Origin of the sequence: Sutcliffiella horikoshii, from assembly GCF_021991925.1 — a bacterium.
GTDB classification, from domain to species: Bacteria; Bacillota; Bacilli; order Bacillales; family Bacillaceae_I; genus Sutcliffiella_A; species Sutcliffiella_A horikoshii_F.
Map to the genome: position 1 here is coordinate 57672 of NZ_RXZI01000004.1, position 57671 is coordinate 115342.

58 protein-coding genes and 3 riboswitches (2 of these 61 cut by a window edge) are annotated in these 57671 nt (G+C 42.0%); of the genes, 21 read left to right on the plus strand and 37 right to left on the minus strand.

Annotation, left to right across the window (positions count from 1 at the left end):
* Together EKQ44_RS12495 and EKQ44_RS12500 are read left to right on the plus strand one after the other, a co-directional pair.
* Window positions 1-165: the final stretch of a DUF3267 domain-containing protein gene (locus EKQ44_RS12495; protein ID WP_237663896.1), read on the plus strand. It extends 390 nt beyond the left edge of the window; the window shows 165 of its 555 coding nt (coding positions 391-555); its start codon lies beyond the left edge, outside the window; the stop codon is at window positions 163-165.
* 295 nt (window positions 166-460) lie between these two features.
* Window positions 461-655, plus strand: a complete 195-nt coding sequence (locus tag EKQ44_RS12500; RefSeq protein WP_063561704.1) for a hypothetical protein — start codon at window positions 461-463, stop codon at window positions 653-655.
* 81 nt (window positions 656-736) lie between these two features.
* On the opposite strand, the gene EKQ44_RS12505 is transcribed toward EKQ44_RS12500, so the two are convergent.
* Together EKQ44_RS12505 and EKQ44_RS12510 are read right to left on the minus strand one after the other, a co-directional pair.
* Window positions 737-823: a YjcZ family sporulation protein gene (locus EKQ44_RS12505; protein WP_082153634.1), complete on the minus strand. Its 87-nt coding sequence runs from the start codon at window positions 821-823 to the stop codon at window positions 737-739.
* 30 nt (window positions 824-853) lie between these two features.
* A complete protein-coding gene (locus EKQ44_RS12510; RefSeq protein WP_063561705.1) occupies window positions 854-940 on the minus strand; it encodes a YjcZ family sporulation protein in 87 nt (28 codons plus the stop codon).
* Between the two features lie 674 nt (window positions 941-1614).
* On the opposite strand from EKQ44_RS12510, the gene EKQ44_RS12515 reads away from it, so the two are divergent.
* On the plus strand, window positions 1615-2487 hold the full coding sequence (locus EKQ44_RS12515) for a peptidylprolyl isomerase (RefSeq protein ID WP_237663897.1): 873 nt from the start codon (window positions 1615-1617) through the stop codon (window positions 2485-2487).
* A 42-nt stretch (window positions 2488-2529) separates the two neighbouring features.
* Here EKQ44_RS12515 and EKQ44_RS12520 read toward each other — a convergent pair whose 3' ends face one another.
* The 7 genes from EKQ44_RS12520 to EKQ44_RS12550 all read right to left on the minus strand — a co-directional run bounded on the left by EKQ44_RS12520 (window position 2530) and on the right by EKQ44_RS12550 (window position 11634).
* The gene (locus EKQ44_RS12520; RefSeq protein ID WP_237663898.1) at window positions 2530-2706 is read right to left on the minus strand and encodes a sporulation YhaL family protein; all 177 of its coding nucleotides are present in this window, start codon (window positions 2704-2706) and stop codon (window positions 2530-2532) included.
* Between the two features lie 68 nt (window positions 2707-2774).
* Window positions 2775-3719, minus strand: a complete 945-nt coding sequence (gene yhaM, locus EKQ44_RS12525; RefSeq protein ID WP_237664083.1) for a 3'-5' exoribonuclease YhaM — start codon at window positions 3717-3719, stop codon at window positions 2775-2777.
* A 49-nt stretch (window positions 3720-3768) separates the two neighbouring features.
* Window positions 3769-4983 (minus strand): MFS transporter, encoded by a 1215-nt coding sequence (locus tag EKQ44_RS12530; protein WP_237663899.1) that lies wholly within the window; start codon window positions 4981-4983, stop codon window positions 3769-3771.
* An 84-nt stretch (window positions 4984-5067) separates the two neighbouring features.
* Window positions 5068-8103, minus strand: a complete 3036-nt coding sequence (locus tag EKQ44_RS12535) for an ATP-binding protein (protein ID WP_237663900.1) — start codon at window positions 8101-8103, stop codon at window positions 5068-5070.
* Window positions 8104-8108: 5 nt separating this feature from the next.
* Window positions 8109-9347: a metallophosphoesterase family protein gene (locus EKQ44_RS12540; protein WP_237663901.1), complete on the minus strand. Its 1239-nt coding sequence runs from the start codon at window positions 9345-9347 to the stop codon at window positions 8109-8111.
* 135 nt (window positions 9348-9482) lie between these two features.
* Window positions 9483-10739: an ABC transporter permease gene (locus EKQ44_RS12545; RefSeq protein WP_237663902.1), complete on the minus strand. Its 1257-nt coding sequence runs from the start codon at window positions 10737-10739 to the stop codon at window positions 9483-9485.
* Window positions 10732-11634, minus strand: a complete 903-nt coding sequence (locus EKQ44_RS12550; protein WP_237663903.1) for an ABC transporter ATP-binding protein — start codon at window positions 11632-11634, stop codon at window positions 10732-10734. The genes EKQ44_RS12545 and EKQ44_RS12550 overlap by 8 nt, the downstream gene beginning before the upstream one ends.
* 178 nt (window positions 11635-11812) lie before the next feature.
* On the opposite strand from EKQ44_RS12550, the gene EKQ44_RS12555 reads away from it, so the two are divergent.
* Window positions 11813-11998: a YhzD family protein gene (locus EKQ44_RS12555; RefSeq protein ID WP_237663904.1), complete on the plus strand. Its 186-nt coding sequence runs from the start codon at window positions 11813-11815 to the stop codon at window positions 11996-11998.
* 35 nt (window positions 11999-12033) lie between these two features.
* Here the strand turns inward: EKQ44_RS12555 and EKQ44_RS12560 are convergent, their stop codons facing one another.
* The 7 genes from EKQ44_RS12560 to EKQ44_RS12590 form a co-directional block, all read right to left on the minus strand.
* Window positions 12034-12894 (minus strand): TVP38/TMEM64 family protein, encoded by an 861-nt coding sequence (locus EKQ44_RS12560; RefSeq protein WP_237663905.1) that lies wholly within the window; start codon window positions 12892-12894, stop codon window positions 12034-12036.
* A 171-nt stretch (window positions 12895-13065) separates the two neighbouring features.
* Window positions 13066-13836 (minus strand): enoyl-CoA hydratase, encoded by a 771-nt coding sequence (locus EKQ44_RS12565; RefSeq protein ID WP_237663906.1) that lies wholly within the window; start codon window positions 13834-13836, stop codon window positions 13066-13068.
* Window positions 13837-13938: 102 nt separating this feature from the next.
* Complete coding sequence (locus EKQ44_RS12570; RefSeq protein WP_237663907.1) at window positions 13939-14316, minus strand: FAS1-like dehydratase domain-containing protein; 378 nt, start codon at window positions 14314-14316, stop codon at window positions 13939-13941.
* Window positions 14317-14439: 123 nt separating this feature from the next.
* Window positions 14440-15921 carry a coproporphyrinogen III oxidase gene (locus tag EKQ44_RS12575; RefSeq protein ID WP_237663908.1) on the minus strand — a complete coding sequence of 494 codons (1482 nt, stop codon included), beginning with the start codon at window positions 15919-15921 and terminating at the stop codon, window positions 14440-14442.
* Between the two features lie 285 nt (window positions 15922-16206).
* A complete protein-coding gene (locus EKQ44_RS12580) occupies window positions 16207-17067 on the minus strand; it encodes a Cof-type HAD-IIB family hydrolase (RefSeq protein ID WP_237663909.1) in 861 nt (286 codons plus the stop codon).
* A 140-nt stretch (window positions 17068-17207) separates the two neighbouring features.
* Window positions 17208-17567 carry a YlbF/YmcA family competence regulator gene (locus EKQ44_RS12585; RefSeq protein ID WP_237663910.1) on the minus strand — a complete coding sequence of 120 codons (360 nt, stop codon included), beginning with the start codon at window positions 17565-17567 and terminating at the stop codon, window positions 17208-17210.
* 247 nt (window positions 17568-17814) lie between these two features.
* Window positions 17815-18948, minus strand: a complete 1134-nt coding sequence (locus EKQ44_RS12590; RefSeq protein WP_237663911.1) for a DUF445 domain-containing protein — start codon at window positions 18946-18948, stop codon at window positions 17815-17817.
* A 118-nt stretch (window positions 18949-19066) separates the two neighbouring features.
* Between EKQ44_RS12590 and EKQ44_RS12595 the strand changes: the two genes are divergently transcribed.
* The 8 genes from EKQ44_RS12595 to EKQ44_RS12630 all read left to right on the plus strand — a co-directional run bounded on the left by EKQ44_RS12595 (window position 19067) and on the right by EKQ44_RS12630 (window position 27171).
* A complete protein-coding gene (locus tag EKQ44_RS12595; RefSeq protein WP_237663912.1) occupies window positions 19067-20449 on the plus strand; it encodes a YheC/YheD family endospore coat-associated protein in 1383 nt (460 codons plus the stop codon).
* 1 nt (window position 20450) lies between these two features.
* On the plus strand, window positions 20451-21509 hold the full coding sequence (locus EKQ44_RS12600; RefSeq protein WP_237663913.1) for a YheC/YheD family endospore coat-associated protein: 1059 nt from the start codon (window positions 20451-20453) through the stop codon (window positions 21507-21509).
* A gap of 20 nt (window positions 21510-21529) precedes the next feature.
* Window positions 21530-22888 (plus strand): YheC/YheD family endospore coat-associated protein, encoded by a 1359-nt coding sequence (locus EKQ44_RS12605; RefSeq protein WP_237663914.1) that lies wholly within the window; start codon window positions 21530-21532, stop codon window positions 22886-22888.
* Entirely contained in the window at window positions 22885-24078 is a 1194-nt protein-coding gene (locus tag EKQ44_RS12610) for a YheC/YheD family endospore coat-associated protein (protein WP_237663915.1), read from the plus strand. Before EKQ44_RS12605 ends, EKQ44_RS12610 begins: the two co-directional genes overlap by 4 nt.
* Window positions 24079-24134: 56 nt before the next feature.
* A complete protein-coding gene (locus EKQ44_RS12615) occupies window positions 24135-24347 on the plus strand; it encodes a YheE family protein (protein WP_237663916.1) in 213 nt (70 codons plus the stop codon).
* A gap of 71 nt (window positions 24348-24418) precedes the next feature.
* Window positions 24419-24604: a hypothetical protein gene (locus EKQ44_RS12620; protein ID WP_237663917.1), complete on the plus strand. Its 186-nt coding sequence runs from the start codon at window positions 24419-24421 to the stop codon at window positions 24602-24604.
* Window positions 24605-25042: 438 nt separating this feature from the next.
* The gene (locus EKQ44_RS12625; RefSeq protein WP_237663918.1) at window positions 25043-25954 is read left to right on the plus strand and encodes a PucR family transcriptional regulator; all 912 of its coding nucleotides are present in this window, start codon (window positions 25043-25045) and stop codon (window positions 25952-25954) included.
* Window positions 25955-26067: 113 nt separating this feature from the next.
* Window positions 26068-27171, plus strand: coding sequence for an ABC transporter ATP-binding protein (locus EKQ44_RS12630; protein ID WP_237663919.1), 1104 nt, complete (start codon window positions 26068-26070; stop codon window positions 27169-27171).
* A 56-nt stretch (window positions 27172-27227) separates the two neighbouring features.
* On the opposite strand, the gene EKQ44_RS12635 is transcribed toward EKQ44_RS12630, so the two are convergent.
* Window positions 27228-27539, minus strand: coding sequence for a hypothetical protein (locus EKQ44_RS12635; protein ID WP_237663920.1), 312 nt, complete (start codon window positions 27537-27539; stop codon window positions 27228-27230).
* A 192-nt stretch (window positions 27540-27731) separates the two neighbouring features.
* Here EKQ44_RS12635 and EKQ44_RS12640 point away from each other — a divergent pair, with 192 nt between their 5' ends.
* The 3 genes from EKQ44_RS12640 (at window position 27732) to EKQ44_RS12650 (ending at window position 29648) form a co-directional block, all read left to right on the plus strand.
* Complete coding sequence (locus tag EKQ44_RS12640) at window positions 27732-27932, plus strand: alpha/beta-type small acid-soluble spore protein (protein WP_223492651.1); 201 nt, start codon at window positions 27732-27734, stop codon at window positions 27930-27932.
* A gap of 182 nt (window positions 27933-28114) precedes the next feature.
* Window positions 28115-28507 (plus strand): DUF805 domain-containing protein, encoded by a 393-nt coding sequence (locus EKQ44_RS12645; protein WP_237663921.1) that lies wholly within the window; start codon window positions 28115-28117, stop codon window positions 28505-28507.
* A gap of 70 nt (window positions 28508-28577) precedes the next feature.
* On the plus strand, window positions 28578-29648 hold the full coding sequence (locus EKQ44_RS12650) for an FAD-dependent oxidoreductase (protein ID WP_237664084.1): 1071 nt from the start codon (window positions 28578-28580) through the stop codon (window positions 29646-29648).
* Window positions 29649-30157: 509 nt separating this feature from the next.
* Here EKQ44_RS12650 and EKQ44_RS12655 read toward each other — a convergent pair.
* The 6 genes from EKQ44_RS12655 to EKQ44_RS21470 all read right to left on the minus strand — a co-directional run bounded on the left by EKQ44_RS12655 (window position 30158) and on the right by EKQ44_RS21470 (window position 36861).
* Window positions 30158-30901, minus strand: coding sequence for an amino acid ABC transporter ATP-binding protein (locus tag EKQ44_RS12655; protein ID WP_237663922.1), 744 nt, complete (start codon window positions 30899-30901; stop codon window positions 30158-30160).
* 16 nt (window positions 30902-30917) lie between these two features.
* Window positions 30918-31619, minus strand: a complete 702-nt coding sequence (locus EKQ44_RS12660) for an amino acid ABC transporter permease (RefSeq protein WP_237663923.1) — start codon at window positions 31617-31619, stop codon at window positions 30918-30920.
* Window positions 31606-32427 (minus strand): amino acid ABC transporter substrate-binding protein, encoded by an 822-nt coding sequence (locus EKQ44_RS12665; RefSeq protein ID WP_237663924.1) that lies wholly within the window; start codon window positions 32425-32427, stop codon window positions 31606-31608. Before EKQ44_RS12665 ends, EKQ44_RS12660 begins: the two co-directional genes overlap by 14 nt.
* A gap of 218 nt (window positions 32428-32645) precedes the next feature.
* Window positions 32646-34664, minus strand: coding sequence for an ABC transporter ATP-binding protein (locus tag EKQ44_RS12670; RefSeq protein ID WP_237664085.1), 2019 nt, complete (start codon window positions 34662-34664; stop codon window positions 32646-32648).
* A gap of 5 nt (window positions 34665-34669) precedes the next feature.
* Window positions 34670-36427: an ABC transporter ATP-binding protein gene (locus tag EKQ44_RS12675; protein WP_237663925.1), complete on the minus strand. Its 1758-nt coding sequence runs from the start codon at window positions 36425-36427 to the stop codon at window positions 34670-34672.
* A gap of 311 nt (window positions 36428-36738) precedes the next feature.
* The gene (locus EKQ44_RS21470) at window positions 36739-36861 is read right to left on the minus strand and encodes a hypothetical protein (RefSeq protein ID WP_269151663.1); all 123 of its coding nucleotides are present in this window, start codon (window positions 36859-36861) and stop codon (window positions 36739-36741) included.
* A gap of 382 nt (window positions 36862-37243) precedes the next feature.
* On the opposite strand from EKQ44_RS21470, the gene EKQ44_RS12680 reads away from it, so the two are divergent.
* Window positions 37244-37444 (plus strand): cold-shock protein, encoded by a 201-nt coding sequence (locus EKQ44_RS12680; RefSeq protein ID WP_010198513.1) that lies wholly within the window; start codon window positions 37244-37246, stop codon window positions 37442-37444.
* A 205-nt stretch (window positions 37445-37649) separates the two neighbouring features.
* Window positions 37650-38882, plus strand: a complete 1233-nt coding sequence (hmpA, locus tag EKQ44_RS12685) for an NO-inducible flavohemoprotein (protein WP_237663926.1) — start codon at window positions 37650-37652, stop codon at window positions 38880-38882.
* Between the two features lie 649 nt (window positions 38883-39531).
* On the opposite strand, the gene thiE is transcribed toward hmpA, so the two are convergent.
* From thiE to EKQ44_RS12745, 12 genes are all read right to left on the minus strand, one after another.
* Complete coding sequence (thiE, locus tag EKQ44_RS12690; RefSeq protein WP_237663927.1) at window positions 39532-40188, minus strand: thiamine phosphate synthase; 657 nt, start codon at window positions 40186-40188, stop codon at window positions 39532-39534.
* The gene (gene thiD, locus EKQ44_RS12695; RefSeq protein WP_237663928.1) at window positions 40185-40988 is read right to left on the minus strand and encodes a bifunctional hydroxymethylpyrimidine kinase/phosphomethylpyrimidine kinase; all 804 of its coding nucleotides are present in this window, start codon (window positions 40986-40988) and stop codon (window positions 40185-40187) included. The genes thiE and thiD overlap by 4 nt, the downstream gene beginning before the upstream one ends.
* 15 nt (window positions 40989-41003) lie before the next feature.
* Window positions 41004-42032 carry a thiazole biosynthesis adenylyltransferase ThiF gene (locus tag EKQ44_RS12700; RefSeq protein ID WP_237663929.1) on the minus strand — a complete coding sequence of 343 codons (1029 nt, stop codon included), beginning with the start codon at window positions 42030-42032 and terminating at the stop codon, window positions 41004-41006.
* Window positions 42032-42799 carry a thiazole synthase gene (locus EKQ44_RS12705; protein WP_237663930.1) on the minus strand — a complete coding sequence of 256 codons (768 nt, stop codon included), beginning with the start codon at window positions 42797-42799 and terminating at the stop codon, window positions 42032-42034. The genes EKQ44_RS12700 and EKQ44_RS12705 overlap by 1 nt, the downstream gene beginning before the upstream one ends.
* A gap of 1 nt (window position 42800) precedes the next feature.
* The gene (gene thiS, locus EKQ44_RS12710; RefSeq protein ID WP_237663931.1) at window positions 42801-43004 is read right to left on the minus strand and encodes a sulfur carrier protein ThiS; all 204 of its coding nucleotides are present in this window, start codon (window positions 43002-43004) and stop codon (window positions 42801-42803) included.
* Between the two features lies 1 nt (window position 43005).
* Window positions 43006-44133 (minus strand): glycine oxidase ThiO, encoded by a 1128-nt coding sequence (gene thiO, locus EKQ44_RS12715; RefSeq protein ID WP_237663932.1) that lies wholly within the window; start codon window positions 44131-44133, stop codon window positions 43006-43008.
* Entirely contained in the window at window positions 44130-44744 is a 615-nt protein-coding gene (gene tenI, locus EKQ44_RS12720) for a thiazole tautomerase TenI (RefSeq protein WP_237663933.1), read from the minus strand. Before tenI ends, thiO begins: the two co-directional genes overlap by 4 nt.
* Before the next feature lie 266 nt (window positions 44745-45010).
* A riboswitch (TPP riboswitch) is annotated at window positions 45011-45117 on the minus strand.
* A gap of 59 nt (window positions 45118-45176) precedes the next feature.
* The gene (locus EKQ44_RS12725; RefSeq protein ID WP_237663934.1) at window positions 45177-45971 is read right to left on the minus strand and encodes an energy-coupling factor transporter transmembrane component T family protein; all 795 of its coding nucleotides are present in this window, start codon (window positions 45969-45971) and stop codon (window positions 45177-45179) included.
* Complete coding sequence (locus tag EKQ44_RS12730; protein WP_237663935.1) at window positions 45952-47409, minus strand: ABC transporter ATP-binding protein; 1458 nt, start codon at window positions 47407-47409, stop codon at window positions 45952-45954. Before EKQ44_RS12730 ends, EKQ44_RS12725 begins: the two co-directional genes overlap by 20 nt.
* Before the next feature lie 10 nt (window positions 47410-47419).
* The gene (locus EKQ44_RS12735; RefSeq protein ID WP_237663936.1) at window positions 47420-48001 is read right to left on the minus strand and encodes an ECF transporter S component; all 582 of its coding nucleotides are present in this window, start codon (window positions 47999-48001) and stop codon (window positions 47420-47422) included.
* Between the two features lie 15 nt (window positions 48002-48016).
* Complete coding sequence (gene tenA, locus EKQ44_RS12740; protein ID WP_237663937.1) at window positions 48017-48700, minus strand: thiaminase II; 684 nt, start codon at window positions 48698-48700, stop codon at window positions 48017-48019.
* Window positions 48701-48802: 102 nt separating this feature from the next.
* Window positions 48803-48909: riboswitch (TPP riboswitch) on the minus strand.
* Window positions 48910-48983: 74 nt separating this feature from the next.
* Complete coding sequence (locus EKQ44_RS12745) at window positions 48984-50264, minus strand: MFS transporter (protein ID WP_237664086.1); 1281 nt, start codon at window positions 50262-50264, stop codon at window positions 48984-48986.
* Between the two features lie 184 nt (window positions 50265-50448).
* Here EKQ44_RS12745 and EKQ44_RS12750 point away from each other — a divergent pair, with 184 nt between their 5' ends.
* Both EKQ44_RS12750 and EKQ44_RS12755 read left to right on the plus strand, forming a co-directional pair.
* Complete coding sequence (locus EKQ44_RS12750; RefSeq protein WP_237663938.1) at window positions 50449-51429, plus strand: SDR family oxidoreductase; 981 nt, start codon at window positions 50449-50451, stop codon at window positions 51427-51429.
* A gap of 65 nt (window positions 51430-51494) precedes the next feature.
* Window positions 51495-51659, plus strand: coding sequence for a hypothetical protein (locus EKQ44_RS12755; protein WP_237663939.1), 165 nt, complete (start codon window positions 51495-51497; stop codon window positions 51657-51659).
* 239 nt (window positions 51660-51898) lie between these two features.
* Here EKQ44_RS12755 and EKQ44_RS12760 read toward each other — a convergent pair whose 3' ends face one another.
* Together EKQ44_RS12760 and EKQ44_RS12765 are read right to left on the minus strand one after the other, a co-directional pair.
* Window positions 51899-52705, minus strand: a complete 807-nt coding sequence (locus tag EKQ44_RS12760; protein WP_237663940.1) for a VLRF1 family aeRF1-type release factor — start codon at window positions 52703-52705, stop codon at window positions 51899-51901.
* A 106-nt stretch (window positions 52706-52811) separates the two neighbouring features.
* The gene (locus tag EKQ44_RS12765; protein WP_237663941.1) at window positions 52812-54857 is read right to left on the minus strand and encodes a transglycosylase domain-containing protein; all 2046 of its coding nucleotides are present in this window, start codon (window positions 54855-54857) and stop codon (window positions 52812-52814) included.
* 269 nt (window positions 54858-55126) lie between these two features.
* A riboswitch (purine riboswitch) is annotated at window positions 55127-55228 on the plus strand.
* A gap of 71 nt (window positions 55229-55299) precedes the next feature.
* On the opposite strand from EKQ44_RS12765, the gene ade reads away from it, so the two are divergent.
* Window positions 55300-57015, plus strand: a complete 1716-nt coding sequence (ade, locus tag EKQ44_RS12770; protein WP_237663942.1) for an adenine deaminase — start codon at window positions 55300-55302, stop codon at window positions 57013-57015.
* A 161-nt stretch (window positions 57016-57176) separates the two neighbouring features.
* Window positions 57177-57671, plus strand: the 5' portion of a protein-coding gene (locus tag EKQ44_RS12775) for a universal stress protein (RefSeq protein WP_237663943.1). 21 nt of this gene lie beyond the right edge of the window; only the first 495 of its 516 coding nucleotides appear in the window; its start codon is at window positions 57177-57179; the stop codon falls past the right edge of the window.

A 57671-nucleotide genomic window follows, 5' to 3' on the forward strand; every position in this document is an offset into this window, starting at 1 on the left:
TACTATCATTATTTCTCCATGCTTGCGGCAGTAAATATCGGGTTAAGTATTCCAGACTTTCTTTATATCAAACTGATACAACGGGCACCAAACAAATGCCAGATTGAAGAACTGGAAAACGGGTATGATATTCTAATAGTTAACGAGAATGAAATAGCGTCCTAGATCACACATAATCATGGATGTTATTTCATTTTTTGTAAAGGTTGTTTTCGCATACACCATGCTGTCATGCTCTTTTCCTACTATATATCTTGCCTTTTTTAGAGTTTCTATTTTGTAAAAAGCCCCATTGCTGACTTTTTACTAGTGAACAGCCACAACACTTGAGAAAAGAGCTTTTGTAAAAATTTTGGAGTGTCAAGGTATCTTTTTTTTTCAAACTTTGATAAGGTAGAAGGCATAAGTATAAATTTCGTATAATAGTTTAAAAGCAAGCAAGCCACAAAGGAGGGATTTTATGGCTATCGCATTCTTATTCGTTTTGGTGGCTATATTCATACTCTTCTACATAAACAAATTAACGAATGCTTTATGCGTTCAGAAAGAAATCCCGGAGGATCGTCAGCCGAAAGTTTTCCGAACCATAAATGTTCTAATTACCATTCTATTAATTTCTTCTTATGTAGATATTTTGCTTAGTTCCCAACGATAAAACGAACAAAAAACACCTTCCATCTAAGATGGAAGGTGTTTTTCTTTAGAAACGGGTTATTCCCGTCTCCAAGGGTTTAGCTTAGTATAACCAAGCTGCACCTACGATTACTAACAGAATGAATAATACTACGATTAACGCAAATCCGCCGGAATGTCCACCTGACATTTTAGTTCCTCCTTTTTAAAGAAAATGTATTTAGTACAACCAAGCTGCACCTACGATTACCAACAAGATAAACAATACTACGATTAACGCGAAGCCACCAGCATACGCATTACCCATCTCAGTAACACCTCCTTCGTGAGTTGTTACGATATCTTATGCAACAATTTCTTAGGAGGCATAGGCGTTTATCCTGCCTCTAAGGTTTTTTACATGAAATCCTGGGACAACAAGTGTGTGTTGGTTTATTTCATGATTCCATTTATAGTATGTAAATGTATTAGATTTGGAATGGACGTTAACCCATTTTTTTATAAAAAGCTCTTTTCTTAAGGCTCTTTTCTCAAAGATTGTTGCTATTATCTAATAGAAAAGATCTGCTTAGGGGCGGTGACGGCCTTTTCAATGGTTATAATTCACCTCCTAGTGCTATTACTCTCATAATGACTTGACGGTAAAACCACCTCTTAAGTATTTTCACACCCTGATGAACGGCTTACTAACTTTCAACCTGCTATAGATCCGTTCTGGTTGAATTTATAAGCCAACTTTCAATTTTATAAGCCACCTTAGGCAATACAAATGCCATTCGACACAAACTTATATAAAAATCACTTAACGGTTGGCAATTATACTTTATGCAGCAAGGTATAAAACGATATTCACTTACTTGCGAAAACAGCCTTAAAAAAAGTACAGGGGGAGGTTGGAGGAATGGAAAACTATTTCATTAAAATAGGAGATTATGCTATAGTATGGAATGAAAAGCTTTACTACATATGGGAGTTGACTACATGAAAAAATGGATAATAGCTGCTAGTACAACAGCCGCACTTTTCGCACTATCTGCATGCAACAATGACTCAGACGATTCTAACGTAATTGCTGAAACCTCAGCTGGGAACATTACACAGGCAGAGTTTTATGATGCGATGAAAGAACGTTTCGGAGAAGAAGTTCTACGTGAGCTTGTCTTTGAAAAGGTACTTAATAAAAACTACGATGTGTCGGATGAGGAAGTACAGGAACGATTAGAAGAACTAAAGATGCAACTAGGGCCAGAATATGATGCAGCAATGGAACAAAGCGGATTTAAAAATGAAGATCAGTTAATAAAAACCTTGCGCCTTTCCATGCTACAAGAAAAAGCTGCTATGGAGAATGTGGAGGTCTCTGAGGAAGAAATTCAACAACACTATGATGAAATGAAACATGAGCTACGAGCAAGCCACATACTTGTAGAAGATGAAGAAACCGCCACGGAAGTAAAGAAAAAGCTGGATGAAGGTGCAGACTTTGCTGAACTTGCAACTGAATATTCTACTGACACCGGATCTGCGCAAAATGGTGGAGACCTTGAATGGTTTGGTTCGGGAGACATGTTAACGGAATTTGAAGAGGCTGCCTACAGCCTTGAAATCAATGAGGTCAGCGAGCCGGTTGAAAGCATGTATGGTTTTCATATCATCAAAGTAACGGATAAAAAAGAGAAACCACCATTAGAGGAAATCAAAGAAGAAGTGGAACAGGAAATCCTTCAAAACAAATTGAGGCAAGAGGATCCTGGCGCGGTGCTTGAAAAAGAGATTGAGGCTGCTAACGTTAAAATAAAAGATTCCTCCCTTAAAAACACTTTCGAACAAGAAAAAGAACAAGAGCTAGAATAGTATAGTAAAAAGGAAGCGGCAACCCCCGCTTCCTTTTTACTATTATACATTCACAACCTGCTGCTTTTTCTCTCTTTCTTCTTGAATCCTATCCATATAGACTTGTCCTTCTTTTTCAATGATGGCAGTCTCCACTTCTTTCTCTTCTTTAGCAGACCTTAACGTCATATAGGCACTGAAACATATCCCGATTACAACCAATAGCATCCACCACGGCATAAAAAAGCCCCCCCTCTTTCATATGTGCTACTAATTTATACATATGATAGAGGATGGGAGGCTAGTACTTATTTGTGAAAACTAGGTTTATAGAAGTTTCGGTTATCCATAGCAAAGATTCTTTCTGTATATTCTCCAGGCTTTACCCGCTCCAATGCGCGGTCTAACATATTCATTTTTGCATCTATATTATCGATATAGTGGAGGATCTCCGCCTCCTTAATCAATGGAAGTTTTGGACTTCCCCATTCCAGTTTACCATGGTGGCTGAGTACAAGATGTTGAAGCACCATCACTTCTTCTCCTTCAATGCCAAGCTCATCCGCTGCTTTACCGATTTCATTCACCATGATGGAGATGTGCCCAATCAGGTTCCCCTCAATGGTGTAGCTAGTGGAAACAGGTCCGGATAGTTCCGTTACTTTCCCTAAATCGTGTAGGATAACTCCTGCATAGAGGAGGTCCCTGTCCAAGGAAGGATATAGTCCAGCTATCGCTTTGGCCAGGTCCAACATGGAAACTACATGATAGGCCAAACCAGAGACAAACTCATGATGGTTTTTGGTTGCAGCCGGATATTGCAGGAAATCATGCTGATGTTTTTTCAATAGATGTCTTGTTATTCTTTGGATATTGGGATTTTTCATTTCAAATATGGCCTGTGTGATCGTATCCATCATCTGCTCCTGGCTTAAAGGGGCTGTTTCAATGAGATCGGAGACACTGACGTTTTCATGGTCTTCTTTAGGCTTTATTTTACGAATCTTTAATTGATTACGCCCCCGGTAATGATGAATGTCCCCAAGAACCCTCACGATACTTTGGGGAGTATATAATCCTTCATCATCTGCAGAAGCGTCCCAAAGCTTCGCTTCTATCTCGCCGCTCTTATCTTGGAATATCAATGTCAAAAAAGGTTTTCCATTGCTGGCAATCCCTTTTGTCGCTGTTTTAATAAGTAGATGGACATCCACTTGTTCTCCCACTTCAAAGTGGAGAATTCCCTTCTTCATCATCTCTTCCCCCTGTCAAAATATTAAATATAGCTATGTTGACTTTCACTTATAAAGTAGCCTCCATCTGTTCTTTTCTTCTTGCGAGCCAAATTTTTGTCAAAATCAATCCAAAAAGCATGATACATGCTCCAAATAGATAAGGAATATGGATATTAATTTCAAAGAATATTCCGGCCAATATGGGACCAGCTACATTTCCAAGGCTGAGAAATGAGTTATTGAGACCCATCACAAGCCCTTGTCTGCTTCCAGCCAGTTTGGAGATGAATGAATTCAATGATGGCCTTAATAAAGAGTTCCCCAAAAAGAAAAGACAGGTAGTTAATAGGACAGTTGTGAAGCCAGTAGCAAGTGTCATCATCACAAAGCCGATCGCACTGATCAATAATGCACTCGTCACTACTTTCTCTTCCCCAAACCGCTTTGTCAATCTACCTACCAAGCCGCCTTGTACAATCGTACCCACCAGACCAACAATCAAGATGATCAATCCTACTTCACTTGGGTTATAGTCATACCGCTGCATGGTATAATAACCAAAAATGGATTGAAAATTGGCCAAGCCGAAACTCATGATAAAAACCAAGCTCAGCAAGAACCCGACAGGACTCTTTAGCGCTTTGTACATAACTACAAATTGATTGTCCCGCTTCTCTCCAGCTGATAATCGAGCGTCACTTTCGCGTTTTTCTTTGGAATAGGATTCAGGAAGTATAATCACCGATACGATCCCAGCTATAGTCGCTGCAATCCCTGCCACAAGGAAAGGCAAGGAGAGATCATATTCTGCTAACCATCCTCCTATCCCTGGTCCTACAACGATACCAAGTCCCATGGCAGCTCCCATGATTCCCATACCCTGTCCCCTCTTTTCAGAAGAGGTGACATCTGAAACGTAAGCCATGGCTGTCGGCATCAAAGCCGAACCGAATGTTCCTGCAAGAATTCTCGATAGGAACAGCATCCATAGTCCGTTCGCGAAAGCGAAGATGAACTCCGCAATCGCAAACCCGAACAGGCCGATGGTGATAAGCGGCTTTCGGCCAACTTTGTCCGAAAGCCTTCCCCATACAGGGGCGAAAAGGAATTGCATAAACGCAAAAACAGCTACCAACAGTCCCAACGTCCGGGCATCCGCACCGAATTTATCGATATAAAAAGGCAGAATCGGTATGACCAATCCAATGCCTACCATGACGATAAATAAATTAAAACTTAATAGAATCAACGGCGCTTTATTATTTTTTACACTCTCACTCATTCTGGTTATCCTTTCAACATGCTTCTCTATACCTCTATAAGCATAGCACTTGTTTCTTCCATTCGGCAATGGATGGTGCCAAATTCAATCTCGGAAAGAAACCGTTCCGACCGCACTATTCCTGCTGAATGAATATACCGAGTTTGCTACATCTTCCGATAACTTTTTCTTGGTCTGCTGATGACAGGTGAAAAAGATAAATTGGTTGCCCTGTTCAGCTAAACGGTTCATTAATTGGATAGCCAGGTCTGAGCGTTTCTGATCAAAATTGACAAAGCTGTCATCCATCATGAATGGGAGTGTTTGCTCTTCGCTCCACACCTGTGCTACCGCAAAACGGATGGCTATATATAATTGTTCAACAGTGGCCTGGCTTAACTCTTTTGGTTCAAACATTGTACCGTCCTGGTGTTCTACTATAATTTTTCGCTCGAGCTTGGTGTCATGGACCCCTACATAATTGCCTCCCGTTAGGAAACAGAAATGTTCTGTTGCGCGTTCCAAGACTTTCGGTAACTTTACATTCCGGTAAAAGTCCATGGTTTTTGTGAGAAGGTGCTGAGCGGTGGCGTATACAGCCCATTTGCGAGCATGACGCTGTAATGTACTTTTGGATAACTCAAAATGTTGAACGGCCTCCGAATAGGTACCGCCTTCCTCTAACTGCCTGATTGTTTCATAGGTAGCCGTTCTTTTTTCAAGCAGGTGCTGATAGCTTTCATTCAGGATAATCAGTTCACGTTCAAGCCTCTCCTTATCCATTTTCCAGCTATCCAGAGGCTTACTTTGTTCGAGTGTGACATGATAAGCGCCTTCCATTTGCTTCCATTGACTGAACACCAATGAAAGTTCTCTTTCAAGCTCCTTTTTTTCTAGGAGTTGGTGGCTTTTCATCCGAAAGTCTTCTTCAGCCTGCACACCAGCCTGTTCAAACAACTGTTGAATCTGTTTGCGTGCTTCCTCTATATGAACTTCTAATGTAGTAGACTCCTCTTGTAATAAGGAAATGCTCTCCTGTATTCTTTCTACCTTTAGCTGTTTACTTTTCTCTTCGTCCATTTTCTTCCCAATCATACCCAGAGTCTGTTCAGCAGAAGCATATTCATCCTGCCAGTCGATTTCTTTCAGAAATTCTAAAACCTGACTCGTGAAATCCTCCATCAATCGTTCATGATGCTTCCTTTTTTCTATTAATCCCTTCTTCTCTAATATAGTAGATTTGAGCCGGGTTACCTTTTCAAAGGCTTCTTCCATAAAGGGGAAGGGTATATGGGCAAGGTGAATGGATTGTGCCCACTTCTGCCAGCTCTCTTCAAAGTGAAAATTCTCCTTTTCCCATTCCTCGAACTGATGAATAATTTTATTGTATGCTCGTTCACTTTGAGAAAGTAACAGTCTTTCCTTTTGTAAAAGATGATTTACTTGCTCATCCTTTGCCAAAGCCTGCTGGTACTCCTCTAATTTTTCATGCGCACCGGAGGAAAAGAACTTCGCCCGCAATTTTTCCAGCTTGCTTTCTAATTCTTTTTTTTCTTTTTCTAAACCTGTTCGTACTTCTTCTGATGCATTTTTCCTAAAAGCTACATAAGAAACGATGCCAAAGACAAGAAAGAACAATAGGGATAAGAAAAGCTGGTTTTGCAAAAATAAAGCAATCGCTCCTGTAAAGCCGAAAGAGAGAATTCCAATAGCCGTATATTGGTTGTTCTTCTTTTTGGCAAGTTGGATTTTTTCTTGAGCTTTCAGCTGTCTTTCTAATTGGTGGACAAGCTGTTCCGTTACAGCGATATTTTTTGACAAACTATCCTTTTCTTGTTCAGCCACAGACCTTTTCATATGCAATACTTCATCCGCTGGTAGTAGCTCTTTCTCAAGGGTTTCTACCCTCTCCTCCTGCATTTCCAGTTCATCCTTTGTAACTTGGAACTGATCATCCAGTCGCTGTTTTTGAATGGAGAGTTTGTGATTTTGCTTGATTAGTTCCTTCAGCATCGCTTTGGTACTCAAGCTTGTATGGAGTTCTTCTATCTTCGCCTCTTGAAATCCGCTCCAATCCAGATCTCTTTTCCAGTTACCAATCTGAAGATCGCATTCTTCTATCTCTGAGGATAGTAGTGCCAGTTGGTTTTTTGCCTGCTCATAGCTTGGACGTTTAGATAACAAGTTTTTAAGTACTTCTTCTTGATATAAGAGCTGTGAATTAACATGTAGTTCTGCCAAATCTTTTTCTTTGCTCTTCCTATCTTTAGTTAATTGTTCTAATTTCGCCTGATAGAACCCTAATTCTGTTTGCGGCTTTTCCAGTCTGGCCAATCCATCCACTGGTATCGAATCAACATCTCCCAACTTTTCCATCTGATCTTGAAGCAATTCAGCTTTATTCGCTAAAGGTTGAATGGCTAGCATGGCCTCTGTATGTTTTAATTTCTTTGTAATATTTTCTTTAGTCTGTTGGAGTGTTTTAATTTCCTCATCAAAACGTGTTACATCTGTTAGAAGCTGTTCATATTCTTCCATCTTCGCCTTCCAAAGTTGCACCGTTTTTTCTTCTTCTTTTATTGTGTTCAATAACTTATTGATCTCAGGTTTTCTTCCTTGGGGCTTGAAGCGGTCCTCCTGTTCTTTGTTTAACTGATTGGAGAGCTTGTGAAGCTGGTCACTTCCTATCAACCCTGACGAAAAAAGATAACCTCCCAGCTGTTCTGCATCGATCAGTTTTAGATTTTGCAGATCCATTATATTAAAGGAGAAAATACCTTTATACATCGTTTTATCCAATCCGCCCAGAATATCGTTTAAATCACAAGGATTTCCCTGTTCATCCAAAACGCTGACATCCCCTGAAGACCTACCTGCAACTCGCTCGATCGTAATGGAACGCATATCCTTTGTCTCAATGATCACTTTCCCGCCATATTTATATCCCTTTTTGGGGAGGTATCGTAAATCCTGCTGATTTTTAGCAGGAAACCCAAAAAGGATTGCATGGATAAACGCCATAATTGTTGATTTTCCCGCTTCATTTTCTCCATAGAACACTTGAATGGCCGGAGAGAAGTCTTCTACCAACACATTCTCTAACTTTCCAAAGCCATAAATATGTAATGCTGTAATTCTCAACCCATTCACCTCTTCTCGCTTTCCAGGAACCTGGTCACAAGCCATTGCTCGGCTTCTTCCAGAATGTCTTCTTTCTCTTCTTTATCCAACGGCTCCAGATAGTGCCTTGCTCCTGAATGTCGGTATAAACTGGATAAGACCTCATCCTGATCTTCCACCTGCTCTAGTATGGAATAAAAATCCCGATAGAAGGTCTTTTCCTTTAAACCTTCCTTGTTGAAAGCAACTGTCGTCCTAACCTCTACGGAGTATATGTATAAGAAAGGTTCTCTGGTGTCTTCCCCTTCATTTAAAAGAACTTGCAGGTCCTCCTGCTGGTGTTCATCTTGAAGGGATTGATGCAGGTCTCCACTGTCTTTATAAATCAATCTAATCAATTTGCTTTTATCTGCCTCTTTTTGGGCATCCAATGCCTTTCTTGTTACGTCTATTAGCTGATCTAGAGTTTTTAACCCTTTGATGGAAATCTCTACTTCTTCCCAAATGATAGAAGAAGTTTCAACATATTGAATTTCTGCTTCCCCTCCGTCGATCAGTTCCACCATATAACAGCCCTTGCCTCCTGTCTCCTTTTTGTGCCTTCCTTGGATATTGCCGGGATATACGATGGGAGGATTTAGGTGTAGAATTTCTCGTTTATGTATATGGCCAAGCGCCCAATAATCGTATTCCTTTTCCAGAAGTTCTGAGATGACAAACGGTGCGTAGGGATCATGATCTTCCCTTCCAGACAGGTTTCCATGGAGCATACCAATATGGAATGGGACACTCGCATTCGACTTGGTATAGAAATTGGCCATACTTTCTGTCATATGCCTTCTGTTATAGCTGAAACCATAGATGTTGGCCAAATGCTCTCCGTTTTTGATGAAAGGCTCGCATTCAACCATTTCATTGAAAACATGTACGTTTTCTGGGTATCGAAAAAGGCGATGGCTTTCTGTCAGGTAGTCATGGTTTCCATGTATAATGTAAACTTGGATCCCAGCTTGCCCTAGCCGAATAAATTCCTTTCTCAGCTTGGCTTGTGCAATCAGACTTCTTTGCTCCAGGTCAAATAAATCCCCAGCCAAAAGAAGCAAGTCCACTTCATTTTTTATGGCCACATCAATAAGATTTGTCAGTGCCCGGAATGTGCTATTTTTTATTTGATGGAAAATGTCAGGTGGAAGATGGGTCAGCCCTTTGAATGGACTATCCAAGTGCAAATCTGCCGCATGGAGAAAGCGAATTTTTTTCATCATATAATTTTACCTCTTATTTGTAGTCTTTCTCTTATTTTACCACGGACGAAATGCGAATGCACGTTCGGTGAAGGTAGTTTTATGAAAATTAGAAAAAGCATATGGGTCTTACAGTCCCACATGCTTTTTCTCTACCTATTCATTTTTTGTTAGTTGCAAAGCCTTTTTGATATCTTTTAACGAGGATGATTTACCATACATCAGTACGCCCCCGCGATACACTTTTGCCCCAAAAATGGCCAACAGAACAATCGTCGCCATCAAAAGACCAATGGATAGACTGATCTCCCAAAAAGGAACATTTAACATCCCTACTCGGAGGAACATGATCATTGGTGCAAAGAACGGAATGAATGAAGTTACCTGGATAAAGGAATTGTCAGGATTCCCCAAACCGAACATGGATATCATGAATCCTGCCACAATCAATAATGTCATTGGCATGATCATTTGTTGAATCTCTTCTATCCTGCTGACAAGCGAGCCAAGGAAAGCAGCAAAAGTTGCATACAGGAAATATCCTAACAAGAAGAATACAACCGCATAAACAAAAGTTGCTACAGGTAGATCACCGACCCCAAAGAATTCGAACACTCCACCCGCTTCCGTCATTCCATCCAGATTACGGCTCAGTGAGGAGTACCCGATGATGATCCAAAAGGCAAGCTGCGTTAAGCTTAGCAAGGCAATACCTAATATTTTTCCGAACATATGCATGATCGGGGATGCTGATGAAATAAGTATTTCCATGACACGGGAAGATTTCTCTACAGCCACTTCCGTTGCGATCATGCTAGCATACAGAATGACAGAAAAGTAAATCACAAATAGCAGAACATACACCAAACCACGCGCCTGGTTAAGCTCTTCTGCAGACTTTGCTGATTCCTCGAGTGCCACTACATCAAAGGAGATGGGTGTATATAATTGAGCAATTTCTTCTTGTGATAAACCAAGTTTGCTAGTTGCCAGTTCATTTTTTACTTGTTGAAGCATGGTTTCCACTTGCACCATCGTTTGTGAATCGGTAATGGAGGCTGCTTTGTACACCCCTGAAGGCAATCCATCTTGATCGGTAGAGAGGACAAGAAGCCCATCGTACTCACCGTCTGTTACCTTGTTTTCCGCTTCCTGTTCATTGCTTACCATATCAAACTTTAGATTGGTGTTTGGAGCAATGGCAAGCTGCTGTTCCAACAATGGAGCGATGGTGTTTTGCTCATCGTAAACAGCTACTGTTTTATCTTCCTCTTTATCAAAAATATCAATTATGGACTGTATATTGGTCACGCCGATAATCAATACGGTGGTTATCAATGTGGAAATGATGAATGACTTAGATCTCAGCTTGCTTATGTAGGTGTGCATTAAAATGATCCAGAACTTATTCATGATAAGAAGCACCCACCTTTTCTATGAAAATATCATTCAAGGACGGCTCTTCCAAAATGAATTTCCTGATATAGCCTTTACCCGTAATCTCTTGAAGCAGTGTCTGTGAAACATCTTCCTCCTCTACCTGAAGGATCATCCCTTCTGCTGTCTGCTTTGTTTTTGTCACACCCGGCACATTTGCAAGGAAATCCAAATCAAAGTCTGCATGAATGATGACATTTTTCTTGCCGAATGAACGTTTGATGTCCCTCAAAGATCCATGTACCACCGGTTGACCATGATGCATGATGCACAGGTGCTCGCATAGCTCCTCCACATGCTCCATCCTGTGACTGGAAAACACGATGGACGTTCCTTGTTTCTTTAGGTCCACTACCGCTTCTTTCAACAACTCCACATTCAACGGATCTAACCCGCTGAAAGGCTCATCCAATATCAAAAGCTTCGGATTATGGATAGTCGAAGCGATAAACTGTATTTTCTGCTGATTCCCTTTTGAAAGTTCTTCCACTTTCTTGTTCAAATATTCCGGCACCTTGAATCGCTCCAACCAATAGTCGAGCTGTTTAAGGATATCCGGTTTTTCCATTCCACGTAACCTGCCCAAATAGATCATCTGGTCCTTTACGGTCAGCTTCGGATAAAGCCCCCTTTCTTCAGGTAAGTACCCGACCAGGTGACTCTGTTTGTATGTAATCGGTTTCCCAGCCCAAGATACCTTGCCTTCCGTTGGCTCCAGCAACCCAAGAACCATCCGGAACGTGGTTGTCTTACCGGCACCATTCGCACCTAGAAAACCAAACATCTCGCTCTCAGGTATTTCCAAGGTTAAATTATTTACGGCCACATGCTTGCCGAACCTCTTGGTCACACCTTCTATCTTTAATGCCATGTCATAACCCCTCCTATGCTATATATTTTTTATACGTATATAGTAGGTGAAGAGTTTCATAAAAGTCGAATCTTTTTTCCGAGGACCGCAACTATCACTTTTACAATTTGTAAGTCTTCTAGTAGAATAAAGATAATAATGAATTGCTATTCAGTCAGCAGATTTGGAGGGGACTAATATGGGAAAATATATGTTAACGGCCTTTAGCAAAAGCGGAGAGACACTTCTGGATGAAAGCTTCGAGGCTGCTTCAGAAAAAGAGGCAAAGGAACTAGGGGAAAAAAGATTGCAAGAACTTAACCTTTTGGATACTACGCACCGCTGCACAAACGCAAGTGGCAAGCTGGTTCTTTTTCATAGGTAATGATAAATAAGCCAAAAGCTTGGAGACCTGCAGTATTATGTCTCCAAGCTTTTTTTGTTCCATCGTTTTTTGATAGCGATGGTAGTTAAGAAAAGCACTCCCATTATTAACGAACAATATAATACCAGCTCGGTGGTGGACAATGACAGCACTTTTGCCATTGTTACCGAATATGTCAACACAAAGGACGTAAACAACTTGGTAAAGGATGCAATCAGGAGAAACCTCTTGAAAGATACTGCACCGATTCCGGCCCCCACACAGATAATTTCGTCTGGTAGAATCGGAATAATGAATAAGAGACCCAAAATGACAGTCTCGTTTTTCCCCACATAATGTTGATACTTTTTTAGATGATGATCCTTTATTAGGTAAGAAGCAATGCTCATCCCACCATATCTTGCTATAAAGAACATGATAATGATTCCAAGTAGCGTGCCTGAAAAGCTTAGTAAGGTAGCGTTAAATGCCCCGAAGGCTACACTGCCGGCAGGAATGGTCACGGCTTCTGGAATCGGTAAGATGATTGGTTGTGCCAGGCACACAAGAAAAAAGATAAGCTTTGCCATGGAACCATATTCTGTCAATATACTCTCAAGACCCTGTTCCTCTGTTATCACCATGAATTTTGTAATGTTATAGACAACCAACATGAGTAAGATTAATCCTATCAGAATGTAATAGAATGATTTTGTTAGTTTGAAGTAATATAGGTTTTTGCTAAAAATGAATCCAGTGTCAAGTACTATCAGGGAAGTGATTATTGTAATCAAAATATTCTTATAGAAAGGTAGCACTGTTGGCAAACAGTTCAACAGAATATAGATAGATATGCCAGCAAACAATATATGTGTCAACACTTTTATAGGGGCCTTGCTTGTTTCGGTTATCACCATAAAGTACCACTCCGTTTTATCTTGTGTGTTAAGTATAGAGGGTTCTCTTTTACTTCATAATGTACCGGAGCAGTATGTGAATATAAGATTGAAGGCTTACTGGTTCCCATATAATTGCAGGTTGGTGCGAAAATAAAAGCTGCTCCCTAAATTGGGGGCAGCTATCATAGGTCACTTTCCAGTGAATTGAGGCTTTCTTTTTTCAACAAAAGCCCTTATCCCTTCTTTATGGTCTTGTGATTGCCTCATCCTGCGCTGTGCATTCTTTTCTAACTCCAAAGTTTGCTGTAGACGTGGCAATGATTGTTTGGCGAAAATTGTTTTTGTTTCTATCATTGCTTGCAATGGCGCATGGAGAATAGCAGCAACTCTTTTGGAGATTACCTCCTCCATTTGATCTCCTGCCAAAGTGTCAACGAGGCCTAAATGTAGGGCTTCTTCAGCGGATATCGTCTTTCCTTCCCAAATCATTTGCTTGGCCTTCGCCTCCCCAAGGCGTTTTTCCATGAAAAAGTGACCGCCACCGTCAGGGATTAAGCCTATTTTGATAAAATTCATCGCAAGCTTAGTAGAGTTGTGGGCAACTACAAAATCACTTGAAAGAGCAAAGCTTAACCCCAGCCCTGCAGCGGCACCATGAAGAGCACTGATCGTAATTTTAGGCATGGTATAAAGCTTGGTGACGATGGAACCGATCGTATCCATCACCTGGTCGAAGTCTCCCCCTACATTTTCCTGAAGCATCATTTTAATATCCCCACCGGCACTGAACGCATTTCCGCTCCCCTTCACCACCAACACTTTTGCATCATTGTTCGATATCTCTTCTAGTACACGTTCCAGTTCCTCAAGCATCTCCACATTCATCGCATTCAACGACTCCGGCCTATTCAACTCCAAAACCACAACTGATCCCTGATCCAACACATTAACCGTACCCATACCAACACAACCTCTCAAGTTATCTAATTTTAGTTTTTAATTTTCAATTTTCAGAAATATTAAAGTTATGTGAGGGGTCAGACCCTCAAAGGAATTTAGCTCTCAATCTCGAATTATACCTTTACTGTTGCCTAGGAGGACTTGTTTGCCTTTTTGGTTGGTGTAGATGGATGTGACGTTGACTTGTTTGTAGCCTTCTTGTTGTTGGACGTTGTTGAGGGTGGCTTCACAGGTGATGGTGTCTCCAGTAAAGACGGGGCGGAGGAATTCCATGTTCATTTCTCTTGCAATGTAGTTTAGGTCTCCCCCTATTTTGGTACCAATACTTGCAGTCAACAGACCGTGTACCATTAAACGGCCCTGCTCATCCTTTTCCACATGATGCCTGCCTTGATCTCCTGAAACCTCTCCAAATTGAAGGGTTTCCTCCACAGTGAATGTTCTGGAATAAGTCAGTACTTCACCAGTTTGAACCTTCATCCCATTCCCTCCTCTTAGATATATAACTAGTATAATATGAAAACGCTTAAAAATGAATGATTATTCACTCATTTCCTCTAAAAAAATAGGCAGGGTCTCGCCCTGCCTTAGCTTTTCGAATATTTATTTTGAGAACAACTCTTCCAATATACGAATTTTTTCATCGGTATAATGTTCAAAGCCATCATTGTAGGATTTAGGATCTTTCGGATTGGCAAAACGAGTAATCTTCCCTGTTTCAGGGTGAACAAACTTACTAGATGCCCCACACCCAAGTCCAATGATCGTCTGTTTCTCTTCCATGATCATGATGTTATAAATGCTATCTTGGCCTGGCAATGCATATCCTACATTCTCCAAATTGCCCAAGATATTTTTTTGGCGATATAGATAATACGGTACATAATTGTGGGTAGTGGTCCACTCAGTCGCCATATCCATCATTTTCCCGATTTCATAACGGTCTGCCACCTTGTAGCGATTCTTATTCTGTGTCATTTCAGAGGCTCGTTTAAAGGACAATGTATGGACCGTCAATGATTCCGGCATCAGCTTTTCCGTTTCTTCCAGTGTGTGAGCAAATTCTCCCACCCCTTCACCAGGCAGGCCGATGATTAAATCCATATTGATATTATTCATCCCCATTTCACGTGCAAGGTGGAATTTATCAATGGTTTCCTCCACGGTGTGATGGCGACCTATCGCTTTTAATGTTTCTTGTGTATAAGACTGCGGATTGATGCTGATTCGATCAATATTCCATTTTTTCAACACTTCTAGCTTCTCCGGCGTAATCGTGTCCGGACGTCCCGCTTCCACTGTCACTTCACGGACCTTTTCCATGTCTGGGAACGATGCATACATCTGCTCATAAAGCATATCCATCTCTTCTGCCGTTATGCTTGTAGGAGTACCTCCACCGTAATAAACGGTGGTGATTTTGATGCCTTTTTCTTTCAACCAGGCACCAATGGCATCTATTTCATGGTGAAGCCCTCCAAGGAAGGAATCCACCTTACCTTGTTTACCGTTGATTGCATATGCCGGGAAGGTACAATATGCACACTTTGTGGGACAGAAAGGTATCCCGATGTAAATGCTGACCTCTTGGCCTAAATCATGTAAATCCGGCACTACATCAAGCTGGCGATCCACAATCTGCTGCATCAACTCTATCTTTTCATCTGTAATTAAATAATCTTCCCTCAGCTGTTGATGGACTTTTTCTTGAGGCTCCCCCTTCTGAAGCTTAGAGTGGAGAAGTTTCGTTGGACGGATTCCTGTTAAGATCCCCCATTTCTGAATGATACCCGTATGTTCTTGCAACAGGGTCAAGTAAACATAGGACACTGCTTGTTTTTTACGGCGAAAGCTCTCTTTTTCATCAGAATCGCCCAAATCTTTCGTATGGGAACAAGACAGTTCGCCGAGTTGTCCATTTACAATAAACGTGGTGTTTTTCACTTCAACCTGGAATACTACCTCTAACTCAGAGGAGGTATCTTCCCCAAGCACCACTTCTGTTTCCTCAAAAAATAAATCCGCAATCAACGATAACGGACGCTGATATCTATCATCATGTAATCCTTTAATAGCAATCTTCAAGTTAATCACCTTTCACACTTGCTTTGTTTCTACGCAAGATTTTCACTTCCACTAGTGTAACGGATGTAGTGCACGCATATCAAGATAATACCACTGGAAAAGAAACAAGCTTCGTGTTTTCTGTTGGATGGTATGAATGTATTCTAATTTTTAGTTTCATATACCCTCTATAAGTCCCGCTTTTCACTGCCACCCTGATCTGGGCTCCATAGTAATCCTTTTCCATTACCTTACAATTTAAAAAAATAAAGGCAAACCCCATTTTCGGAGTCTGCCCCTACCTTTCTATATTTTCATTTTATTTAAGAACGCAATGCGTTGCTGTTTGCGGAAATGTTCCTTGATCATATAGGCTACACCGTTTTCATCATTCGTTCTGGTGATCCAATCGGCAGCCTGTTTCACTTCTCTCGGTGCATTGCCCATCGCCACACCTAGCCCCGCCACCTCAATGATCGGCAGGTCTTCCATTGTATCACCAATGACCACCATTTCTTGTGGAGGAATTTTCAATACTTCCCCAAGAGTTAACAATCCATCCATCTTCGTGCCACCATCAGGCAGGATATCCACCTTCCCGTCGGCATGGACAAGGATCTCTATCCCCTCAAACGCAGATTTCAAGGTAGTCAGTACCCGCTCCCTCTCCTCCGGTTCTGAAAAATAGACTTCTATTTTAGGAGGCGCAATCGGGTTATCGATTAGTGTATCCCCTAAGGACTCGACAAACTGCATCGGATAGATCAAGGGGTCACTTGAACCGAGCACTGCTCTTGCCATTAAGTTATTGGCCCCACGAAGTCTGTTCCCTATTGAATAACGTTCGTGCAGTATTCGGACCGTGCATTCGTAGTTTTCTAGCACCTGTACTAGATTGAAGGTTTTATCCTCCGATAGACGCTTCACATGAAGAGGTTGCTCCAGCTTGGAGGCAATGAACGCCCCACCGTGTGTCACCAGAAATGTATCAAGTTTCAAAGATTTGGCCACTTTTTTTGCAAAAGCAAAACTACGGCCGGTCACAAGTGTAACGTAGACTCCCTTGTTTTTCACATACTCTATCGCTTCTTTCGTTTCCTTTGCCAATCTTCCATTCGATTTCAATAGCGTTCCATCAATATTGATGGCGAGCAGGCGGTATATCATGGAGAGACCTCCTTATCTAAGATGTTTGTACTTATTGATATGAGTATGAGGAAATTGGGGGAAATAGAACATTTGGAATATGAGGTCAAGAAAAAAACGCACTATTTAAAGTGCGCTTTCCTACCGTTTCCACTATTCATTTAGTTAGCGGAATCTACATTGCTATATAATTCTTCAAGTGGCTTCATGATAATCTTGTTTAGTTCGCTTACCATCATGCTCATTTGTTGCTCAGCTTCCATAAGCTTCGCAATCGCTTCGTTCTGTTGCACAACTGCTACTGTCTTTTGAGCTTGCTCTACTTCCTCTTGAGTAATTTCTTGGCCGCTCATTTGCTTTTGTTGTAGCTCTAATTGAATGTTGCGGAAGTTTTCGAACATTCTTTTTGTTGTATCGTCTGCGAAAACCTCTTTATATAAAGATTGTAAATTTTTGAATTCATCGCTTTCTTTTACTGCTGTTTCCAGATTGTACGCTACATCATAAACATTGTTTGCCATTTGTATGTCATTCCTTCCTTTTTTGCCCATCTTTCAGGCATGCTAGTGACCAGTATAACAAACCTGCCAGTGTCATTCAAACCAAAAGGTTAAGTTACGCTAACGCCTGTAGTTTTCCGTTTCAGGTATTCGCTTTCCGCGGGGCGGTGCTTGAGCCTCCTCGGCTACGCCTGTGGGGTCTCAAGTCTACCGCTACCTCCCGCCGGAGTCTCATACCTTCCTCTTCAAACTACAGGGAGAGCTTCTCTCAAAGGAAAAGCACGAGCATACCTTGTAGGAAACCTATCAGTCCCCCCAATAGAGCGCCAAGGTAGGTAATTAATTTTAATTCTCTTCGGGATACAGAGAGGACCATTTCCTCGACTTCCTGCAGGGAAAAGGATTCCACCTGATCTCTCACCACTTCCTCAAGTTTCAATCTTACGAGCAGTTCTTCCAGTTTCTCAAGTAGGAGTTTACTGCCTGTGGAAAAAGCGGCTGGGACTAATTTTTCCATCATCCATGGATAAATTGGTTCGATCGCTTCCTTCACCGTTTTGTTCATCCATTTAGGTACATCCACCGTGCGCTCCACCACAGTATGGAGGGAGGATAGGATCGCTTCCCTTGTGATTCTATTTTCCAGGTCCTGAACATCCATCTCCTTCAGTTTATTCCATTCCCTGTACAAAACATTGATCAAGACATCTTTTGTACCATCATGTTTAAGGAACTTGATGATTTCGGGCTGGACCTTATCCACAAGAGGATAATTGCCCATGAACATCTGCACGACGCTTCCCAATTTTCCACGGGTCGCGATAAAGTCATTGATCATTTTGGTTAACTGCCGCTTTCCTTCCCCACTCTCAAAATGATGGATAGCTTTCGTCAGAATGAATTCTGATACTGCCGGAATATTGCTTTCCACCGAATGCATCAATTTTGCCGGTAGTACTTGCTGAATGGGTTTATAGCGTAACCCTTGCATAACCTCTTCGTATTTGCTCTCGACAATTATGTGGAGATTTTCCTGGAAAAGTGTTTCAGCGTCGTCTATACCAAATTTCGCTAACACTTCCTGCACGCTTATCCCTTTTTCAAGATAATGGTCGATCTCTTCTTTTATCCATACTTCCGATTTTTCCTGAAAAGAACTATTTACAAGTCTCCTTTTCATGCTTTCTGCTGTCAGGAGATGCTCCATGACAAGCTTTCCAAGTTGATCAGCAAGCTCTGATCTCCTCTTTGGGATCAATCCGGGAGTAAATGGTACTCTTTTGCCGAACAGAAAAATGGGCTTATATGGCCGAAATAGCATCCGAATTGCGAGCGAGTTAGTAACGCCACCTATCAACGCACCAATTCCCACCATCAACACAATGACAAATAATATATCCATCTATCAGAACCTCTTTCCAATCACCGATTTATCTTTGTTTCAATACTATACATTGTGGGGAAATTCCCCAAGTCTCTCCAACTGTTGCCTAACCTTAGATGAAAAATGAGGGAAAAACATGAACTTTCAAGCTGTCAGGGTAATTCCTATAGAAATGAAAAAAAAATCACCTGTACCAATTATACAAATAAGTGGAGCTTTGGCAAAAAGATTAAAGCTTCCGGAAGATATATCCATATGCACTGTCCAATGCAGCCGGAATACAATACCATGCAATATCGTAAACATTAATATAGAAGGAAACCTTGTAAGAATGGACAGAACCATCCAAGAGTCATTGCTTCTGTTTGAAGAAGAAAGGACGTATCTTATCACCTATGATGCAGAGTCTAATAAGCTTCATATTGGCCCTGTCATCGCCCTTCTTACAGAAATATCTATAAAAGAAAACGAGCAAATCGACCTTAAATCCATTGAAGACTATTGTATGGAGCTTGCCAACTATTCAGAAGATATCGGAGTCATCTTTTATGTGTTTACCCTTCATAAAGAATTGTCGGAAAAAAGCATGGAAGGGTTTTATCTGGAAAATAACATGTGGAATAAAGCACTGCTCCCATTTCCTCAGGTCGTTCATAACCGCCTCCATAAACGTACGAATGAGAAGAGTGAAATGTTCCGGGAATTTACCGACCAATTACAAGAATGGAGCATCCCTTATTTCAATGATCATTTTCTCGATAAATGGACCGTCCATGAGCAGCTTGCCGAAGCGGAGCATTTACTTCCATACCTGCCTGATACGGCACTCTTTTCTGCTAAGCGTCTTGAAGCATGGCTCGAAACGTATTCTGTGGTGTTTTTAAAACCAATCAATGGCAGCCAGGGAAAGCAAATCTTCAAAGTTTGTAAAACATCAGATGGCTTTAACTTGGATTATTCTTCCCTTCAACAACAAGTATCTCAAACTTACAGCAGTTTCCATGATTTGTACAAGCGACTTTCCCCCCATATAAAGAAAAGGCAATATATCCTGCAACAAGGTTTGAATCTGGTCCACCTTGATGAAAGACCGGTGGATTTCCGTTATTTATGTCATCGAACCGAGAATAATCGATGGCAGGTAACTTCCATCACCGCGAGGGCCTCCAAAAGCGGTTCATTCGTTTCGAACCTTGCCCAGGGAGGGGAGATGCTATCTGTCAACCATGTACTTGGCGCACAGTTCGATGCAAAAGAAATGCCCCAAATCCGTAAGCACCTGAAAGAACTGGCTTTGGAAGTCGCGAGGGAAATAGGAGCTGTTTCTGAAGGCATCTTCGGGGAATTGGGCATTGACCTCGCCATAGATACAACCGGTCACCCTTGGATTATTGAAGTGAATACGAAACCGTCCAAAAACTTGGATCAACCCCAAAGCACAAGGACAATACGACCATCTGCAAAAGCTGTCATACTCTATTGCCTATACCTTATTCATGAACATTTAAAGGAGAGATAACATGATAACCCTTGGTGTCCTCTCGTTTTCACAACCTACCCCCTACCTTACAAAAATTGCGGAACATGCGATAAAAAATGACGTCAGGACTTGCATCCTTTCACCAGCTCATTTAACAGGAAGTCCTTCTATTGTGAATGGACTGTTATACTCTCCATCTAAAGAGGAATGGGAGAGCACACCATTTCCCCTTCCTTCTTTTATCTACGATCGTTGTTTCTATGGAAATAAAAAGACAAAGCTCTTCAAGTTCCATACAGATACACTGAAAATGAGAGAGGATGTACACTTTCTGGGCTACGGCCTTCCAGATAAATGGGAAGTGTATCAATCACTATCTTCCCTTCCAGAGTTAGAGGCTTTTTTCCCCACCACAAGGAAGTTGACAAGTGTGGCTTATTTTTTATCCCATTTTACTCACCACGACAACTGGTTGATCAAACCTATAAATGGCTCGCAAGGAAGGGGCTTGATAAAAGTGGAGAAGGTGAGTGGGCAATACGTCACAAAAGAAGTGGTACAGCCAGGAGAACTACTTCATGTATTCCGGTCTGATGCGCATTTGAAGAAATGGCTACATATTCGAATGCAGCATGTTGACTATCTTTTTCAACCTTTTTTACCTTTGCAAAATAAAAAGAATGCCCCCTTTGATTTGAGGCTCCTTCTTCAAAAAGACGAGGAGGGGAAATGGACAGAAAGGGTTCGTGCCATCAGGACAGGTCCTAAAAACTATATCACCTCTAACTTGGCAGGCGGCGGAGAGATGCTCCCTTTTTCAGTACTGCTTCATGGAGTGTCCCCTGTTAAAAGAAAGAAGCTGGAAGATCAATTGCAAACTATAGCTGAATGTTTGCCACCTGCCATTGAAAAGAACATAAAGACCTTATTTGAACTTGGCATAGATATAGGGGTGGATCCCGATTATAATTTATGGATTTTAGATATTAATTCCAAGCCGGGTCATAAGATAGTAACAATGGCTTCCCCTTCTGTTAAGACAGAAATCTATGAAGCCCCGAGCAGGTACTGTATGTACTTGTCGTCTATCAAAAGGTGATCTAATGGGAGTTGATGAAAATGAAAGCACTCTTACCTGTTAAATGCAGGGATGACTTAAAGGACCACCGGATCCTGGTTCCTTTCCAGATCAGCAGGATGGAAATAGAATCGATAGCCTTTGGTACCCATCAGTTTTCTTGTAATGCGAGCCTTCATAGTGGACATTCTCTTATTGTTTCCAGACCTTTGTTCGAGAAACTTTTAGTCCCTTATGAAGGAAACATTCATGTGTTCGTTCACGAGGGGACCTTGCACCTTGGGCCATTGATCGGCATTTTTACAGCAGGGTTTACCAGTTCCATTATTCGTCCAATCGGCGAGCGTTCCTTATTTTTTTCAAAGCTGCTTTCCACCGAGAAAAAAGTTGGGGCCTACATGTTCCTTTTCGGTGCCAACCATATCAATTGGGAAGATGGAACCATGGAAGGTTTTATGTTTACCGAACATGGATGGTGTAAGAAGACGCTGCCCTTTCCGCACGTCGTTTATGACCGGCTTCCGAACAGACGTACAGAAAAACATAGGTTGCTTGCCCAAACACGGGAAAAGATGCAAAAGGATTATGCCATCCCATGGTTCAACCCGGGTTTCTTCAACAAATGGAATATTCATCAAAAATTGATGATTGAAGAAAATATCGTGGACTATCTGCCCGAAACCCATAATGGGGTGACCATTGGAAAGATGGAGAAGCTTTTGTCTAAATATCCATTCATCTATTTAAAACCCACGAATGGGAGTTTAGGCCTTGGCGTTTATAAGATCATCTACAATCGTGAAGAAGAAGCCTATTATGCCCGTTACAAAACAGAAGACTTTATCAATAAGCTGCAACGTTCTTCCTCTCTTGAAGCGTTGTTGTCCCATATACTGAAAAATCGTGATCTGTCATCCTATCTCATTCAACAAGGTATACCTTTAATGAAAGTGGATGATTCTTTTGTTGACTTCCGCGTCCACACGAATAAAGATGACCATGGAAAATGGGTAGTGAGCGCAATGGCCGCTAAGATGAGTGGAAAAGGCAGCATCACCACCCATGCTAACAGTGGCGGAATCATCAAGACCATACCAGAAATTTTCACAGATGAGTTGGAGCTCGAAACAGCAATCCATAAACTTACTCATGCCTCCCTTCTAATAAGCGAAGCCATCGATACCCATTTGCCTGGTTTCATCGGGGAAATTGGGTTTGATTTTGGACTTGATAAGGAACAAAGGCTTTGGATGTTTGAAGCCAATTCCAAACCTGGCCGCTCCATATTTTATCATCCGAAATTGCGAAGTGAGGATATTCTCACACGTAAGCTTTCCATTGAGTATGCCGTTTATCTGACGGAAAACACTATAAAAAATCCGGAGGGTGTTTTTTCATGAAAGAACTTTATTATGAACTAGACTCCCAGACGTGGTATCAGAATTTTAACAAAGAAGAAAAGGTGACATTCGGAAAGTACTATTCTGTTCCTTATAAAAAAGAACATGAATCAAACTATCTTAGCCTCCCTTTTCTCCTTAAAGCTTCTAAAGCTGGCCCTCTTGTCGCCATATTGGCCAGTCCTAACCATGAAGGTTTTGTCGGGAACATCGGATTATTCAAACGTATACAGAAGAGCCTTCAGCAACAGGGAGGCCTTTCTGTTGTAGTAACCCCAACGAACCTTACGGAAAATGGAATTGAAGGATTTTGCTATCTGCCTCAACATGACCATTGGATAAAGATGCGTACCCCTCTGCCAGATATTATCTATAATCGCTTATCCCGCTATGAGGACGAAAAGCGATTCCTTGATCAAACAGAGAAGCTTGCATCCCTTTATCACATCCCTGTATTCAATCCCCAATTCTTCGATAAATGGGAGCTATACCTGCAGTTGCAGGATAATGAAACATTAAGCCAGCATCTTCCGAAGACCGGACTCCTTTCCGAGGAGACGTTAAGCGAATATCTTTCAACCTACCCTTCCGTTTATATTAAGAAGCGGAAAAGCAAGAAAGGAAAAGGAATCTATCTTATCATCAGGAATGGAAATACTTATTTAATGAGGACAACTTCCCCCTCGACCGTCCTGTTTCCATCCTTGGGCAAACTTGCTCGCTTCCTTCAAAAGGGTGAGGCCCTAGATTCCTATATCATTCAAGAAGCTATCTCCACTTTGCCGATGAAAGGCAAGAAATTCGATTACCGAATTTTAGCCCACGCAAATCAAAACCGTTTTACCATCACCGGTGTCGGAGTTAGGTTAGCAAAAAAACAGCAAGTAACCACCCATGTCCCTGCAGGTGGTGCCATCGTCTCAACAGACGAGCTTCCAGTGAAAACAGACCATGAGACCATGAATCTTCTGATAAACCATTGTGGAAAACAGCTAAATGCTTTTTATGATGATATTGGAGAATTCTCTGCAGATGTCGGGGTGACACGTGAAGGAAAGCTTTATATTTTTGAATTAAATGCCAAACCGATGGATTTTGACGAGCCCCCTATCAAGCGGCAGGCGGCTGAAAATATTACCAGAGTCTTTTATGAGAGAACGAATTATACCAAGCAGGAATCCTCTTCATAATGTAGAATATGGTTATAAGCTATAAATAACCGACACAACAAGGGGAGGAAAATTGCTTGATTTCACACTTCCAACTTAAACCTTTATATCAAAACAACCAATTACCCGGCTGGCACCTTTCCTTCTTTTATAAAGGTCATGCCGTAAAAGCCGTTTATCACAAAAACGGTTCGATTGAATGGCCAGAATCGCAAGCTCTTTCCGAAGAGGAAAAACAGGCTGTCGAAGCACAAATCCATGAATTGATGCTGTTCCATGTCTATGATTGACTGCAAAATTACTTAGATGAAAGAATCATTTCCCCTCCTTAAGATACACTAACAACAAGGAGGGATTCTTTATGTCTGAAAAGAAAAAAACGTCCAAAGAACCACAATACGAAGGCCGTGACGAATATTTCATGGATGTTGACAGGTATATCAATGAGGGGATGGCTGGCGGAACGGTCTTTGAACGCGACCGCTACACCAACATCGAAGAGGCCCGCGATCTGAAAAAAGAAGAACCACCTATTGTAAGAAAATAGTTTTGTTATTTTGGTAATCACCGCTGTTTCTTTCCACAAATGGCTGCGCTTATCCAGAGTGCGCCCTTGAGCCTCCTCGGCAAGCCCTTTATAGTTTGGTTATCTGTTGGAAGAGTTGATCTTCGTTGCAGGAGCTTCGCTTTCCGCGGGCAGTCCGGAAGCCTCCTCGGGCTAACGCCCTGCGGGGTCTTCCATGTCCTTTCCTCCCGCAGGACAAGGAATACTTCGACAGCGATTCATCGCACGAAGAAAATGCGTTAGCATTTTCTAGGAGTCTTCGCTCCTTCCACTGCGATCAACTAGAGAATTTCAATATTTTCAGCTTTGTCTACACACTGAAAGCTCTTCCTTGGAAGAGCTTTGTCTTTGTTTGTCCTGCACACTTCGATATAATGGGAAATAAGCAATCATTAAGCTTTTAAAGAAGAGGGATAAGACATGTACAACAAATTAGAGAGAATCTATAAGAACGCACTTATTCAATCACCATCCCCCCACAGTTTTTCACGCTACGTCTGGTTCCTGACCCCTGAAAATGACTACTACGGAATTGAAAAAGAGGCGCTGAGTCCAAGGGATATTCTTTTTCTTGAAACATTTCTCAAAAGAGTCGAAGAAAGCCAACTTTCCATGACAGGTACGGAAAAGTGGTGGCATGAGTTGTTGTTTCTCCAACAACAACCTGAAAAAGACCTCTTCCACCCACAAAGATCTTTGCGATTTATCCATTTTCATTTTTCCGAGCCCCTATCTAATAAGGAAGAATGGAAAGAAGCAATGCTTGCGTTTTTTGACAGTGAAATAGAAATTGTATGGGAAAGCCTGACAAGCGGAGTCATCATTGACTTAATGCCAGAAACTAAAGGGGAGGAGTTTGTATCCTTTTCTGATATGGTAGATACGACTGCCACCGATTTTTATGCAAATGTTAAGTTGTATATTGGTGCCTATACCAGTTCTCAAGAAGATCTTGCATCTCTGTTTCAATGGGAAGAACGTTGTTTTGCTCTTTCCATGAAAGGAAGAAAGCAAAGAAGCATCCATACTTTCGAGCACGCCCTCCCTTTTATCGTGACAGAACAGGTAGAAACTGGACATCTCCCTCCCATCAAAAGCATGTTCGGAACGATCATGGAAGATGAAAAGGAATTATTACATAGCGTGAAAGTCTATATCGAAAATAATATGAATGTCTCGCTCACCGCAAAAAAGCTTTTCATGCACCGGAACAGTCTTCAATACCGAATTGATAAATTCATTGAACGAACTGGTATCGATATCAAAAATTTTCAAGGCGCATTGGCAGCCTATTTGGCCATCATTATCATGGAAAATGAGCACAAAAGGTAACGTTGCACAAAGACGTGCCTTTTTTTTGTGCAACTTGTACATTTACGGAATGTAATCGTTTTCGGTACACTGTAAGCAGATTAAAAAAACGATTTCATTAGGGGGATATAGATATGGCTGAATTAAAATTAGATCACATTTATAAGGTATATGAAGGTGACGTAACTGCAGTTAAAGATTTCAATTTACACATTAAAGATAAAGAATTTATCGTATTCGTAGGTCCATCTGGTTGTGGTAAATCCACTACATTACGTATGATCGCGGGTCTTGAGGAGATTTCCAAAGGGGATTTCGTCATTGATGGAAAAAGAATGAACGATGTTGCGCCGAAAGATCGCGACATTGCGATGGTATTCCAAAACTATGCCCTATATCCACATATGAATGTATATGACAACATGGCATTTGGTTTGAAATTACGTAAATTCCCTAAAGAAGAAATTGATCGTCGCGTGAAAGAAGCAGCGGCAATCCTAGGCTTAGAGCAATACCTAGATCGTAAACCAAAAGCATTATCCGGTGGTCAGCGTCAACGTGTGGCATTGGGCCGTGCAATCGTACGTGATGCAAAAGTATTCTTAATGGATGAGCCTTTATCCAACCTTGATGCAAAGCTTCGTGTTGCGATGCGTGCGGAAATTTCCAAGCTTCACCAACGTCTGCAAACTACTACTATTTATGTAACGCATGACCAAACAGAAGCAATGACAATGGCAACACGCCTTGTTGTAATGAAAGATGGGATCATCCAACAGGTTGGTTCTCCGAAGGAAGTTTACGAGAACCCTGAAAACGTATTCGTAGGTGGGTTCATCGGATCCCCAGCAATGAACTTCTTCAATGGTAAACTAGAGGATGGTTCGTTCACAATCGGTGAGCAAAAAATTACGGTACCAGAAGGAAAAATGAAAGTACTTCGCGATCAAGGATACGTAGGAAAAGAAATAATCCTTGGAATTCGTCCGGAAGATATCCATGATGAGCCTGTATTCATCGAATCATCTGTAGGAAGCACAATCACAGCAGTTATTGAAGTTTCTGAGCTTCTTGGTGCAGAATCTATGTTATACTCTCAAATTCACGGTCAAGATTTCGTAGCACGTGTTGACTCCCGTACAGATGTGAAGCCTCAACAACAGCTTCAACTTGCGTTGGATATGAACAAATGTCACTTCTTCGATCTTGAAACAGAATCTCGCATTCGTTCTAAGTAATATAGCTAATCTGAAACAGGCCCTAACAGGCCTGTTTTTGTCTATTTGAGTCTTGTTTATTCTTGAATAGTAATAATTTGCTCGTTTTGGCAAACTGCACAACTGATCAGATGGGCACAAACATGGTTTTCCAGACTATTCAGGTCTCCATCCACCAACTTTAAAAGGTTTATTTCCATGTAAGCACTATAATCATCCAGATAATCCGTAACTTTTCCTGTATCAATCATCATGCTCCCACAAGAGCCGCACATACCAGTGTAATTTTCAAATCCATTACATAGCGGACAAATCTCCATAACGGTTCCTCCAATTGCATTCATCTCTGCTTCTTTATAATTTTTACATTTTACCAGTAAATATCCCACATTCCCCCAAATTTAGATTATCCATAAATTACCTTAAATTAAATGAATAAGGATATTATGAATTTCCTATAATACAAGTAACAACTTATCACCCGATGGACCGAGCCTAGAAGGCAGCAGAATTCTCTGCACTCACTGGTGCAATCCCAGTTGGTCCAGCCAAAACTATATTACGAGGAGATGAATCACATCATGGCAAGCAGAAACAATTCGTCTAATCAATTAGTAGCACCTGGAGCTCAAGCAGCTATCGACCAAATGAAGTACGAAATCGCAACTGAATTTGGTGTAAATCTTGGTGCAGACACAACTTCTCGCTCTAACGGATCTGTTGGTGGAGAAATCACTAAGCGTCTAGTTCAAATGGCTGAGCAATCCCTAGGCGGAAGATAAGTAACAGTTTTACTAGTAACAAATAATTTTATATGTATGGCTGAAGACACCTCAATTTTTGGGGTGTCTTTCTTAATATGGCAAAAAACTATAGCATTTAATTTATGGATTATCTTTCAATTTCATGGGGTATAAATATATAGATTTTACGTTTTACATAAATTTGAAGAGGAGGATATTTCATGCATTGGTATTTAGAAGGTTTTAGAAATTATTTTAACTTTAGTGGGAGAGCTAGAAGAAAAGAGTATTGGATTTTCACACTAGGAAATTTCGTTATATTCTGGCTATCGGCTATTTTACTTGTGAGCCTTTTCCCAAATAATGATACACCTGGTGTACTATTCCTATTTGTTTATGGGGTTGTTATGTTTTTACCTAGCCTCTCCATTACCGTTCGCAGATTGCATGATATCGGAAGAAGCGGTTGGTGGAATTTACTGGCACTTATACCCCTGATTGGCTGGATCCCCATTTTCGTCTTCACTTGCATGGAAAGTGAATCTGATAATAAGTATGGACCAAATCCAAGGAAGCTTCCTGCTGTCTATAAGGAAGAAACCATTGCCCGTTAGATTAGATAATTACACCTAAATCATATACACTATAATTAAAATGATGAAGGTGGCGTTATGGTTGAGAATTGTGTTAGTCGGTGGCGGCCATGCACATTTAAAGTGCTTAGCTAGGATAAAAATAGAGAATGCCTCATTAAACCATTCCGTTATCCTGATATCCCCAGACCGTTATCAATATTATTCCGGTATGTTTTCCGGATTTACAGAAGGGATTTATTCGCTCGATGACATCAGGATAGATCTGAAAAACCTGGCAGAACGTGCGGGTATCACTTTTATAGAAGAAAAGGTAGTAAACGTCTCTGTTTATGATAAGACTTTAACCACGGAAGACGGAGCTATAGTTCCATTTGATGTGGTTTCATTTGACATAGGTTCTAATATGGAGATCCCCCCTTCTTTTGCAGAGTGGTTAATGCCTATCAAGCCGAATTATCTATTTGCAGAGAAAATCATATCCTATCGGAAAAAGGAATACCCCGTTGTGGTAGGTGGAGGGGCTTCAGGTGTCGAACTCGCCTTGGCAATGACCGCCTGGCGAAACACGAACGGATATCCTCAAAATGTCACCTTGATTACCTCTTCCACCCCATTACCCTCCTCATCAAGGAAAGCAACGACTATAATCAGAAATGTTGCAGCCTCTAAAGGACTCAGGATAATAGAAGGGGATACTGTAAAAGAAATGCATGGCACTCATATCACTACGAAAAATCAGGTAAATCTCCCTCACTCCCATGTACTGTGGGTAACCGGCCCCAGGGCAAGCGGTATTTTTCATGATAGTCACTTGCCTTGTGATGAAAACGGCTTCCTACTTGTTAAGAATACGCTCCAAGCGAAGGGGATGCCTTATATTTTTGGAGCAGGAGATTGCATTACAATGGAAAAACACCCACAACTCCCTAAAAACGGCGTTTATGCGGTAAGACAGGGTGAATTGCTTTGGGAGAATATTACACGATATCTAAAAAAGGAAACATGTCGAACATTCAACCCCCAGCGTCATTTCTTATCCTTGATTTCCACTGGGAATCAAGAAGCTTTATTTCAATATGCAAATTTCACATTCCACCATAAGATAGCATGGAAGCTAAAACACAAAATAGATGTTGCTTTCATGCGAAAACATCAATAATAAAGCCCCTTACGTAATAGTAAAGGGCTCGTGTGTAGTAAAGTCCAAAAATGATAAATACCTCTAGTTGATCGCAGTGGAAGGAGCGGAGACTCCTGCGGGAGGAAGGGACAGGGAAGACCCCGCAAGGCGTAGCCGAGGCCACTGAAAAACCCAATAACTTATCGTTCAAATGATTTCTAGCTGTTAATTGGAGCAATAGGCGCAGACTCCTGCGGGGGGATAGCGACAATCTTGAGACCCCGCAGGGCGCAGCTCGAGGAGGCTCAAGGTCGCCCCGCGGAAAGCGAAGCCGTTTGCGGAGATTAACAGCGGTGTTAACCAGATTATTAACAATCATTAATTTTTCAGTGGCCTTGGCGTAGCCAGAGGAGGCTTCCGGACCGCCCGCGGAAAGCGAAGCTCCTGCAACGGAGATCAACTGTTTCAACAGTTAACCTAACTAAATTATAGTTTGTCAACAGTCTGAGCCCTTTACGTAATAGTAAAGGGCTCTTGTAAATGTAAAATTATACATTACTTTCTATCAAACGCAGAAACTGCTTTGTTCTCACATTTTTGGGATTTTCAAAGATATCCAAAGGTGTCCCCTGTTCTACTATTTTTCCATCATCCATGAAAATCACTTCATCTGCCACTTCTCTCGCAAACTTCATTTCATGGGTTACAACCACCATTGTCATGCCTTCCTGCGCGAGCTCCTTCATCACTCTGAGCACCTCGCCCACTAGTTCCGGATCAAGGGCAGATGTCGGTTCATCAAAGAGCATCACTTTCGGTTCCATGGCGAGCGCCCTTGCAATTCCTACACGCTGTTGCTGGCCACCAGAAAGCTGAAATGGATAGAAATCAAGCTTGTCTCCAAGCCCCACTTTTTCAAGAAGCCTACGGGCTCGCTCTTCCACTTTCTTTTTCGCTTCTTTTTTTACTGTAATCGGACCTTCCATCACATTTTGTAAGGCCGTCATATGGGGGAACAGGTTGTAACCCTGAAACACCATCCCGGTCAATCTTCTAAAGTCAGCTATCCTGCTTGATGAAACTTTAGCAGAAAAGTCCAGAGATTGTCCATCAATCTCCACTTTTCCTGATGTTGGTGTCTCTAATATATTCAAGCAACGCAGAAGGGTGGTTTTTCCTGATCCGGACGGACCGATGACCACGACCACCTTCCCTTGCGCCACATTCAAATCAATTCCTTTTAATACTTTCAATTCTCCAAATTGCTTATATAAGCTCTCTACTGAAATCATCTTTTGAGCTCCTTTATCATTTAGCTACGTAGCGGTCTAATCGTCGCTCTACCCTTCCTTGGACAAGGGATAGGCAGAAGCAAATTACCCAATAGATCAAGGCTGCTTGAGTGTATAATAGCAAAAATTCATAGTTAGTAGCCGCTATCTGCTGTGCCACTCTGAACATTTCGGTAACCAAGATCAAGGACGCAAGTGATGTATCTTTCACAAGACTGATAAATGAATTTGAAAGCGGTGGAATGGATACACGGGCTGCCTGAGGAAGAATGATTCTTCTCAATGCCTGCGAATAGCTCATTCCCATGGAATATGCCGCTTCCCATTGCCCTTTTGGCGTAGATAGGATGGCAGCGCGGATTATTTCGGATGCGTATGCCCCTACGTTCATTGAAAAAGCAATGACTGCTGCAGGAAACGGATCAATTGTGACTCCGATAGAAGGCAACCCGTAGAAAATAATAAATAGTTGTACCAATAGCGGAGTCCCTCTTATGATGGAAACGTAAACTCTCGCAAGCATCTCTAAAGGTTTTATCGGAGAGATTCGAGCCAATGCCGTTAGTATGGCAATCGTCAAGCCGATACTAAATGCGGAAAGAGTAAGTGGTATGGTAGTAAACAAAGCTCCCTTCACCAAAGGGAGAAGGGAGTTTTGTGCGATTGTCATCCATCTTTCAAGACGTTCCGGATCAGTAAGGATACTAGTTAAGTACATTTTCACCAAACCATTTCTCTGCAATTTCTTCGTACGTTCCGTCTTCAATGATTTCAGCAAGTGCTTGATTCACAGCTTCTACAAGCTCGTCACTGCCTTTACGGAACATAAAACCACTTTGCGCTGCGTTGTCAGATTCTGCCACGATTTTAATTGCAGCATTCGGACGGTTCTTTTGGAAATCAAGTACGGACAATTTATCATTAATCGTGACATCCACACGATTTGAGTTTATTAATTCAATTGCTTGATTGAATCCTTCCACCCCTTCAATTTCCGCATTGTATTCACGAGCAATATCCGCATAGTTGCTTGTTAGGGATTGCGCGGATTTTTTACCATCGATATCTTCAAAGCCATTAATTTCGTCATTATCCTCTTTTGTGACAAGTACGGCAGCTGAAGTGATGTAGTGATCAGAAAAATCATATTTCTCTTGACGATCCTCACGAATACCTACTTGATTTGCAATCATATCAAAGCGCTTAGAGTCAAGACCTGCAAACATGGCATCCCATTGGGTTTCCATGAACTTTGCTTCTACACCCATTTTCTCTGCTATCGCCTCAGCAATTTCCACGTCAAAGCCTGTCAATTTCCCTGAATCATCATGAAAAGTAAATGGCGGATATGTACCTTCTGTTCCAATTAGAAGCTCGCCTTCCTCTTCTACTTTGCTTAAAAGATTGTCTGTTTCTTCTTTAGGAGCATCTCCTGTTGAACCGTTGTTATTAGATGTACCACAAGCGGCAAGTACCACTGCTGATAGCAAAAGAAGTGCTAAAACGGATAGTAAATTCTTCTTCATTTTGTTAAACCCCCAGTATTCTTATATGAATTATTTAATTGCAACATACTGTATAGTATAAAATGTTGAATCAATTGTCAAAGACTTTGTTTTCCTTTTTACTATTCCCTTATTATTTTTAAAATAGGCCTTTTTCTCAAAGATTGTTGCTATTCTCTAGTTAAAAGTCTACTTAAAATAACAAAAGGTCATGGAGGTTAATCCCCATGACCTGTTCATTATCCTGCCAACCCTTTACTTCCCTGCTGCAATTCATACATCTGATAATATTTTCCTTTTCTCTCCATCAGCTCATCATGATTGCCTCGTTCTGATATTTCTCCACGATCCAAGACAAGGATTTGATCTGCATTTTTAATAGTAGAAAGTCGATGTGCAATGATAAAGGTCGTTCTTCCTTTTTTGAGAACTTCCAAAGCCTGTTGAATAATGGCTTCGGTTTCTGTATCAATGCTCGCTGTCGCTTCATCCAATATAAGAATTGCGGGGTCAAATGCAAGTGCACGCGCAAAAGAAATAAGCTGTCGTTGTCCTGAAGACAAGGTACTACCCTTTTCAATGACAGGTTCGTCGAGCCCATTCGGTAGTGCGTTGATGAAATCAATGGCACCTACGTCCTCCAGTGCTTTTTTGACCCGCTCGATAGTAATCGAAGGATCATCCAAGCTTACATTGGAAGCAATGGTTCCACTGAACAGGAACGGATCCTGTAGCACAATGCCCATATGTTGTCTGACTGCCTGCTTTGGTAAATCCTGAATATTCTCTCCATCTATGATGATTTTTCCTTTTTCAATATCATAAAAGCGAAATAGGAGGTTCATGATGGAGCTCTTCCCGGATCCTGTATGCCCTACAAGTGCGACAGTCTCGCCTTTATGGGCTGTAAAAGAAATGTCTTTCAGAACATACTCGTTCTCCTTGTAACCAAACCAAACGGAATCAAACGATACATTGCCTTCGTATCGCGGGTGCTTGACATCGGAAACCTGGATGCCGGCCTCATCCATCAATTCAAAGACACGTACTGCAGAAACACGCGCTTGTTCCAGGTTTGCCAGCTGGTTCACCATTCCCGTGATTGGCCCGAACATTCTTCCCAAGTAATCCACGAAAGCGTAAAGAACCCCTAGAGAAACCATCGTGCCGATTCCAAGCGATGCGCCGCCAAAATACCATATGACCACGACAAAAGAGATATTTCTTAATACCCCTACAAGATTATGGGAGGTCAAGGCATTCAAACTTAACAGCTTATTTTGATAAGAGAAATGCTGCTCATTCCAGCCCTCGAATTCTTCCTTCGCCTTCTTCTGACGACGGAAGGCTTGAATGATGGGCATACCTTGTATCGATTCATTGATATTACCGTTGATATCACTTAAAAGTGCACGTATTTTATGGTTGTAGACAGAAGCATATTTTCGGTAGAAAATGAACCAAACAATCAAGATCGGAATCAATGCCAGGCAGATTGCAGCTAGCTTTACATCAAGTAAAAAGAGGGCAATATAAATTCCAGTGATATAGATCAATCCGGAAAAGAAGGTAGCCAATACGGTCACATACAATTCCTTGATCGTTTCTGTATCATTTGTAATCCTTGAAACTACTTTACCTGCTGGCAAGTGATCAAAATACTGGATTGGCAGCTTCTGAATCTGACCAAACACATCCTCCCTCATCTTCTGGATGATGCGATTCGCAGAAGTCTGCAAATAATAGCTTTGACCGTACTGGAAGAAGGATGCCAAAACTAGCAGAGCAAAGTAAAGACCAACCAAGTAAATGATGTATTTTACATCCGGCTCATAAAAGCTGATCAATTCACTATTGGAAAGCCTCTTAGCAGGATAGGATTCCTGTTCGCCACTACGGCTGATGATCAGTTCACCGTTTCGTGCCTTCCTCTCCCCATCAAAACGAATATCAGAAGGAATGAAGTAATATTCTCTACCTACCTGAAGGATTCTTACCGTATTCTCTGATGTAGGGTTTATCCCAATCCGATCCTCCCTGACATAGTACTTCCCTTGGAAGAACACGCGGTCTTTGCCGTCCTCTTCCGTCGCAATCCAGGCTTTCTCAATTCCCAGGATATGATTATCAATCATTCGTTTTGCAATGAAGGGGCCAGTCAGTTCCGCTGCAACCGCAACCGAGAGCATCAGTAATGCAAGGATGATTATTTTCTTTTGAGTTAATGCATATTGAAATAGGCGTTTGCCTGATTTTATTTTTTTCATGTTAAAACTTCGCCTCCTTTTGGCGACTGAACCTGTTGCCGTTCAAACTGTTCTTTGTACCACCCTCCGATGGCCATCAATTGGTCATGCATGCCCGATTCCACAATTTCCCCGTCCTCAAGAACGATGATCCAATCTGCATGCTGGACACCTGATAACCGGTGGGTAGAGATAAGTGTTGTCTTTCCAGCCCGTTCGTTTCTTATATTTTCTATGATGGTCGCTTCCGTTTTCGCATCCACTGCCGATAAGGAATCATCCAAGATGAGTATTTCAGGATTGGCAATGAGTGCACGTGCAATAGATATACGTTGCTTCTGCCCACCTGACAAGGAGACCCCTTTCTCACCGACCAACGTCTGTAATCCTTCTGGCAGCATCTCCAAATCTTTTTCAAAAGCAGACGACCTGATGGCCTGTGCAATCTCTTCCGTTGTGGCGTCTTCTTTTCCAAAAAGTATGTTCTCTTTGACAGACCTCGAAAAAAGAATATGATCTTGTGGTACATACCCAATCCATCCTTGGATGGTGTGGAGCGAAATTTGTTGTAGATCTACCCCATTGATGCTGATTCTTCCAGTTCCAAGTGGATATTCCCTTAATAGTTGTTTAATCAATGTCGTTTTTCCACTACCCGTTTTCCCGACGATCCCAAGAGTCTGCCCTGCTTTTAAATGAAAGGAGACATCTTTTAAATTATCTACTGTAGAGGAAGGGTATCTGAATGTAACCTGATTAAATTCAATGGAGTCAGGTTGAGCAACATCCACCAACTCAGGGTGATCTGCGACATCCTGTTTGTAGGAAAGTGTCTCATTGACGCGATCCAACGATGCATTCCCTCTTTGCATGACATTGATGAGTTCACCAATAGCAAACATCGGCCAGATCAACATCCCGAGGTAAACGTTGAATGCCACAAGTTCCCCAAGTGTTATGGTTTTGTGGAAAACCAAGTATGCACCGTATCCAAGACCAATCAGGTAGCTTGCACCTACCAACAGTTTTATAGTCGGCTCAAATAAAGAATCAATGATGGCAACCTTCACATTTTTCTTATAAACATCATCTGTCATCTGATGGAATCTGCCCTGATCCGCCCTTTCCTGTACATAAGCACGAATGACCCGCACTCCCGCAATGGATTCGAGTACTCTGTCATTCATGTCTCCAAAAGCATCCTGCGCTTCTGTAAAACGCTGATGAATTTTCTTCCCATAGATATTCATGGCAAGTGCCATTAGTGGCAATGGAATGATAGCTGCAAGCGTCAATTTCCAGCTGATCATAAAGCCCATTGTCCCTAAAATGATAAGCATGAACACGCTTGAATCAATCAGTGTCAATACACCGAAGCCCGCTGTCGTCGAAATTGCCTTCAAGTCGTTGGTTGCGCGGGCCATTAAATCCCCTGTCCGGTTCTTTTCATAAAAGGTTGGTGTCATCTTTAACAAATGCCCCATCAATTTTGAACGTAGCGACCTTTCCACCAAAAAAGAACTACCGAACAGCTGGTACATCCAGGTGTAGGTGATTCCGTAAATGACAATGGCCAATACCATGAGGAATACCACATACTGCATGAGTTTTTCCGGCGTGAATGCCCCAACCTGTATATCATCAATCGCCATCCCGATCATTTTCGGCGGGATAACTTCTAAAATACCTGCAAAAATAAGTAATGCAATGGCAATCGTATATCTCTTCCAATGTTCCTTAAAAAACCAACCCAATTTTCCTAGTACTGAAAACATAATTGTAAACTCTCCCTTCTATGCTGAATTCCAGTTTCTTGCTACCCTCCATCTGAAGCCACTTTGTACATCATCAAACGAACATAAACACTTTGCATAGTCAATTCCTCCTGATATTCCGGAAGAGTTATCTCTTTCGGTAATTAATCTACTGGGAAATTATAGAAATAAAACAAAATAAAAAGGTGGCATACCGAACGTTACTCGGTATGCCACCTTTTCTCTCCATAAAAAAAGCACACGTCACGCCCTGTTGGTGACCTGTGTTCCCTACAAAGATATCTGAACAAATTTAAAGAAACAGAGATGAGTTACAAACTAGCCTCATATCTTTTAGGACAGGTCACAAGATCTATTAAATTGTGGATGTAGCCAGCTTTGCCATCTTTGCCATCTTTGTTCATTCCAATAGTTGCTATCATCAACTTAATCATCTTCATAACCTCCCTTTCCTTTAAATTAAAAAAGTTTCATATAATTTCCACTTTTTAAACTTACCACCGTAGACAAGCACTTGTCAATCACCAATTTAACCAAAATTAAGATAGTTTAAATATTTCAGCCATGTTACATTTGTTAAATTAAAAGAAGGGGGACAGACCCACACAGGAGTTTCCCCTTCCACAGCGAAGCCTCATGCATTTTTGGGCATTTGTGTTCTCCCCTTGCTATTTTTGGATTAAACTGTTATTCTAAAGAAGAATTATTTTTGTTCGGTATGTAAGGATTCAAAGTTAAGATTTAACTTTCGCCTTGATATTTCTAAGAGCAAGAATAGTAATACATTGTGTGGCAAGCACACTAGGAGGTAACAACATGTTACAAGGTACAGTAAAATGGTTTAACGCAGAAAAAGGTTTCGGATTCATCGAGCGCCAAGACGGAGACGACGTATTCGTTCACTTCTCAGCGATCCAAGGCGAAGGTTTCAAATCTTTAGAAGAAGGTCAATCTGTTACATTTGAAATCGTTCAAGGTAACCGTGGCGACCAAGCTGCTAACGTTAACAAAGCATAATCTATAACACAACATATAAAAGGCTCCCAGTGATGGGGGTCTTTTTGTTTTGCCCTTTGTAGATTAATCCCTCCCATCCTCCCCCATTCCATCTCAACTTGTGACTAATTTGTTAAAGATGCATTTAATATATTACTTTAAATACATTCATCATTTATAATAAAGATGTATTTAAAATATATCTTTAAAGGGGAGGCATTTTAAGATGCTTAGCTCAAAAACAATTGAAATTGTTAAATCGACCGCTCCAGTTCTAGCAGTGAAGGGTGAGGAAATTACCACCCATTTCTATAAAACTTTATTTACTAATCATCCTGAACTATTAAATATCTTTAATCATGCTAATCAAAAGAAAGGACGCCAGCAAACCGCTTTGGCCAACACCGTCTATGCGGCAGCTACATATATCGACCAGCTAGAAGTCCTTTTGCCTGCTGTAAAGCAGATAGCCCACAAGCATCGAAGTTTGGCCGTTAAACCGGAACATTATCCAATTGTTGGGGAACATCTACTTGAAGCCATAAAGGCAGTACTTGGAGAAGCGGCAACAGATGAGATTATTGAAGCATGGGGAGAAGCCTATGGAGTCATTGCAGATGTGTTCATCTCTGTAGAAAAAGAGATGTATGAGGAAGCGGCACAACAGCCTGCCGGTTGGGAAGATTTCAAAGACTTTGACGTGGTGGAAAAGGTGGAGGAAAGCGAGCTTATTACTTCATTTTACTTGAAGCCATCTGACGGGTCTGCTGTACCTTCTTTCGCTCCTGGACAGTACATCACCATCAGAATCTCCATACCAGGAGAAAAGAATTTATTCAATCGTCAATACAGTTTATCTGATGCAAGCAACGGGGAGTGCTTCCGAATCTCTGTCAAAAAAGAAAATGGTGATCCTGATGGGGTAGTATCCAATTACCTTCATGATCATGTGGAACCAGGTCATACATTGGAAGTAACAGCACCGGCGGGTGATTTTATACTTGAAACGAAACAAGCTTCCCCTGTTTACTTAATAAGTGGAGGTGTGGGTATCACACCAATGCTAAGTATGTTGAAGACCATTGCCAAAGAACAACCGACACGACCAGCCACTTTCATTCACGCAGCCAGAAATGGTTCAGTACATGCATTTAAAGATGAAGTCAGAGAAGCCATTGAAATAATGGAGAACGGGAAAAAGCTTTTTGTTTATGAAAATCCATCAGATGAGGATGTAAGATTAGGATCTTTCCATGAACAAGGCTACATTACGGAAAATATGTTAAAAGGCTTAAACATCGATAAAGATGCGCTGTTTTATGTCTGTGGACCAGTTCCATTCATGAAATTTGTCATCTCCATGCTTGGAAAACTTGGAGTCGCTGAGGAAAATATCAGATACGAGTTTTTTGGACCTTCCATTGATATGAAGAAGGAAGAAGAAATGGCGGTTAAATAAATGGTCGAGTGGGCTTGCTGCTTGTTTGCAGCAGGCTCTTTGTTGTTTACCTTGATTTTGAATTTGAATGAAGTCAAAAGTTAAAGTCAAAAAAATACCCCCACTCTCATTCAAGAGCAGGGGACTACATGCAAACATGTTATAAAGTAAATGGTGATTTCATTATATCATTTATCGGGAGGTTTAGTGAATATTTTTTGACAATGTTGTGAAAAGAGCAATTCTTAGGCGTTTGCTATTCATTAGTGCTGTTAATGATGGTTGATCGGTTAGTGGTAGATGGGGATGGTGAGACTGGCTTTCTAGATGGGTGTTAAGCTCAAATGTCCGAAGTTTTCGGTTTTTTGTCCAAAGTTTTTAAAAAGGTGACCGAAGTTTCACAAAAGTTATCCAAAGATTTTGTAAAGTTGTCCGAACGAAATTTTCAAATTTCCAAACACCTTAATTTCTTGACCGAAGACCTTATATAAAAGTCCGAAGCCCCCTCATGAATACATAATAATTGTCAGAAGCTTACAGATAAATGTCCAAACCGTATTATTAGAGTTAGATTGTCACCCAAATTGAGCAATTTTAGTCCATATTTTCTTCTTCACTCTAATTTTCACCCCACCACAAAGGTCAATCTCCTCTTAACACTGCCTGCCCTTTAACCATTCGTTCTCTGCACCTTTTCTATGCACCGAGAAAACGATTCAGCCGCTGCAACAGGTGAGTCAGCTTTTGAGATAGCCGAGATCACCGCAACTCCATCTGCTCCAGATTCCAATACCGCCCAAGCATTTTCAACTGAAATACCGCCAATTCCCACTATCGGGACGGTAATGCCCGCATGGCGAATTTGCCTGATAACCTCTGGCCCTTTCACTTCCCTGATGTCTTTTTTGGTGGTAGTGAAGTACATGGGTCCCACTCCTATGTAATCAGCTCCAACCCTAACAGCTTCAGCAGCCTCCTCCACTGTGTGACAGGAAACACCGATAACCATTCCGGGCGTTAGCCGTTCCCTCACAAAAGTAAAAGAATCATCCTCTTGCCCGATATGCACGCCGTCTGCCTCGATTTCCACCGCCATCTCGATATCATCATTCACGATAAACGGAATATCATGCCTCTTACAAATTTCCTTAAGCTCCAAGGCAAAATCCCTTTTTTCTGCCCCCACCTTGGCCCCTTGTCCTTTTTCACGAAACTGGAAAAGAGTAATTCCCCCGTTGATGGCTTCCTGCAGCACATCCTTTGGGTCTCGACCATTGCAATCCACACTGCCCATCACAAAATATACATGTAACCATTCCCTCTTCATACGCCAACACCAGTTTTTCGGTATGCCCAGTGATTGGTTGGACCATGGCCACTACCTATTCCAAGTTCTTGCTCAATGGCAAGATGAATATAGCGTTTTGCCACCAAAATCGCATCTTCCACTGTGTAACCTTTGCCTAGTCCAGCCGCGATAGCCGCCGCAAACGTACAGCCGGTTCCATGAGTGTGTCTTGTATCAACGCGCATGCTTTTGAGCTCAATAAAGCAGTTACCATCATAGACGAGGTCAACTAACTCCTCCCCTTCCCCATGTCCGCCTTTAATGACAACATGGGAAGAGCCAAGTTTATGAAGCATGCGAGCCGCTTCCTTCCTCCTGTCCATTGAATCCAACGTCATTTCGGTCAGCACTTCCGCTTCAGGAATATTCGGCGTTGTGACAGTCGCGAGCGGGAGGAGCTTTTCGCGAATTGCCCTTATTGCATCCTCCTGTAACAGTTTTGCCCCACCTTTGGCTATCATGACAGGGTCCACCACTACATTTCCCCAGCCATATTCTGCAATCTTGTTGGCTACTGACTCAATGATGACGCCGCTGAATAACATTCCCGTTTTTAAAGCATCCGGACGTAAATCCTCTGCAATGGAATGCAATTGCTCCAATACCATGTCAACTGGTATCGGATAGACGCTTTGGACCCCTAATGTGTTTTGGGCGGTCAAGGCGGTGATGGCCGACATCCCATACACATCCAGCTCCTGAAACGTTTTAATATCAGCCTGGATGCCGGCACCTCCGCCACTATCGGAGCCTGCTATCGTTAATACTTTTGCTACCATAGATTTCTCAGTCCCTTATCCTAAATATCGGTGATACAATGTTTTTGCCCTCGCAATTTCTTTTGTCCCATGAACGAGCACCCTACCATCCTGGAAAGCTACCAGGCGATGCCCCTCCACTTGGAAGGAAATTAAATATGGGTTGGCTTCCACACCTATCCCTTGGGAGGTCAAAAGCTCTTTAATTGCCCTCAGACTCCTACCCCCAGACAATGTTTCCGCTGGTCTTATCTGCACGGAATCCCTTCCGCATAGGACAGCCGTTTTTGTCTGGTTTTCAAAAGATAAAAAAGGATACGCCTTATTTTCTCCACAACTTAAACATTCAAGGTTCTTCAATCCCGCTACATTCAAGGAGACATATTGATTTTTCCACAAATCGAAGGAAACGAGCTTACGATTGCAGTCCTTGACATTACCAGAAAGGATTTTCAACGCCTCTGCAACCTGATGAGCAACCACCATCCCAACAGCTGGGGCAATAATCCCGACTGTATCGCAAGTCGCACCTCCCAGGGGAACTGTTTTCAGCAAACACTGCAAGCAGGGGGTTTCACCTGGAAAAATGGTAAAAGAGATGCCGTAGCTCCCCACACACGCGCCATAAATCCAAGGAACACCATGCTTTTGACTAATATCATTCATGATCATGCGGATATCAAAGTTATCGGTCGCATCAAGCAACAGATCAAAACACTCATCTTTCACTAGCGCATCCAACATATCCGCCGTTACATCCGCAACTTGGGCATTTATTTCCACTTCTGAATTGATCAGCTGGAGCCGCTCCTTTGCTGCCACCGCTTTGGGCAGCTTTTCGTGTGCATCCTTTTCACAATAAAGCTGTTGACGTTGCAGGTTGCTCCACTCCACATAATCCCTGTCTATGATTGTGATCTTTCCGACTCCCGCCCTGACAAGAGCCTCCGCATTTCCCGTGCCTAATGCCCCTGCACCGATGAGTAACACGTGTTTTTCACCGATGCTTTTTTGACCGTCCACTCCAATCGGTGCGAACAAGGTCTGACGTGAATATCGATCCATTACCCGACACTCATTCCTTCACTTGGACTGCTGGCTGTCGCATAACGTTTCTTTTCCATTCTTCCAGCCTCATATCCAAGACGCCCAGCTTCTATCGCAAGTTTCATGGCTTCTGCCATTTTTACAGGATCTTTGGCTGCTGAAACGGCCGTATTCAATAGGACTCCATCCGCTCCTAATTCCATCGCCTTCGCAGCATCTGCTGGTGAACCGATTCCTGCATCCACGATAACCGGCACATTGGATTGTTCAATGATAAAGCCTAAGTTCAATTCGTTGATGATTCCTTGACCAGAACCGATTGGGGAGGCACCTGGCATGATGGCGTGGGAACCAAGCTCTTCTAGTTTTCTAGCAAGCACGACATCATCTGATGTATAAGGAAGTACAGTAAAGCCTTCTTTTAAAAGTTCTTCCGTCGCCTTCAGCGTTTCTACCGGATCTGGCAGTAATGTTTTCCAACAACCGATTACTTCCACCTTGATCATGTCGCAAAGACCGGAAGCCTTCGCAAGTTTTGCTATTCTTACAGCTTCTTCCGCCGTTTTGGCACCTGCTGTATTCGGTAACAACGTGTATTTCTCCAAATCTAGCTTTTCTAAAAAGTTTGGCTGACTTGCTTCAAAGATGTTCATTCTTCTAACCGCGAATGTTAGTATTTCAGATTCTGAAACATCCACCGCCTGCTTTTGAATATCAAAGTCTGGGTACTTCCCTGTTCCTAACAACAACCTAGAATTAAATGAATATGAACCAATTTTCAACATATTAACCGCCTCCTACGAAATGTACTAATTCTAATTGATCTCCATCTTGCACGTTCTCCGCCACATGGTGTTCCTTTTGCAAAATCTCTTTATTCTTTTCCACTATGACCACCTTCTGATCCAACTGAAAATGTTCTAACAATTCCGATACGGTCTTCACTGAATCCGGAATTTCCATAGCGTCACCATTAATGATCAATTTCAATTTATTCACCCCCCGCATATTCTTTTAATCTATCTAACTTGAATGCTTCCATATAATTCGGCATGGGGTCACCCTGAATCATTTTGGTCACAAGTTTTCCTGTGATGGGGGATAGTAGAATTCCATTCCGGTAATGTCCGGTAGCGATGACAAGATTCTTATATTTCGGATGATGCCCCAGATAAGGAAGACCATCCCCTGTTTGAGGACGTATCCCCGACCAGAATCTTTCAAAAGTGGCATACTTGACGGACGGAAGCACTCTCGCAACCTCCTCCATTAACTGATAAATCCCACCTACCGTAACATTTTCGGAAAAAGTGTCAGGGACCATCGTGGCTCCGATAACCAACCTGTTTCCACTTTTCGGAACAAGGTAACAGCTTTCTGTGAAAATTGTACTTGCGAGCAATGGTCGATCTGTGATGACAGAGAAGCACTCCCCTTTTACCGGATAGGCAGGAACTGTCACTCCGCACTCGCCAAGCAACCTTTTGCTCCAAGCTCCTGCTGCAATGACTACATTTTCCCCATGAAACGTTCCGTTGCTAGTTTCTACACCTCTAACGCTACATTTATCCATGACTAATGAGTACACATCAACATACTCTTTCACTTCCGCTCCAAGGTTGATTGCCGATTTAGCAAATGCATGGGTAAGTCGTTCAGGATTGACATGGCCATCCATGGGAATGTCCATAGCCCCCAACAGAGCATCCGAAAGTTGCCCCTCCCTTTCTGCTACTTGTTCCGGAGCAAGCCATTCTGCCCGTTCCCCTAGCTTTTGTTGAAAGGCAATCGTGCTTTTTAGGTGCCGTGCTTCTTCCTCGTTCATGGCAAGCTTCAGCATCCCTTTCTGCACAAGCTCCATGTCGATTCCCGAGTGCTCTTTCAGTTCGTATTGAAGAGACGGAAACATGGCCCTGCTTTCTTTGGCAATATCAAAAAGTGCTCCTTCTCTTGTCACTTCCACTTGTGCTCCAAGCATGCCGGCAGCTGCACTCGATGCCTTCCCCGCCAACTTCTCCCTCTCCAAAAGCAATACACTTTTCCCATCACGTGCAAGGTAGTATGCAATAGAGCAGCCATTGACACCTCCACCTATAATAATTGCGTCATATTTATTCATCCAATCTCCTCCTTTTCGGCAAACAAAGCTGCTTGAAAGGCTTTAGCTGCATGAACGTTATCTCCTGCATCCATAATTCCGGACATGACGGCGATCCCTCCAGCCCCGGAAGCCCTTAGCTCCTGGAGTTTATCAGGAGTTATTCCGCCAATCGCAATAACGGGAATTTTCAATGACCTGGTTAATCTTCTAAACTCCATCAGCCCTTTTGGGTTCAACCCCTTCTTGGAAGAGGTCGAATAGATATGGCCATATAGGATAAAATCAGCCCCGTCCAATTCTGCCTGTATTGCCTCTTCATAACTATGTACCGACTTACCGACTCTTAATTCAGGAAAATTTCTGCGAATCTCGGAAACTCCAAGACTATGATAGGCCAGTTGTACTCCGCCTACATTGAGCACATGGGCTACATCGACACGATCGTTTATGATGATCTTCCCGGGCCGGACCCCAGATCTAATCAGCTCGTCAACCAGTTCAAAAACCTCTTTTGCACTTCGGTGTTTTTCTCTTACATGGATATAATCCACTGAGTCATGGACTTCACACAAGATGGCAACAAGCTCTTCCTTTGTTTTTTTACCATCTGTAATAAGATGTAATTGCAAAGTTCCTCACCCTTATAAAATAAATCTTATATTTTTGTTTAACTCCTATTGAATTCCGTTCCAGGGGTTCGCTTTCCGCGAGGCGATGCTTGAGCCTCCTCACTTCGTTGCGGGGTCTCAATCTACCGCTACCTCTCGCAGGAGTCTCACCCCTTTCACTCCAATCAACAGGGGATTCTGGTGTAACATAGCAAAAGAATGCAAAAAACCCACTCTTTAACGTAAAGAGTGGGTTTCATCTATGTGTGGTATGTAAAGCCAACAGTGATAGAACATTTCCACTTCCCTACGCTAGTACAAACTAGATCAGGTTCAAAGGGTCTGGAAATCACTCTTTCCATCTCAGTCACTATTGACTCCCCTAGTGTTACGAGTTATTCATTTGATGGCTTCAGTATAGCACACAATTCCTGATTTTAAAAGAAATGCATACTATCCGCTGTATCTGACATCTGTTATCGGTACATAAGGTAGCCTTATGCCAAGATAAAGGGACAAAGCAATCATCAATAGGATTAAAAGCACAAACCACAGATCTTTCCGGGAGTAACCCAGCTCGTAATAAAAGGTACGATTCTTTTGATTACTGAAACGCTTCGCTTCCATGGCCATTGCAATTCGGTGTGCTCTCCTGATACTCTGGGAGAGTAAAGGGATGCTGTAAAAATACATCTTTTTCAACAAGCTCCCCTTCTGCTCCACTCCCCTAACGATCAGCGCCTTCCTTAAGGTAAGAAATTCCTCTAGAATTAACGGCAATAGACGGATACCCGCCATAAAGCTATATGCAAACTTAGGCGGTAGCCTCCATTGCTGCATCAGGGAATAAAATAAATATACCGGCTGGGTCGTCAGGGCAAAAATCAACCCACAAAAAGCAAATGTCAGTGACCGTAATCCTAGGTGAATTCCACGATAAAAACTTTCCTCCGAGATATTTATTAACCCAAATTCAAACCAGGTGGTATCTCCTCTTCCAAACAGGACCATAGAGATCGCGGAAGTGAAAAATAAAAAGAAAAATGGAACGAGCAATAGAAACTTCAGCTTATAGGATTGGCCTGTCATGAAAAGATAGACCAACAATAGAACACCTGTTAAGTTCGTCATCACATTGATATTATGAATGAACAGGACACCTATAAAGAGGAGGACCATCCCTGATAGTTTAAAGCTTGGATTAATATCATGCATCCAAGATTTATTTTTATAAAGCTCCAACTGCATCCTTTTCTCCCCTGCCTCTCAATCTCTCATTACTCCTCCTATCGATAAGCTGCCCATCTTTTACCGTCCATATGGTATCAGAGAACTCCGTTACGATGTGCTCATCATGTGTGACCATCAAGATAGCGACGCCTGCTTCCCTTAATCTTTCCAACCATTCCAGCATGGCAAACGTGTTTCTGCTGTCCTGTCCGAATGTCGGTTCATCCAACAGAAGGATATTCGGCTGGTTGATGACAGCAGCCGCTACACTCAACCTGCGTTTTTGTCCCATGGATAATTGGTACGGGTGGTGGTGACGCACATGGTCCAACTTGAAAAGTCTCAGCATCTCCTCTACTTTTTCTAAGACAAAAGCTTCGTCCATTTTCTTTAGACGCAGTGTATAGCCAACTTCTGCTTCCACGGTTTTGGTAACAAATTGGAATTCAGGGTTCTGGAAAACGAAGGTTACCAGGTCAGTGGGGATACTTTTGACCTTTTCTCCATTGATTTCTAGGGTACCTTCTGTCTTTATCAGCTTCATTAACGATTCGAGCAATGTGCTTTTCCCCGCCCCATTCTTTCCTATCATGGAAATCCATTCCCCCTTACGAATTTCCGCTTCCTCCACATAAATCTTTTTCTCTTTGCCACGAAATCCTGAAAGACCGTTCACTTTTAACACCGTTTTAGCCTCCATATTAAGCATGGAGAAGGGCTTTCTGTTTTTCAAATAATTCTCCCAAGCACCTGGGTACCATATGCCATATTCGTTTAAAAGAGAAAGCGAGGTGCTGAAAACATCTTGCGTCTTACCATCAACAACTATATTTCCAGCCTCATCCAACACGATGACCCTTTCCACGAAGTCGAGTAGCTGCTCCACTTTATGCTCCACGATGATAACTGTTTTATCATCTGCCACTTTCTTAATGGTGTCCCAAACTTCCCTGGTACCTTCTGGATCTAATAACGCGGTCGGTTCATCTAAAAAGAGCACGTCTGGCTCCATCGAGAGGACGGAAGCAATGGCAAGCCGTTGCTTCATCCCGCCTGAGAGTTGCTGGATTTTCATGTGGACATTCGGTAGATCCAACCCCACCATATCCAGGACTCCTGCAATTCTTTTATCCATCTGCTCTCTTGGAACAGCGAGGTTTTCCAGTACAAAAGCAAGTTCTTCATCCACATAAGGCATACAAAACTGTGCATCCGGGTCTTGGAAGACATATCCCCATGAATTGGGCAAGAGTTGCTCTTTTACAATTATCGGCACTTCCATAACATTCGGAATAAGTCCTGCCAAAACTTGAATGAGCGTAGATTTCCCACTGCCTGAGGGGCCAAGGATCAATACCTTCTCCCCCCTCCTGATCTTGATGGACAAGTCTTCAAATATCCTTTCTCCACCCGGGTATTTCAGTCTTAACTCGTCTAATTGTATAATTGGTTCCATCTTCGCCTCCCTATTGCCTTAAGGAATCATAATCATCCTTGCTCACCGGTCTCAGTAGGCTTGTGACTCCCGTTGCCTCTAGCGCTTTTACCAAAACATAAGCAAGTACTCCCGCTAAAAGGACTGCTCCAATCAAACGGAAAGATATGAGCAATGTTACATTCCACCATACATAATCAAACAGGTATCCCCTAAATAGGTCCAATAAAAGCGAACCGATACCTGCTGCGATACCCGCAAGCGATGCGACAATCACATCAAACCGCTTATAGCGGAAAGCCATAAATACCATTTCAGCAAAAAGTCCTTGTATTACACCATATATCAAAACCATCAACCCATATTCCGAACCGACCAGAAATTCACCTGAGGCGGCTGCCACTTCCGCCAGGAAAGCCACACCAGCTTTTCTAATCAGTAGATAAGCAACCGTCGCGGCAATGAACCACATGCCATATGTCAGCTCTTGAAGCTGTAGTCCGAATGGCGCCAGCACGTTATACACCGGAGCCCATATTTTATATACAATCCCGAATACGAGTGCAATAATGACCGTCACCAATATATCTGTAAGCTTTAATCCTTTGTTCATTTAAATCAAATCCCCCTACGCCTTCATTGCTGTTTCTGAAACCGGCCACTTCTCCAAGGTGTAGGCCATTTCCCAGAAGGAATATTCATACTGACTGCTGATGATAAAATACTCAAGCATTCTTTCTTTCTCTTCATCTGTCGCTTTTTCCGCCAATTCATCCAATCTATTTATTTGCTCTTCCACAAGCTCCTTGAACCATTCGCCACCATAAGCTGCAATCCATTCCTGATAGATTGGTTCAGCTGGAGTGCAGTCTTTTAATCTCTCACCAATTTCATAATATAACCAATAGCAAGGTAGCAGGGCTGCAATCACCTCTCCCAACCCACCGGTCAATACGGCGCGATACATATGGGAAGTATAAGCGTGTGCGGTCGGAGCTGCTTGGAATGCCGCCTTTTCTGCCTCTGTCACCCCAAGGCGGTTTGAAAAATTTTCGTGCAAGGATAATTCTGCTTCATATGTACCTTGTGCATGTGCCGCTAGTCTTGCTGTTGTTTGCAGATCAAAAGCTTTGGCCCCTGCATATGCTTGAACTTTTGCAAAGTGACTCAAATAGTAGGCATCCTGTAATACATAATATTTGAACGATTCTAATGATAAATTCCCCTCTGCTATTCCTTTTACAAACGGGTGATGGAAACTCGCCTCCCAAATGTGATCCGCTTTTTCCCTTACAAGTTGTGAAAATTTCATTCTTCATTCCTCCTAAATTGTTGGTAAAATGCAAAAAACCACCTTCCTCGCTTGCGCAAAGAAGGTGGTGAATACACTTAAACAGCTGAACTTTTTAAAAAAAGTGTTTCGACCCCACTTCCCTACGCTGGTGTTAACCAGATCAGGTTCTAAGAGTCTTGAAGTCACACTTCAATCTCAGCCTTATAAAGGCACCCCTAGTGGTAAATTCGTATATAGTTGTCGGAAAGCAATTTCTGATACCTATGTTAATCAGCTTTTTCTATTTTGTCAAAGAATAATTTTATACAGACGCTGAATTTTCCAATCCTTCAGGTATTTCTTCTTCTTCCGTAGCATGTTTTGGCAAGGTTAACATATAAAATAATCCGACAAACACCAGGCACCCGCCTACCAAAAGGTGCAGCCCTTCCACGGTTAGCATCTTTTGAAAAGTCAGGGCAATCACCCCAAGCGTGATAGATTGAGAAAACATCATCAATGGAGTGATCCAGCCTTGAACCCTTCCCATCATTTTTGGATCAACAATCCTAGGCAGCCATCCACCGATTCCAATGTTGACGAATGGTAGTCCGAGGCCAATCAATGCAGTAAATGCAAGATAGTAATACGTACTTGGGCTATATCCGCTTGCTATGACGAATGCACCAGAGATGCTAAGACCGATAAAAATCATCTGATACAATTTCAACTTTTTCGCCACCATCGAGGCAACAATGCTTCCAATCAAAATCGAGATGCCAAATACTATCCCCATCACCATCATAAGCTGCTCATAGTCTGTTGGAGCAAGTTTATATTTGAGTATATAGGCTGGCATGACAGAGAGCCCCCCGTTCACAATTCCAAAAACAAAGAAGCCAATGATAAGATAGACTAACAAAGGATTTTTCAAAATATAAAGCATGCCATCTTTAAAGTCATTTGCCACAAATCTAACATTAAGTTGATTCCACTTGTGCCTGCCATTTGGTAGGACAACACTCTCTTCTAACTTACATGCACGTATCAGTATCGCACTGACCATATAAGTGACAAAACATACAAATATTGCACCCTGAAGCCCTACCGTCCAGTAGATGAAAATTCCAAGGGCATTTCCGAACAGCATGAACAAGCTGCTTGTCATCTGATTTAGTCCTGCTGCCACCGTATATTCATCCTTCGTCAGAATTCCTTGGATGATGGCAGCTTGGGCAGGGTGGAAGAATTTAGATACAGCACTTCTTAAGAACAACAACGCGAATACGAGCGGCATCCAATCAACATATATCGCCCCCATGAGCGCCAGCGATAAAATGGCACAAATCACATCACTGTAAACAGCAATCTTCTGACGATCCATTCTGTCAGCTAATACTCCTACCAGAAAGAATACTGCAAGGGTCGGCAAGGAATACATCAGTTCCGTTAATGCGGCATAAAAAGGCTGATCTGTATATCTGTCCAACAAATACAGCATCAACGCTGCAATACCAACGATACTTCCCATTGTAGACGTAAAAGACGACCAGAACAACAAACTGTAATTTGGTTTCTTGAATATGGCAATCATATCTTTCATCATTTGTCCTCCACTATTCAATATCTAAAATAAGTTTAACTTCTTTAGATATTGCCGGTAACCGACTGTCGGTTCTTTTTCTCTCGGTCTGGAGATGGAGAACCAGAACAAAACAGTTGCATAAACCAAGTTATCACTGAAATATATATATAGTTGTGCAAAGAAAGATTGAAGGAGGTTTTAGATGGATTCATTTGACAAGCAGCGGAACTTGGAGGAGCTAAGGCAGTTTCAAGATTGGTTTGAATCGAATAAACAAAATGACCCATATCCCTTATATCCTAATTATGGAAAAATAACGGAGTATCAACAAATACCAATCAACTTTCCGGAACAGCGACAATTACAGCAGCCGGGTTTGGAAAAATACATGGTTCCAAAGCCCATTATTGAAAATCCAAATTATAAGGGCAGTGGGAAGCTGAAGGGAAAGGTTGCACTCATTACTGCCGGGGATAGCGGGATAGGTGCAGCGACAGCGATTTCATATGCAAAAGAAGGGGCAGATCTAGCCATCTCCTATCTTGATGAACATGAAGATGCGAATCGAACAAAAGCTAGGATTGAGGAGCTGGGGCAACAATGTATCCTTATGCCTGGGGATTTGAGAGAGAAGAAACAATGTGTGGCAATTGTAGAGCAAACACTCCAAGCTTTCGGAAAGTTGGATATTCTGGTGAATCATGTGGGAATACAATTCCAACAACTAAGTTTGCTTGATATAACGGATGAACAGTTTGACGACACATTCAAGGTGAATATTTATTCCCATTTCTATACAACCAGAGCTGCCTTGCCTTACTTGAAACCAGGTAGTTCCATCATAAATACCGCTTCTGTAGTCGCTTATGTGGGGGAAAAACAGTTAATTGATTATACTGCTACAAAGGCAGCGAACGTCGGCTTTACACGTGCGCTTGCCAATAGTATCGTTGACCAAGGTATCCGTGTAAATGCCGTCGCCCCTGGTAGAACCTGGACACCTCTCATTCCTGCAAGTTTTTCGTCGGATCAAGTAGCAGTATTTGGCGCATATAACCCCATGAATCGGGCCGCTCAACCATTTGAATTAGCCCCAACTTATGTTTATCTCGCATCTGATGACTCCCGATTCGTTACAGGGCAAGTGCTGCATGTAAATGGAGGTGAGTTTACGGCTTCTTGATCAGTGGGAAGGAGATATTTCTCCATACCTCGCATTCAAAATACATTGCGAAGGAGTGGATCAATTTGCGCTACGAATTCAACCCTGAAGTCAAGCTATTGTTAATCAATCAATCGGATGCAAAAGTCCAAATGGTATATCAACCAAATAAATGGCCAATGCCAAAAATAGGACCACGACCCCCGTTCTATACAAATCCAATAAATGAAGCGGAATATCCTGTTATATAGCTAAATGAACCATAATGAAAGCCCCCTAAATGAATGGGAGGCCACTGAAAAACCCAATAACTATCTTTTTTAAGAATTTCTAGCTGTTGATTGGAGCAATAGGCGTAGCCCGAGGAGGCTCAAGGTCGCCCCACGGAAAGAGAAGCTCAGTGCGGAAATCAACAGCGGTATGAAACAGATTACTAAAATTATGATCTTTTTCAGTGGCCTGAAATGAAAGAAGGGGGCTTTCCTAAAAGTTAAGCTAATAACTTCTCTAATACAGTATTCTCATTTTCGTTTAAAAGGTTCTTCTGAATGATGGCATCTACCTTTTTATTCATATATCCTTCTAGCATTTCTGCTTCTCCTTTGTCTCCAACTAATATTATTTTCTCCCACTGCTTATCCGCTGCCTTTTTATCTAACATGCTTCCTAGGCTCTTTACCCATCTCTTCTGATTTGCCTGGATGCGGTCTTCGTAATGATCCACTTGGCTCGCTGTTTTAACAGCCCCACTTCCCATACTGGAACTGTGATGAGAGGGACCCTGATGCATTCTCCAGTCATCGATTTCCAAATCAAATTCCATCGACTCACTTTCTTCTATCAAGGCAAAGATCGATGTAAGAATTTTGATTTCATTCTGTTGCATAAGAACAAAACCAGTTAACGGGTAGGCCTGATACATTTTTTCTAGCTCATCGAGTACAGGGTATTCCTCCCAATAAAAATTGGTCGGCACAGAAACCTGTAATTCAAACGTCTCCCACAGTCCGCTATCAGCAGATGCAAAGATGATTAGACCCCTCGGCATTTTCCGTTCCATGCTTTCTACATACCTTTCAACATCTTCACGAATGGAACGCAATCTTTTTAACTCTTCCGTACTGCTAGCTTCAATATATTCCTCTAATCGATTGAACCCATTCTTCAATGCTATTTTCCATTCGCCACCTTGCTGGTCAGGGTGGCTGCGATCGGTGTGTAAATATAAGCTTAATACTTTGTCTGGTTTAGTGAATCTCATGTTCGAAAGTTTCTTCATTGTCTTATGATAGGTCAAAAAATCCCCTCCATTAAACTTGTGGTTTAATAGTCTTTATCACGAAAGTGGATCATTTAAACATAAAAAAACACCTTCCCCATTTATCGGGGGAAGGTGTTTACTGTTAGTCATCGTCATCTCGGTCTTTCTTCTTGCCACGCTCTTTCTTTTTTTCTTCTTTTTTCTTCTTCTCTTCTCTTTTCTTTTCATCTTTCTTCTTTTTCTCTTTCTTTCTTTGCTGTTCTTGCTCCTGCTTTTTCTCTTCCTTCTTTGCAGAGTCTTTCTTTTTCTGCAGGCTTGCTGGGAGATGGAAGGATTCTACCGGTTCCCCTTCGAGCGCTTCACTAACGACCTGCTGGAATACCTTGGCTGATGGACTCCCAGCACCAGAAATAATCGGGAGTACATTTTCTGAGGACTCTTTATCAAATCCTATCCAGAAAGCTCCGACAATCTGAGGGGTGTAACCAACAAACCATTGGTTAGATGTTGCTCCATGATTATTGTCACTTGTTTGGGTGGATCCAGTTTTTCCGGCTACTTCACGCCCTTCTATGATGGCGTTCTTTCCGCTGCCTTCTTCCACTACTCCTTTGAGCATAAAATTCATTTTTTCTACTGTTCCTTCTGAAAAGACCCGTTCTTTTTCTTCTTCAAATGAGGCTACTTCTTGTCCTGTAACGGTCTCAATTTTAACAATTGCATGGGATTCAATGATCTCCCCATTATTGGCATAGACCGAATAAGCTTCTGCCATATGTTTAGGGGATACTCCGTAAAATCCACCTAAGGCTATGTTTCCTAATGTTCTATCTTCTTTCTCGTCAACTGGGAGATATAGCTTCTTTGCTGCATCCATCCCTTTTTGTATCCCCATATCATAAAGAAGGGATACCGCAGGAATATTGTAGGAATTCAACACAGCGTCATACATCGAAACTTCCCCACGAAAATCCAGGGTATGGTTTTGAGGTGTATAATCACCGAATTCCGTAGGTGAGTCGTTCAGCATATCATAAACATCATATCCCTCTTCAAGAGCAGGGGCATAGACGAGTAATGGTTTGGCTGTTGATCCCGGCGGCTTTTTCAACCTGGAGGCACGGTTAAAATCGCGGAACTCATAGTCCCTCCCCCCAATCATACCAAGGATCCCTCCTGATTTTGGATCTAGTAGAACACCACTGCTTTGTGCCACCTCTCCGGTTGGCGCAGTCGGAAAGTTCTCAGGGTCTGCATATACTTTTTCAAGCGCTTCTTGGACTTTCGGCTCCAATGTGGTGTACACACGGTACCCCCCTGCAAGTAGCTCACTTTCACTGATGCCATATATTCTTTCAGCTTCTTCGATTATGTAATCCGTAAAGCTAGGATACTTAGCTTTATACGGATCTACGTGCCTTGATTCAAGCTTCATCTCTTCCTGCTTTGCCTCTTCCACTTCTTCTGCTGTGACATAACCTTGTTTATGCATCAAAGAGAGTACCAGATTCCTGCGTTGAACCGAGCGTTCTTCATTATTTAATGGAGACAATGCGGAAGGGGCTTTAATCAGCCCGGCCAAAGTAGCTGCCTCCGCCAATGTCAGGTCTTTGGGTTCCTTGGCAAAATAAACCGCTGCTGCCCGCTTGATCCCCCAGGCACCTTCCCCAAAATAAATCTGGTTGAGATAAAGGCTGATAATCTGGTCCTTCGAATAAGATTTTTCCACTTTTTTTGCCAAAAAGAATTCATCCGTTTTCCGTTTCAATGTTTTATCATGTGATAAAAAGACGTTTTTCGCTAACTGCTGAGTGATGGTACTTCCACCCTGAACATAGCCCCCTGCTTTCACATTCGTGGTCAGGGCACGCACAGTCCCTACAAAATCAAATCCATCATGCTCGTAAAAGCGTTGGTCCTCAACGGCTACAACCGCCTGTTTAAGCACTTCCGGTATTTCATCGGAAGGTACCCCCTCTATTTGATTGGACGTGATCCTGCTTGCTACTTCCCCGTGACGGTCATAGATGACAGAGGACTGTGGCAATGGGTCAGTCAATGCACTGACGTCCCTTGTATTAATATATAATTGCATTCCTAACAGAATAATTAAAGCCAATAAACCTGCAATGAGTAACAGTGCCCTGAAACTCACTTTTCGCTTATGCTTACTTGCTCTTTCAGCCATAAGAACCTCCTATATGTGCAACAAAATATCATAGTTATTCGAAATGAATCCTTTCTTTTTTAGGGTGACGTGCATAAACCCCATCATGATTCATTATGATGGTTATAGGACAATTACTTGTTGATGATAACATTCCTATAACTTAAACACTATTACATACCCTTTTTCAACAAAAGTGAACCCCTTTACCCATATTCGAAATTTTTCGCCAATATATTCGTGCTTGACTCCCATTCCTCCCCCTTCTATAATGAGGAACAATTATCAAAAAATACTTATATAGAACTACTCGTATAATCTTGGAGATATGGTCCATAAGTTTCTACCAAACTACCGTAAAGAGTTTGACTACGAGATACCCCACCCATTTTAAAGGGGGAATTCTCTCTGTCAAACTCCAAGTTATCGCTTGGAGTTTTATTCATTTTTGGAGGGGAAAACAATGACTCAAAACTTGGAAGCTACTATTAAAACAGCAGCAAAACAAACAAAGGCAGACCTCGTTATCAAGAATGGAAGAATTATAGATGTCTTTAATCTAGAAATAATAGAAGAAGACATTGCAATCAAAGATGGCATGATTGTAGGGATTGGGAAGTATGAAGGAAAAGAAGTGATCGATGCAGAAGGTTCCTACATTTGTCCTGGTCTTATAGACGGCCATGTTCATATGGAATCTTCCATGATCCATCCTCACTCCTTCACTAATACCATCCTTTCTCATGGAGTTACCACCATCATCACTGACCCACATGAGATTGCTAATGTAAGCGGGACGGAAGGGATACAGTTCATGCTGGATGCGACAGAAAATGTACTTGTGGATGTATATTTCATGCTCCCTTCCTGTGTACCTGCGACTTCCTTTGAGCATAACGGAGCAACCATACAAGCAACTGATCTGGAACGTTTTTATAAACACGATAGAGTCATAGGACTGGCGGAAGTGATGGATTTCCCTGCAGTTCGTGACAGAGATGAGGACATGCTGGCAAAGCTTTCGCAAGCTATCCAGCATAAGAAACAGATAGATGGCCATGGAGCGGGATTAGTCGCAGAAGAATTGAACATCTATGCATCTGCCAGCATAAGAACAGACCATGAATGCGTAACTGCTCAAGAAGCAAAAGAGCGAATCAAACGGGGCATGTATGTGATGATGCGGGAAGGTTCTGTTGCCAAAGATGTCAAAGCGTTGCTTCCTCTGGTAAATGAACGAAATGCACGCCGTTTTCTTTTCTGCACAGATGACAAGCATCTAGATGACCTAGTGAATGAAGGAAGCATCGACCACAATATTCGAATTGCAATCAATGAAGGTCTCGATCCTCTTCTTGCCATACAGATTGCTACGTTGAACGCAGCCGAATGCTTCTCTCTAACGAACAGAGGCGCAGTGGCACCCGGATACCGTGCCGACTTTCTTTTCTTGGAAGACCTTGAGCGTTTCACCATTAAAAATGTATTCAAAGATGGCATATTAATAGATGAAAACACCTCCAAGAGCCTACCTCTTCAGATTCCTGATTTGGTTCTTGAGTCTGTCAAAATAGCACCTTTAACAAATAACGATCTTCATATAAAGGTTGATTCTGGAAAACCAACTAACATTATTGAAATTATTCCTAACAGCCTTGTAACCAAACACATATGTGAAAAGGTAGCAACAAAGGAAGGGCAATTCATTCCAAACATCGAACAGGATCATTTGAAATTGGTGGTCATAGAAAGACACCGTCATACTGGAAATGTCGGTCTTGGAATAGTAAAAGGTTTTCAAATTAAAGATGGGGTCATTGCATCAACAGTTGCTCACGATTCCCACAATATCGTGGCAGTAGGTACGAATGATGAAGATATGTTAGTCGCTGTCCGAGCCCTTGAACGCATGCAGGGCGGCCTGGTTGTGGTGAAAAAAGGGGAGGTTATAGCCAAATTGCCTTTGCAGATTTCAGGCTTGATGGCCAATATGCCTACCGATAATGTACTGCAGTCTCTAAAAGAACTTCACGATGCACTACATTTAATCGGAAGCCAAACTGACTTCCATCCCTTTGTTGCATTATCCTTTTTGAGCCTTCCGGTGATTCCTGCCTTAAAAATAACGGATACTGGTTTGTTTGATGTTACGCGCTTTGGGCATATCGCAATCCAGTAGGGTATCCTGACACTTCCTTTCGTTACAAAATTTGTTTTTTGGGGGTTAAGGTTAATTTTTGTTCTCTTTCACCTTTTCATTGCGTTTAAAAGTTGTTGCATAGGGTACTTAAATTACAACAATAAACATACACAAAATAGTTGAAAAGGAGTAGATGAACGATGGGACCTTTTACGAATATACTGATTGCCTATGACGGTTCGCAAAGCAGTTTAAAGGCCGTTAAAATGGGAATTGACATGAAAAAGAGGTTGGAATCCAATATCACGATCCTCCATGTATTGGAAGAAAGCTCAGTTAACGTTCCCATCCCTGTAACAAGACCCGATGCCATGCCAGCAGGAGGCATGGGGAATGTTGATGGACTGAACATTTATACACAAAATGTGAAAGAACGAGTGCCATCAAAGCAGCATGTAGCTACGGCAGATCATGAGGGCACAGAACAAGCACTAAATGAAGTCCATGCCCTTCTTTCCCAAGAAAGAGTGGAAGCCCCTGTAGAGGTAATGCAAGGCGACCCTGCAAAAACCATCTGTAATTTCGCGGATAAACAGGAAAACGACTTGATCATCATTGGAAGCAGAGGCCTTGGTGGCTTGAAAAAGCTGATTTTGGGTAGTGTAAGTGATAAAGTCACGAACACCGCCAACTGT

Coding starts and splice junctions, on each gene's coding strand:
- EKQ44_RS12745 (WP_237664086.1), bottom strand. CDS start 50,264: ATGAAAGATATGATTGCCATATTCAAGAAACCAAATTACAGTTTGTTG.
- EKQ44_RS12630 (WP_237663919.1), top strand. CDS start 26,068: ATGGCTGAATTAAAATTAGATCACATTTATAAGGTATATGAAGGTGAC.
- EKQ44_RS12545 (WP_237663902.1), bottom strand. CDS start 10,739: ATGAATAAGTTCTGGATCATTTTAATGCACACCTACATAAGCAAGCTG.
- EKQ44_RS12680 (WP_010198513.1), top strand. CDS start 37,244: ATGTTACAAGGTACAGTAAAATGGTTTAACGCAGAAAAAGGTTTCGGA.
- EKQ44_RS21470 (WP_269151663.1), bottom strand. CDS start 36,861: ATGATTAAGTTGATGATAGCAACTATTGGAATGAACAAAGATGGCAAA.
- EKQ44_RS12510 (WP_063561705.1), bottom strand. CDS start 940: ATGGGTAATGCGTATGCTGGTGGCTTCGCGTTAATCGTAGTATTGTTT.
- EKQ44_RS12555 (WP_237663904.1), top strand. CDS start 11,813: ATGGGAAAATATATGTTAACGGCCTTTAGCAAAAGCGGAGAGACACTT.
- thiD (WP_237663928.1), bottom strand. CDS start 40,988: ATGGTAGCAAAAGTATTAACGATAGCAGGCTCCGATAGTGGCGGAGGT.
- EKQ44_RS12610 (WP_237663915.1), top strand. CDS start 22,885: ATGAAAGAACTTTATTATGAACTAGACTCCCAGACGTGGTATCAGAAT.
- EKQ44_RS12620 (WP_237663917.1), top strand. CDS start 24,419: ATGTCTGAAAAGAAAAAAACGTCCAAAGAACCACAATACGAAGGCCGT.
- EKQ44_RS12655 (WP_237663922.1), bottom strand. CDS start 30,901: ATGATTTCAGTAGAGAGCTTATATAAGCAATTTGGAGAATTGAAAGTA.
- EKQ44_RS12705 (WP_237663930.1), bottom strand. CDS start 42,799: ATGTTGAAAATTGGTTCATATTCATTTAATTCTAGGTTGTTGTTAGGA.
- yhaM (WP_237664083.1), bottom strand. CDS start 3,719: ATGAAGAAGGGAATTCTCCACTTTGAAGTGGGAGAACAAGTGGATGTC.
- EKQ44_RS12735 (WP_237663936.1), bottom strand. CDS start 48,001: ATGAACAAAGGATTAAAGCTTACAGATATATTGGTGACGGTCATTATT.
- EKQ44_RS12580 (WP_237663909.1), bottom strand. CDS start 17,067: ATGATATACCGCCTGCTCGCCATCAATATTGATGGAACGCTATTGAAA.
- EKQ44_RS12520 (WP_237663898.1), bottom strand. CDS start 2,706: ATGCCGTGGTGGATGCTATTGGTTGTAATCGGGATATGTTTCAGTGCC.
- EKQ44_RS12640 (WP_223492651.1), top strand. CDS start 27,732: ATGGCAAGCAGAAACAATTCGTCTAATCAATTAGTAGCACCTGGAGCT.
- EKQ44_RS12675 (WP_237663925.1), bottom strand. CDS start 36,427: ATGTTTTCAGTACTAGGAAAATTGGGTTGGTTTTTTAAGGAACATTGG.
- EKQ44_RS12595 (WP_237663912.1), top strand. CDS start 19,067: ATGAACTTTCAAGCTGTCAGGGTAATTCCTATAGAAATGAAAAAAAAA.
- thiE (WP_237663927.1), bottom strand. CDS start 40,188: ATGAAGAGGGAATGGTTACATGTATATTTTGTGATGGGCAGTGTGGAT.
- tenA (WP_237663937.1), bottom strand. CDS start 48,700: ATGAAATTTTCACAACTTGTAAGGGAAAAAGCGGATCACATTTGGGAG.
- EKQ44_RS12700 (WP_237663929.1), bottom strand. CDS start 42,032: ATGGATCGATATTCACGTCAGACCTTGTTCGCACCGATTGGAGTGGAC.
- EKQ44_RS12530 (WP_237663899.1), bottom strand. CDS start 4,983: ATGAGTGAGAGTGTAAAAAATAATAAAGCGCCGTTGATTCTATTAAGT.
- EKQ44_RS12515 (WP_237663897.1), top strand. CDS start 1,615: ATGAAAAAATGGATAATAGCTGCTAGTACAACAGCCGCACTTTTCGCA.
- EKQ44_RS12725 (WP_237663934.1), bottom strand. CDS start 45,971: ATGCAGTTGGAGCTTTATAAAAATAAATCTTGGATGCATGATATTAAT.
- ade (WP_237663942.1), top strand. CDS start 55,300: ATGACTCAAAACTTGGAAGCTACTATTAAAACAGCAGCAAAACAAACA.
- thiO (WP_237663932.1), bottom strand. CDS start 44,133: ATGAATAAATATGACGCAATTATTATAGGTGGAGGTGTCAATGGCTGC.
- EKQ44_RS12505 (WP_082153634.1), bottom strand. CDS start 823: ATGTCAGGTGGACATTCCGGCGGATTTGCGTTAATCGTAGTATTATTC.
- EKQ44_RS12665 (WP_237663924.1), bottom strand. CDS start 32,427: ATGAAGAAGAATTTACTATCCGTTTTAGCACTTCTTTTGCTATCAGCA.
- EKQ44_RS12590 (WP_237663911.1), bottom strand. CDS start 18,948: ATGGATATATTATTTGTCATTGTGTTGATGGTGGGAATTGGTGCGTTG.
- EKQ44_RS12500 (WP_063561704.1), top strand. CDS start 461: ATGGCTATCGCATTCTTATTCGTTTTGGTGGCTATATTCATACTCTTC.
- EKQ44_RS12750 (WP_237663938.1), top strand. CDS start 50,449: ATGGATTCATTTGACAAGCAGCGGAACTTGGAGGAGCTAAGGCAGTTT.
- EKQ44_RS12625 (WP_237663918.1), top strand. CDS start 25,043: ATGTACAACAAATTAGAGAGAATCTATAAGAACGCACTTATTCAATCA.
- EKQ44_RS12565 (WP_237663906.1), bottom strand. CDS start 13,836: ATGGGTACGGTTAATGTGTTGGATCAGGGATCAGTTGTGGTTTTGGAG.
- EKQ44_RS12540 (WP_237663901.1), bottom strand. CDS start 9,347: ATGATGAAAAAAATTCGCTTTCTCCATGCGGCAGATTTGCACTTGGAT.
- EKQ44_RS12605 (WP_237663914.1), top strand. CDS start 21,530: ATGAAAGCACTCTTACCTGTTAAATGCAGGGATGACTTAAAGGACCAC.
- EKQ44_RS12660 (WP_237663923.1), bottom strand. CDS start 31,619: ATGTACTTAACTAGTATCCTTACTGATCCGGAACGTCTTGAAAGATGG.
- EKQ44_RS12730 (WP_237663935.1), bottom strand. CDS start 47,409: ATGGAACCAATTATACAATTAGACGAGTTAAGACTGAAATACCCGGGT.
- EKQ44_RS12560 (WP_237663905.1), bottom strand. CDS start 12,894: ATGGTGATAACCGAAACAAGCAAGGCCCCTATAAAAGTGTTGACACAT.
- EKQ44_RS12765 (WP_237663941.1), bottom strand. CDS start 54,857: ATGGCTGAAAGAGCAAGTAAGCATAAGCGAAAAGTGAGTTTCAGGGCA.
- EKQ44_RS12645 (WP_237663921.1), top strand. CDS start 28,115: ATGCATTGGTATTTAGAAGGTTTTAGAAATTATTTTAACTTTAGTGGG.
- EKQ44_RS12600 (WP_237663913.1), top strand. CDS start 20,451: ATGATAACCCTTGGTGTCCTCTCGTTTTCACAACCTACCCCCTACCTT.
- hmpA (WP_237663926.1), top strand. CDS start 37,650: ATGCTTAGCTCAAAAACAATTGAAATTGTTAAATCGACCGCTCCAGTT.
- EKQ44_RS12550 (WP_237663903.1), bottom strand. CDS start 11,634: ATGGCATTAAAGATAGAAGGTGTGACCAAGAGGTTCGGCAAGCATGTG.
- EKQ44_RS12585 (WP_237663910.1), bottom strand. CDS start 17,567: ATGGCAAACAATGTTTATGATGTAGCGTACAATCTGGAAACAGCAGTA.
- EKQ44_RS12570 (WP_237663907.1), bottom strand. CDS start 14,316: ATGAAGGTTCAAACTGGTGAAGTACTGACTTATTCCAGAACATTCACT.